This window comes from Streptomyces sp. NPDC048590 (genome assembly GCF_043199535.1).
In the GTDB taxonomy this organism is placed as follows: Bacteria; Actinomycetota; Actinomycetes; order Streptomycetales; family Streptomycetaceae; genus Streptomyces.
Genome location: NZ_JBICWC010000008.1, coordinates 1 through 56,176, shown reverse-complemented (window position 1 = coordinate 56,176; position 56,176 = coordinate 1). Strand labels below are relative to the sequence as shown.

Annotated in this window: 53 protein-coding genes; 33 read left to right on the top strand and 20 right to left on the bottom strand. The window is 70.8% G+C overall.

Features of this window, described 5'->3' with window-relative positions:
- Positions 1-87: 87 nt before the first annotated feature.
- Together ACGFNN_RS23180 and ACGFNN_RS23175 are read left to right on the top strand one after the other, a co-directional pair.
- Entirely contained in the window at positions 88-1,578 is a 1,491-nt protein-coding gene (locus ACGFNN_RS23180; RefSeq protein WP_393558550.1) for an SDR family NAD(P)-dependent oxidoreductase, read from the top strand.
- A gap of 380 nt (positions 1,579-1,958) precedes the next feature.
- Entirely contained in the window at positions 1,959-2,132 is a 174-nt protein-coding gene (locus tag ACGFNN_RS23175; RefSeq protein WP_167359509.1) for a hypothetical protein, read from the top strand.
- Between the two features lie 93 nt (positions 2,133-2,225).
- On the opposite strand, the gene ACGFNN_RS23170 is transcribed toward ACGFNN_RS23175, so the two are convergent.
- Genes ACGFNN_RS23170 through ACGFNN_RS23160 form a run of 3 tightly spaced genes read right to left on the bottom strand, consistent with a single transcriptional unit; the run spans position 2,226 to position 5,045 of the window.
- Complete coding sequence (locus tag ACGFNN_RS23170; protein ID WP_393558548.1) at positions 2,226-3,674, bottom strand: lipase maturation factor family protein; 1,449 nt, start codon at positions 3,672-3,674, stop codon at positions 2,226-2,228.
- Between the two features lie 28 nt (positions 3,675-3,702).
- The gene (locus ACGFNN_RS23165; protein WP_393558546.1) at positions 3,703-4,212 is read right to left on the bottom strand and encodes a DUF1990 family protein; all 510 of its coding nucleotides are present in this window, start codon (positions 4,210-4,212) and stop codon (positions 3,703-3,705) included.
- Positions 4,200-5,045 carry a YndJ family protein gene (locus ACGFNN_RS23160; RefSeq protein ID WP_393558544.1) on the bottom strand — a complete coding sequence of 282 codons (846 nt, stop codon included), beginning with the start codon at positions 5,043-5,045 and terminating at the stop codon, positions 4,200-4,202. Before ACGFNN_RS23160 ends, ACGFNN_RS23165 begins: the two co-directional genes overlap by 13 nt.
- A gap of 163 nt (positions 5,046-5,208) precedes the next feature.
- Here ACGFNN_RS23160 and ACGFNN_RS23155 point away from each other — a divergent pair, with 163 nt between their 5' ends.
- From ACGFNN_RS23155 to ACGFNN_RS23120, 8 genes are all read left to right on the top strand, one after another.
- Positions 5,209-7,275 carry a SpoIIE family protein phosphatase gene (locus ACGFNN_RS23155; RefSeq protein ID WP_393558543.1) on the top strand — a complete coding sequence of 689 codons (2,067 nt, stop codon included), beginning with the start codon at positions 5,209-5,211 and terminating at the stop codon, positions 7,273-7,275.
- A gap of 119 nt (positions 7,276-7,394) precedes the next feature.
- Positions 7,395-8,750, top strand: coding sequence for a wax ester/triacylglycerol synthase family O-acyltransferase (locus tag ACGFNN_RS23150; RefSeq protein WP_393558541.1), 1,356 nt, complete (start codon positions 7,395-7,397; stop codon positions 8,748-8,750).
- A 94-nt stretch (positions 8,751-8,844) separates the two neighbouring features.
- Entirely contained in the window at positions 8,845-9,816 is a 972-nt protein-coding gene (locus ACGFNN_RS23145) for an aldo/keto reductase (RefSeq protein ID WP_393558539.1), read from the top strand.
- Positions 9,817-9,931: 115 nt separating this feature from the next.
- On the top strand, positions 9,932-10,792 hold the full coding sequence (locus ACGFNN_RS23140) for an Fpg/Nei family DNA glycosylase (protein ID WP_393558537.1): 861 nt from the start codon (positions 9,932-9,934) through the stop codon (positions 10,790-10,792).
- Positions 10,793-10,847: 55 nt separating this feature from the next.
- A complete protein-coding gene (locus ACGFNN_RS23135; RefSeq protein WP_362553864.1) occupies positions 10,848-11,600 on the top strand; it encodes a LytTR family DNA-binding domain-containing protein in 753 nt (250 codons plus the stop codon).
- Positions 11,601-11,662: 62 nt separating this feature from the next.
- A complete protein-coding gene (locus tag ACGFNN_RS23130; RefSeq protein ID WP_362553867.1) occupies positions 11,663-12,025 on the top strand; it encodes a hypothetical protein in 363 nt (120 codons plus the stop codon).
- Positions 12,022-13,512 (top strand): cation acetate symporter, encoded by a 1,491-nt coding sequence (locus ACGFNN_RS23125; RefSeq protein ID WP_393558535.1) that lies wholly within the window; start codon positions 12,022-12,024, stop codon positions 13,510-13,512. The genes ACGFNN_RS23130 and ACGFNN_RS23125 overlap by 4 nt, the downstream gene beginning before the upstream one ends.
- Positions 13,509-14,717, top strand: coding sequence for a sensor histidine kinase (locus ACGFNN_RS23120; protein WP_393558533.1), 1,209 nt, complete (start codon positions 13,509-13,511; stop codon positions 14,715-14,717). The genes ACGFNN_RS23125 and ACGFNN_RS23120 overlap by 4 nt, the downstream gene beginning before the upstream one ends.
- A gap of 31 nt (positions 14,718-14,748) precedes the next feature.
- Here ACGFNN_RS23120 and ACGFNN_RS23115 read toward each other — a convergent pair whose 3' ends face one another.
- Positions 14,749-15,264, bottom strand: coding sequence for a hypothetical protein (locus ACGFNN_RS23115; protein ID WP_393558531.1), 516 nt, complete (start codon positions 15,262-15,264; stop codon positions 14,749-14,751).
- A 111-nt stretch (positions 15,265-15,375) separates the two neighbouring features.
- On the opposite strand from ACGFNN_RS23115, the gene ACGFNN_RS23110 reads away from it, so the two are divergent.
- Positions 15,376-15,573 (top strand): zf-HC2 domain-containing protein, encoded by a 198-nt coding sequence (locus tag ACGFNN_RS23110; protein ID WP_393558529.1) that lies wholly within the window; start codon positions 15,376-15,378, stop codon positions 15,571-15,573.
- On the opposite strand, the gene ACGFNN_RS23105 is transcribed toward ACGFNN_RS23110, so the two are convergent.
- Positions 15,507-16,079: a sigma-70 family RNA polymerase sigma factor gene (locus ACGFNN_RS23105; protein ID WP_393558527.1), complete on the bottom strand. Its 573-nt coding sequence runs from the start codon at positions 16,077-16,079 to the stop codon at positions 15,507-15,509. The two genes, ACGFNN_RS23110 and ACGFNN_RS23105, sit on opposite strands and share 67 nt — an antisense overlap.
- A 254-nt stretch (positions 16,080-16,333) precedes the next feature.
- Between ACGFNN_RS23105 and ACGFNN_RS23100 the strand changes: the two genes are divergently transcribed.
- Positions 16,334-17,548: a CapA family protein gene (locus ACGFNN_RS23100; RefSeq protein ID WP_393558525.1), complete on the top strand. Its 1,215-nt coding sequence runs from the start codon at positions 16,334-16,336 to the stop codon at positions 17,546-17,548.
- Between the two features lie 20 nt (positions 17,549-17,568).
- On the opposite strand, the gene ACGFNN_RS23095 is transcribed toward ACGFNN_RS23100, so the two are convergent.
- A complete protein-coding gene (locus ACGFNN_RS23095) occupies positions 17,569-18,030 on the bottom strand; it encodes a universal stress protein (RefSeq protein ID WP_362553888.1) in 462 nt (153 codons plus the stop codon).
- Between the two features lie 151 nt (positions 18,031-18,181).
- On the opposite strand from ACGFNN_RS23095, the gene ACGFNN_RS23090 reads away from it, so the two are divergent.
- Positions 18,182-19,027, top strand: a complete 846-nt coding sequence (locus tag ACGFNN_RS23090) for a polysaccharide deacetylase family protein (protein ID WP_393558523.1) — start codon at positions 18,182-18,184, stop codon at positions 19,025-19,027.
- An 18-nt stretch (positions 19,028-19,045) separates the two neighbouring features.
- On the opposite strand, the gene ACGFNN_RS23085 is transcribed toward ACGFNN_RS23090, so the two are convergent.
- Entirely contained in the window at positions 19,046-19,708 is a 663-nt protein-coding gene (locus tag ACGFNN_RS23085; RefSeq protein ID WP_393558521.1) for a class F sortase, read from the bottom strand.
- A gap of 318 nt (positions 19,709-20,026) precedes the next feature.
- Here ACGFNN_RS23085 and ACGFNN_RS23080 point away from each other — a divergent pair, with 318 nt between their 5' ends.
- The gene (locus ACGFNN_RS23080; protein WP_393558520.1) at positions 20,027-20,728 is read left to right on the top strand and encodes a hypothetical protein; all 702 of its coding nucleotides are present in this window, start codon (positions 20,027-20,029) and stop codon (positions 20,726-20,728) included.
- Between the two features lie 98 nt (positions 20,729-20,826).
- Here ACGFNN_RS23080 and ACGFNN_RS23075 read toward each other — a convergent pair whose 3' ends face one another.
- Positions 20,827-21,363 (bottom strand): hypothetical protein, encoded by a 537-nt coding sequence (locus ACGFNN_RS23075; protein WP_362667340.1) that lies wholly within the window; start codon positions 21,361-21,363, stop codon positions 20,827-20,829.
- A 237-nt stretch (positions 21,364-21,600) separates the two neighbouring features.
- Complete coding sequence (locus ACGFNN_RS23070; protein WP_393558518.1) at positions 21,601-22,368, bottom strand: hypothetical protein; 768 nt, start codon at positions 22,366-22,368, stop codon at positions 21,601-21,603.
- Positions 22,369-23,082: 714 nt separating this feature from the next.
- Between ACGFNN_RS23070 and ACGFNN_RS23065 the strand changes: the two genes are divergently transcribed.
- The 3 genes from ACGFNN_RS23065 to ACGFNN_RS23055 all read left to right on the top strand — a co-directional run bounded on the left by ACGFNN_RS23065 (position 23,083) and on the right by ACGFNN_RS23055 (position 27,226).
- Complete coding sequence (locus ACGFNN_RS23065; RefSeq protein ID WP_393558516.1) at positions 23,083-24,030, top strand: SCO0930 family lipoprotein; 948 nt, start codon at positions 23,083-23,085, stop codon at positions 24,028-24,030.
- A 206-nt stretch (positions 24,031-24,236) separates the two neighbouring features.
- Positions 24,237-25,055, top strand: a complete 819-nt coding sequence (locus ACGFNN_RS23060; RefSeq protein WP_362553909.1) for an SAM-dependent methyltransferase — start codon at positions 24,237-24,239, stop codon at positions 25,053-25,055.
- On the top strand, positions 25,052-27,226 hold the full coding sequence (locus ACGFNN_RS23055) for an EAL domain-containing protein (RefSeq protein WP_362553912.1): 2,175 nt from the start codon (positions 25,052-25,054) through the stop codon (positions 27,224-27,226). Before ACGFNN_RS23060 ends, ACGFNN_RS23055 begins: the two co-directional genes overlap by 4 nt.
- A gap of 12 nt (positions 27,227-27,238) precedes the next feature.
- Here the strand turns inward: ACGFNN_RS23055 and ACGFNN_RS23050 are convergent, their stop codons facing one another.
- Positions 27,239-28,171 carry a LysR family transcriptional regulator gene (locus ACGFNN_RS23050; protein ID WP_393558514.1) on the bottom strand — a complete coding sequence of 311 codons (933 nt, stop codon included), beginning with the start codon at positions 28,169-28,171 and terminating at the stop codon, positions 27,239-27,241.
- 96 nt (positions 28,172-28,267) lie between these two features.
- On the opposite strand from ACGFNN_RS23050, the gene ACGFNN_RS23045 reads away from it, so the two are divergent.
- From ACGFNN_RS23045 to ACGFNN_RS23035, 3 genes are read left to right on the top strand one after another with little or no spacing between them, the layout of a single operon-like run.
- The gene (locus ACGFNN_RS23045; RefSeq protein ID WP_393558512.1) at positions 28,268-28,975 is read left to right on the top strand and encodes a succinate dehydrogenase; all 708 of its coding nucleotides are present in this window, start codon (positions 28,268-28,270) and stop codon (positions 28,973-28,975) included.
- Positions 28,976-30,925 carry a fumarate reductase/succinate dehydrogenase flavoprotein subunit gene (locus ACGFNN_RS23040; RefSeq protein ID WP_393558510.1) on the top strand — a complete coding sequence of 650 codons (1,950 nt, stop codon included), beginning with the start codon at positions 28,976-28,978 and terminating at the stop codon, positions 30,923-30,925.
- A complete protein-coding gene (locus tag ACGFNN_RS23035) occupies positions 30,922-31,668 on the top strand; it encodes a succinate dehydrogenase/fumarate reductase iron-sulfur subunit (RefSeq protein ID WP_362667323.1) in 747 nt (248 codons plus the stop codon). Before ACGFNN_RS23040 ends, ACGFNN_RS23035 begins: the two co-directional genes overlap by 4 nt.
- A gap of 66 nt (positions 31,669-31,734) precedes the next feature.
- Here the strand turns inward: ACGFNN_RS23035 and ACGFNN_RS23030 are convergent, their stop codons facing one another.
- Positions 31,735-34,176, bottom strand: a complete 2,442-nt coding sequence (locus ACGFNN_RS23030) for an ABC transporter (RefSeq protein ID WP_393558508.1) — start codon at positions 34,174-34,176, stop codon at positions 31,735-31,737.
- A 93-nt stretch (positions 34,177-34,269) separates the two neighbouring features.
- Complete coding sequence (locus tag ACGFNN_RS23025; RefSeq protein WP_362553033.1) at positions 34,270-34,461, bottom strand: DUF6381 family protein; 192 nt, start codon at positions 34,459-34,461, stop codon at positions 34,270-34,272.
- A 173-nt stretch (positions 34,462-34,634) separates the two neighbouring features.
- Between ACGFNN_RS23025 and ACGFNN_RS23020 the strand changes: the two genes are divergently transcribed.
- Positions 34,635-35,126 carry a hypothetical protein gene (locus ACGFNN_RS23020; RefSeq protein WP_393558506.1) on the top strand — a complete coding sequence of 164 codons (492 nt, stop codon included), beginning with the start codon at positions 34,635-34,637 and terminating at the stop codon, positions 35,124-35,126.
- 46 nt (positions 35,127-35,172) lie between these two features.
- On the opposite strand, the gene ACGFNN_RS23015 is transcribed toward ACGFNN_RS23020, so the two are convergent.
- Complete coding sequence (locus tag ACGFNN_RS23015; protein ID WP_393558504.1) at positions 35,173-35,382, bottom strand: dodecin; 210 nt, start codon at positions 35,380-35,382, stop codon at positions 35,173-35,175.
- Between the two features lie 202 nt (positions 35,383-35,584).
- Here ACGFNN_RS23015 and ACGFNN_RS23010 point away from each other — a divergent pair, with 202 nt between their 5' ends.
- The 3 genes from ACGFNN_RS23010 (at position 35,585) to ACGFNN_RS23000 (ending at position 38,654) form a co-directional block, all read left to right on the top strand.
- Positions 35,585-36,838 (top strand): extracellular solute-binding protein, encoded by a 1,254-nt coding sequence (locus ACGFNN_RS23010; protein ID WP_393558502.1) that lies wholly within the window; start codon positions 35,585-35,587, stop codon positions 36,836-36,838.
- Positions 36,839-37,026: 188 nt separating this feature from the next.
- Positions 37,027-37,827, top strand: coding sequence for a GNAT family N-acetyltransferase (locus ACGFNN_RS23005; RefSeq protein WP_393558500.1), 801 nt, complete (start codon positions 37,027-37,029; stop codon positions 37,825-37,827).
- Positions 37,824-38,654, top strand: coding sequence for a lysophospholipid acyltransferase family protein (locus tag ACGFNN_RS23000; RefSeq protein WP_393558498.1), 831 nt, complete (start codon positions 37,824-37,826; stop codon positions 38,652-38,654). The genes ACGFNN_RS23005 and ACGFNN_RS23000 overlap by 4 nt, the downstream gene beginning before the upstream one ends.
- On the opposite strand, the gene egtD is transcribed toward ACGFNN_RS23000, so the two are convergent.
- The 4 genes from egtD to egtA are packed head-to-tail and all read right to left on the bottom strand — an operon-like array spanning position 38,597 to position 42,949.
- Complete coding sequence (egtD, locus tag ACGFNN_RS22995) at positions 38,597-39,559, bottom strand: L-histidine N(alpha)-methyltransferase (protein WP_393558496.1); 963 nt, start codon at positions 39,557-39,559, stop codon at positions 38,597-38,599. The two genes, ACGFNN_RS23000 and egtD, sit on opposite strands and share 58 nt — an antisense overlap.
- Positions 39,556-40,311: an ergothioneine biosynthesis protein EgtC gene (gene egtC, locus ACGFNN_RS22990; RefSeq protein WP_393558494.1), complete on the bottom strand. Its 756-nt coding sequence runs from the start codon at positions 40,309-40,311 to the stop codon at positions 39,556-39,558. Before egtC ends, egtD begins: the two co-directional genes overlap by 4 nt.
- Entirely contained in the window at positions 40,311-41,654 is a 1,344-nt protein-coding gene (gene egtB, locus ACGFNN_RS22985) for an ergothioneine biosynthesis protein EgtB (protein WP_393558492.1), read from the bottom strand. Before egtB ends, egtC begins: the two co-directional genes overlap by 1 nt.
- The gene (gene egtA / locus ACGFNN_RS22980; RefSeq protein WP_393558490.1) at positions 41,651-42,949 is read right to left on the bottom strand and encodes an ergothioneine biosynthesis glutamate--cysteine ligase EgtA; all 1,299 of its coding nucleotides are present in this window, start codon (positions 42,947-42,949) and stop codon (positions 41,651-41,653) included. The genes egtB and egtA overlap by 4 nt, the downstream gene beginning before the upstream one ends.
- A 147-nt stretch (positions 42,950-43,096) precedes the next feature.
- On the opposite strand from egtA, the gene ACGFNN_RS22975 reads away from it, so the two are divergent.
- The gene (locus ACGFNN_RS22975; RefSeq protein ID WP_393558488.1) at positions 43,097-43,933 is read left to right on the top strand and encodes a TIGR02452 family protein; all 837 of its coding nucleotides are present in this window, start codon (positions 43,097-43,099) and stop codon (positions 43,931-43,933) included.
- Here the strand turns inward: ACGFNN_RS22975 and ACGFNN_RS22970 are convergent.
- Positions 43,918-44,385 (bottom strand): type II toxin-antitoxin system PemK/MazF family toxin, encoded by a 468-nt coding sequence (locus ACGFNN_RS22970; protein ID WP_393558486.1) that lies wholly within the window; start codon positions 44,383-44,385, stop codon positions 43,918-43,920. The genes ACGFNN_RS22975 and ACGFNN_RS22970 overlap by 16 nt on opposite strands.
- Positions 44,386-44,594: 209 nt before the next feature.
- On the opposite strand from ACGFNN_RS22970, the gene ACGFNN_RS22965 reads away from it, so the two are divergent.
- Together ACGFNN_RS22965 and ACGFNN_RS22960 are read left to right on the top strand one after the other, a co-directional pair.
- Complete coding sequence (locus ACGFNN_RS22965) at positions 44,595-45,623, top strand: LacI family DNA-binding transcriptional regulator (RefSeq protein WP_393558484.1); 1,029 nt, start codon at positions 44,595-44,597, stop codon at positions 45,621-45,623.
- Between the two features lie 61 nt (positions 45,624-45,684).
- On the top strand, positions 45,685-46,098 hold the full coding sequence (locus ACGFNN_RS22960; protein ID WP_393558482.1) for a hypothetical protein: 414 nt from the start codon (positions 45,685-45,687) through the stop codon (positions 46,096-46,098).
- Positions 46,099-46,186: 88 nt separating this feature from the next.
- Here ACGFNN_RS22960 and trxA read toward each other — a convergent pair whose 3' ends face one another.
- On the bottom strand, positions 46,187-46,579 hold the full coding sequence (gene trxA, locus ACGFNN_RS22955) for a thioredoxin (protein ID WP_362674654.1): 393 nt from the start codon (positions 46,577-46,579) through the stop codon (positions 46,187-46,189).
- Between the two features lie 114 nt (positions 46,580-46,693).
- Between trxA and ACGFNN_RS22950 the strand changes: the two genes are divergently transcribed.
- The 6 genes from ACGFNN_RS22950 to ACGFNN_RS22925 all read left to right on the top strand — a co-directional run bounded on the left by ACGFNN_RS22950 (position 46,694) and on the right by ACGFNN_RS22925 (position 54,814).
- Entirely contained in the window at positions 46,694-48,139 is a 1,446-nt protein-coding gene (locus tag ACGFNN_RS22950) for a dihydrolipoyl dehydrogenase family protein (protein ID WP_393558480.1), read from the top strand.
- Positions 48,140-48,994: 855 nt separating this feature from the next.
- Positions 48,995-50,296, top strand: a complete 1,302-nt coding sequence (locus ACGFNN_RS22945) for a glycoside hydrolase family 125 protein (protein ID WP_393558478.1) — start codon at positions 48,995-48,997, stop codon at positions 50,294-50,296.
- On the top strand, positions 50,293-51,285 hold the full coding sequence (locus ACGFNN_RS22940) for a carbohydrate ABC transporter permease (protein WP_393558476.1): 993 nt from the start codon (positions 50,293-50,295) through the stop codon (positions 51,283-51,285). The genes ACGFNN_RS22945 and ACGFNN_RS22940 overlap by 4 nt, the downstream gene beginning before the upstream one ends.
- Positions 51,282-52,208: a carbohydrate ABC transporter permease gene (locus ACGFNN_RS22935; RefSeq protein WP_393558474.1), complete on the top strand. Its 927-nt coding sequence runs from the start codon at positions 51,282-51,284 to the stop codon at positions 52,206-52,208. The genes ACGFNN_RS22940 and ACGFNN_RS22935 overlap by 4 nt, the downstream gene beginning before the upstream one ends.
- Before the next feature lie 61 nt (positions 52,209-52,269).
- Complete coding sequence (locus ACGFNN_RS22930) at positions 52,270-53,559, top strand: ABC transporter substrate-binding protein (protein WP_393558472.1); 1,290 nt, start codon at positions 52,270-52,272, stop codon at positions 53,557-53,559.
- A 118-nt stretch (positions 53,560-53,677) separates the two neighbouring features.
- Positions 53,678-54,814, top strand: a complete 1,137-nt coding sequence (locus tag ACGFNN_RS22925; RefSeq protein ID WP_385027163.1) for a glycoside hydrolase family 76 protein — start codon at positions 53,678-53,680, stop codon at positions 54,812-54,814.
- Here ACGFNN_RS22925 and ACGFNN_RS22920 read toward each other — a convergent pair.
- Positions 54,792-55,940 (bottom strand): GntR family transcriptional regulator, encoded by a 1,149-nt coding sequence (locus tag ACGFNN_RS22920; protein ID WP_393558470.1) that lies wholly within the window; start codon positions 55,938-55,940, stop codon positions 54,792-54,794. The genes ACGFNN_RS22925 and ACGFNN_RS22920 overlap by 23 nt on opposite strands.
- Positions 55,941-56,176: the final 236 nt, after the last annotated feature.

Here is a 56,176-nt window from a genome sequence, read left to right as displayed (position 1 = left end):
CGCCTGCCCTCGCCGGCTCCCGGCCGGATCACTCCCCACCCCCCGAGCCCGCCAGCGGCATGAGTGACGAGTGACAGAGGAACGGCGATGACGGTGACAGAGGACAGCCAGGAGTTCGCTCCCGGTACCGACACGTTCGGTCCCGGAATCGACCCGGAACGGCTCGCCGTCTGCCTGAGCGTGCTGGACGAGCTCAACTCGATCGAGGTCGACCACCCGGACGCCATCGCCGTGCGCCGGGCCACCGCCGGTATCTACCGCACGGTCAAGCAGCGCCGCCGTCAGGAGCGCCGGGCCGCCAAGACCGCGCACGACAAGGCCGTCACAGAGGCGACGGCGACCGGCTCCGCGGAGCGCATCGACGACGAGACACAGGGTGTCCTGCCGTCCTCCTCGGCCACCGCCGAGATCGCCGGCATACTCCAGCGCCCCAGGTCCTGCTACATCTGCAAGACCCGGTACGTCGAGGTGGACGCCTTCTACCACCAGCTCTGCCAGGGCTGCGCGGCCGAGAACCGTGCCCGCCGCGACGCCCGCACCGACCTCACCGGCCGCAGGGCCCTGCTCACCGGGGGCCGCGCCAAGATCGGCATGTACATCGCGCTGAGGCTGCTGCGGGACGGGGCGCACACCACGATCACCACGCGATTCCCCAACGACGCGATCCGCCGCTTCAAGGCGATGCCGGACAGCGACGAGTGGATCCACCGCCTCAAGATCGTGGGCATCGACCTGCGCGACCCCGCCCAGGTCGTCGCGTTGGCCGACTCGGTCGCGGCCGAGGGGCCGCTCGACATCCTGATCAACAACGCCGCGCAGACCGTCCGACGGTCCCCGCAGGCCTACAGCGAGCTCGTCTCGGCCGAGTCCGCGCCCCTGCCCGCGGGTGAACTGCCCGCGGCCGAGGTGATCGGGACGTTCGGCAGCGGCTCCGTCGACCGCGTCGCGGCGCTGCCCGCCGCACGCAAGGAGGGCGAGGGCCTGAGCGCGCAGGACGTCACGGATCTCGCCCTGGTGACCGGTTCCGCGTCGCCCGCCCGTATCGCCGCGGGAACCGCGATCGACGCCGGCGGCCTGGTTCCCGACCTGCACCACACGAACAGCTGGATCCAGACCGTCGAGGAGGTCGAGCCGATCGAGCTGCTCGAGGTCCAGCTCTGCAACTCCACGGCGCCCTTCATCCTGATCAGCCGCCTGCGCCCCGCGATGGCCGCGACCGAGGCGAAGTACGCCTACGTGGTCAACGTCTCCGCGATGGAGGGTGTGTTCGGCCGCGGCTACAAGGGCGCGGGGCACCCGCACACCAACATGGCCAAGGCGGCGCTGAACATGCTGACCCGTACCAGCGCCCAGGAGATGTTCGAGAAGGACCGCATCCTCATGACGGCCGTCGACACCGGCTGGATCACGGACGAGCGGCCCCACCCCGACAAGATCCGCCTCGCGGAGGAGGGCTTCCACGCCCCGCTCGACCTCGTGGACGGGGCGGCTCGGGTCTACGACCCGATCGTGCGCGGGGAAGCGGGCGAGGAGCTCTACGGCTGCTTCCTGAAGGACTACGCCCCCGCCGGCTGGTGACCGCGGGCGGGGCGCGGGACGCCGCCGCGCCGAGTCTCTCGCCTCCCACGCGTCACACGCCCAACCCGTGACCCGGTGATGGCCCTCTGATCAGGGGGCCATCACCTTTTTGTTGGCTGAAAGTGACCCAGGCCACACGTTCTGTCGAGCGGGAAGGCGCTCATTTGGTTAGGCTGAGGTGAACGGACGCCACCAAGGGATCCACGAAGCTTCCTCGGCCGTCCTGGGACAGGTCTGTAAGCAGTCCGCCGTCCCGCCCCGTACCCGGCGCCACCGCGACCGAACTGTTTCTGCCCCTGCCCCGCAGAGGGTGGCCGACACGGTTCTCACCGCCGCAGCGTCGTCACCACCCGGGGTTACGCGACACGAAGGAGTCCGCGGTGACACCTGAAATGACGAAGACCGAGACGCGCCCCGCCGAGCTGTCCGGAGAGCGGGCCCGTCGGCCCGAGAAGCTCCGCAACATCGAGGTCTGGGCCCGGTCGGCACCCATCAGGCTGGCCGGCTACGAGGACGATCTGGCCGAGCCTCATATCCTGCCCGGCATCGACTGACCTTCCGCAGCCCTCGGAACGGCGCCCTCGGTATCTGCCCCCGCCCTTCAAGGCGGGGGCAGTGCCCATTTCCGGCCACAGCCCCGGCGCGGCTCATTCCTGGTCGTCGGCCTCCCGGCCCGGTCGCAGGGGCACCGGCCTGGCCACCGGTCGCATGAAGTCCCGCACATAGGTCCGGTCCCACCAGCGGCCCGTGGCCCGCAGCTCCGCCGGGTCCGTGAACCGGTAGTGGAAGACCCGGGCCCGGATGTGCGAGGGCGGCCCGCCGGGGAACGGGTTGTGGCCCAGCAGCCGCAGCGTGTCCCGGTCGTCCCGCAGCAGCCGTTCGACGAACGGTCCGAACCACGACCGGGCGTACGCGGGGGAGAGCGCCGCGAACCACATCATCCAGTCCAGTCGCAGGTGGTACGGCGCGAACTGGCGCGGCATCCGGCGCGGATCGCCGGGCTTCCCCCGGAACCCGTACTCGAGCCAGCGGGTCCCGTCGTGGACCACCTCGTCCGCCGTGCCCTCGACCACCAACTCCAGCCGCATCCTGCTGATGCTCCCGAAGGCCCCGTAGGTGTTGACGAGGTGGAGCGGGTCGAAGGAGCGGTTCATCGCCTGCCGGCGCGAGAGGAGGTTGCGTACGGGGTGCCGGCTGAGCACCAGCACGAGGACGGTGACGGCCAGGACGACCACCTCGAACCAGAGAGGTGACCCCGGCTGATCGGGTGGTGGCCCGGCGAGCGGCGACCAGTCGATCACGGACAGCGCGATGACCACGGTCAGCCAGTTCAGCCAGGCGAAGTTTCCCGAGAGGATCAGCCAGAGCTGGGTGACGACCATCAGCCCGGCCGCCGCGCTCGCCACCGGCTGAGGGGTGAGGAGCAGGAAGGGCACCACGAGTTGGGTGACGTGGTTGGCGGCGGTCTCGACCCGGTGCGCGGGCCCGGGGAGATGGTGGAAGAACCAGCTCAGCGGCCCCGGCATCGGCTGGGTCTCGTGGTGGAAGTCGAGGCAGGTCAACTTCCGCCAGCACTCGTCGCCCCGGATCTTGATGAGCCCGGCGCCGAACTCGACCCGGAACAGCAGCCAGCGCAGCAGCCACAGCACCAGCACGGGTGGAGCCGTGTCCCCGTTCCCGAGGAAGACGGCGAGGAAGCCGGTCTCCAGAAGGAGGGACTCCCAGCCGAAGCCCCACCAGACCTGCCCGACCTGGACGATCGACAGGTAAAGCACCCATGGCAGTGCCCACAGGGCCATGGCCGCTCCCAGCGGTACGTGCGCGTCCGCACCGGCGAGGAGGGCAAGGGAGACAGCCGCGCCGGTCCAGGCGACGAGCCCGAAGAAGCGGTCGGAGTAGTGGAGGCGGAACAGGCCGGGCGCGGCGCGCCACGAGGTGCGCCTCAGCAGGTCGGGCACCGGGAGCATCCCACGGGAACCGATCAGCGCCCGGAACTGGAGCGCCGCGGCGACGAAGGCGACGAGATAGACGGCGGCCAGTCCTCGCTGGAAGACCAGCCGGCCCAGCCAGTAGCCGTCGGCGGTGAACCACTGCATCGATTCCAGTATCCGGCCCGGCCGGGCGTCAGGCAGCCTTCGCCGCCCGGAGCAGCGCCGCCGTGAGCCTGCGGGCGTACCAGCGCTGCGCCACCGGCACGAGCGGACCCGCGAGCCGCGTGTACCAGGAGGCCGGACGCGAGAACGCGGTGACGGTGAACCACACGGTGCCGTCCTCGGCCAGCTCCACCACGAAGCTCTCCTCCCCGCGTTCCGGGTGTCCCGGCAGGGTTCCGTAGGCGAAGCCGGTGCGTTCGCTCCCGTAGCAGGTCCACACGATCGCGCAGGGGGCGCTGAACCGGAGCCGTCCGATGCCCGCCGAGACCGTGACGGTGACTCCGGCGGCAGCGCGTGCGGCGGAGGCGTCGATACCGGCTCCCGCCGCGCGGTGCATTCCCCATTCGGTGACGGCCGTGCCCGCTCGTTCGAACACGGCGCGGCCCCGGCCCACCGCCGCGCGGTGGTGGAGATGGCTGTATCCGTCGGGGAGAGGGTGGTGCCTCGTGGCGCCGGCTTCGGGGTACGTCAACGCGTCCACGCTGTGCTGCCTTCCGTGTCGGATTCCTGCTGGAGTCTGCGGTGTGCGAGCAGTGCGCAGAGCGCGAAGCCCAAGGCGTTGCCCAGTCCGTGTGTCGCCGCCATCCAGGTCAGGGTCGGGTGAGGGATGCCGGTCGCCTCGCCGAGTGCCCAGCTGAGCGCGAGCACCATGGTCGCCACGAGCACCCCGGCGGATACGCGGAGCAGGGCCCCGGTGGCGCCGGTGCGGTCGGCGGCCCCCGCATCGCGCCAGGTCAGCAGGGCAACCGTCCACATGCCCGCGGTGAGGACGAGGGCACCCGCCAGTTCGACCCACTCGCCGGTGAAGTAGCCGACGAGGACGATCAGGGTCCCGGCCGGCACGCTCAGCGCGGCGAACCGGCATGACGCGCTGTCCTGGGCCCGGCAGACGAGGCCGGCCACGAGCGCCGCGGCGAAGCCGGCGAAGTGGAAGTGCGGCACGGTCAGGGCGAGGATGCCGAGCCCGAAGCCGAAGAGCTGGTGGCCTGAGCGCTCCGCCACGAGAGCGAGCGCCGCCACGGACGGTGCGAGGAGCGCGGTGAGCAGGGCGACCTCCGCCGGGTCGGGCCGCCGGCCGCGTGCGAGCCGCCGGGGAGCGTGGCAGGCGAGCACCAGCGTCCCCACCGCGTAGCAGAGGGCGAGCGCGGCGGCCGTCCCGCCTCGGGGAAGCCAGAGGGAAAGGGCGCCGGGCACCGCGAACAGGGGCCACATGCGGCGCGTCCGGGCGAGTGCCGGGTCGTCGACGAGGCCGAGGCCCAGGGGGACGACCACCAGCATCCCCAGAGTCACGGTCAGCCCGACCAGCACGGACAAGACGACCACCCCTCCCCGGCTCACGACATACGGCACCCGATGACGGGCGGACGCCGAGTTGAACTTGTTCAACCTCGCGGCGTGAGCCTAGTGGGATTTTTGAACGTGTTCAAGAGGCCAGGTTCGGTCGAGGAATCGGACAAATAATGGCAGAGTGGCGCACATGAATGATCGGGTAGCGGGTGCCCTGTCACTCCCGGACGACTGGCCCGCCCACCCGGACCTCAGCCTCGCCCTGAATCGCATGGGCAGCTTCGACTGGGACCTCGACAGCGGCCTCATGCACATGGACGAGCCCGCCCTCGAGGTGTTCGACCTCAGCCCCGACGAGTACGACGGCCACCCCGAGGGCCTAGCGGAGCGCGTACCCGCCGACGAGGCGATCCGGCTCGACGGCATGGTCTCGCAGGCACTCAAGAGCGGCCGGAGCAACTACGGCGCCTACTTCCGCAGGATGGCGCGGGACGGGTCGCTGTCCTGGACGCACACCCAGGGCTTCATCCGCCGGGACGACAGCGGGAAGCCCCGCCGCATCATCGGCATCATCCGTGACGCCACCCAGGAGCTCGCCGAATCCACCGCCCGCAGGACCGTGGACGAGGAGCGCCGCCGCCGCACCAGTCTGGTGGAGGGCATCACGGCGGCGCTCGCCCATGCCAGGACGGTCAAGGACGTCACCGAGTTCCTCAAGAGCCCCCGCGGGCTGGCCAACCTGGGCGCCGCCAGCCTCGTCATGGGCCTGCTGGAATCCGGGCGCATCCACATGGTCGCGGACGGTCCCGAGGGTGCCTTCGTGCCGGGCACCCGCTACACGCGCGTCGACGAGCCCTATCCGATGAGTGAGGTGATCCGCACCCTCACCCCCCGCTTCATCGAGACGGCCGAGGACTTCGAGACCTCCTACCCGATCCTGTGGCCGCACATCCGGCACCTGGGGATCACCGCTGCCGCCTATATGCCGCTGATCGCGCAGGCCCGCCCCATCGGCGCCCTCGGGCTGCTCTACGGGGGCAAGGCCGGCTTCACCGGGGACGAACGGAACCTGCTGGTCGCCCTGGGCAGCTCCGTCGCGCAGAGCCTGCAGAGGGCCATGCTCTACGAGCAGGAGCACGATCTCGCCGAAGGGCTCCAGCAGGCGATGCTGCCCCGCCGGATTCCCGAGGTGCCAGGTGCCCAGGTCGCCGTCCGCTACCGTTCGGCACGGCTCGGCCGGGACATCGGAGGGGACTGGTACGACGTCATCCCGTTGCCCGGAGGCAGGACCGGTGCCGTCATCGGTGACGTACAGGGGCACGACACGCACGCCGCCGCCGTCATGGGGCAGCTGAGGATCGTGCTGCGCGCCTACGCGGCCGAAGGGCACAGCCCGGCCACGGTCATGGCGCGGGCGTCCGTCTTCCTGCACGAACTCGACACCGACCGCTTCGCCACCTGTACGTACGCCGAAGCCGATCTGACCACCGGCGTGGTGCAGCTGGTCAGGGCGGGGCACACCGACCCCGCGCTGCGGGAGGCCGACGGGAGCTGTCACAAGCTGCCCGTCGAAGGCGGACTTCCCCTGGGGCTCTCCGCGGAGTTCGGCCGGCTCGAGTACCCCGTCAGCACGGTCGATCTGGACCCGGGGCAGACGATGATCCTCTACACCGACGGCATGGTCGAGCTGCCGGGTACCGACCTCGACGAGGGCCTGCAGCTTCTCGCCGAGACGGTCAGCGAAGGCCCCGAGGACCTGCAGCGGCTGGCCGACCGTCTCTGCGAGGTCGTCGACCAGCGGGGCGGCGAGGACGACATGGCGCTCCTGCTGCTCCGCCGCAACGCGGCCCACGCGCCCCACCCGGGTGGCCGGCTCCAGCAGCACGTCGGACAGAACGACCCGGAGGCCCTCAGCTCCGCCCGGCACATGATCCGCGCGGCGGTACGGGCGTGGGGCGCGAAGGACCGGGCCGACGAGGTGGAGCTCGCGGCCGACGAACTGATCACCAACGCGCTGATGCACACCGACGGCGGTGCCATCGTCACGATCAGGGTGCTCACCGGTCCGGAGCGCCGCCTCAGGGTCGACGTCGAGGACCGCTCCAGCGCGCTGCCCCGCCGCAGGGACGCGGGTGACTCGGGTGTATCGGGCCGGGGGCTCATGCTCGTCGACCGGCTGGCCGACATCTGGGGAGTGGAGTCCCGCGGCAACGGCAAGTGCGTGTGGTGCGAGTTCCTCATCAGCGACCACGGGTAGCGCCGCGGCCCGGACGCCGCAAGACTGTAACAGTACGTAACATGTCCATACTTGACCGTAACCGGTCAGCGGGATTGACTTCGATTCCGCCGTTCCGCTGTCGATGACGCGAGGCCCCGTTGAGTACCGAGCTTCTGGCACCTCTTGATCTGGCTTTCTGGCACCTCGAATCCGATGCCCATCCGATGCACCTCGGGGCTCTCGCCGTCTTCGAGCCTGCCCCCGGCACGGATCCTCAGCACCTGCTCGATCTGCTGGGCTCCCGCGCCGCGGCCATCCCCCGGCTGCGTATGAAGGTCCGCGACGTCCTGCTGCCCGTCGGCGGAGCCGCCTGGGTCACCGACAAGGAGTTCGACGTGCACCGGCACGTCAGGCGGGTGGTGCTCGCCGAGGGCGACTTCATGGCGGAGGCCACCAGGCTCGCCGGTGAACTCATGGAACAGCCGCTCGGACGTGGCCTCCCGCCCTGGCAGATGTACCTCCTCGACAGCCCGGGTGACGGCCCCTTCGCCGTGCTCGTGAAGCTGCACCACGCGCTCGCCGACGGTATGCGGGCTGTGGCGATCGGCGCCGGGATCTTCGACCAGATCGCCTCCGCCGCCGAACGCCGGACGGTGCGCAGACGCGCACCCGTGCCACCCCGGTCCTGGCTGCCCGGCCCGTACGAGGCCGCCGGCATGGCCATGGACCGGCTCGGGGACGTCGGAAGGGCCTTGGGGGTGGGGGCCTCGGTGGTACGCGCCAGCCGACTCGACCTGCGAGCCGCCACCCCGCTGACCGCGCGCTCCAGCGGCACACGAAGGCTGGCGACGGCCGAACTCGACGCGGAGACGGTGCAGATGGTCCGACGTGCCGAGGGAGGGACCGCCAACGACGTCCTCCTCGCCGTCGTCGCGGGCGCCCTGCGCCGATGGATGCTCGAACGCGGCGAGTCGCTGCCGGGCGCCGCTCCCCGTGCCCTGGTCCCGGTCTCCCGGCGCCGTCCCGGCGGAGCGGCCAACGGCAACAAGCTGTCCGGATACCTCCTCGGACTGCCGGTGGGGGAGCAGGACCCCAGGGAGCGTCTGCGCCTGGTGCGCACGGGCATGGACCGCAACAAGGCCGCCGGACCGCTGCGCGGTGCGGGTGCCGTCGCCGTGCTCGCCGATCAGCTGCCCGCGCTGGCCCACCGGTTCGGCGCACCGCTCGCCGGCAGCGCGGCGCGGATGCTCTTCGACATCCTCGTCACCAGCGTGCCGCTGCCCCGCTCCGCCCTGTCGCTCGGCGGGTGCCCGCTGCGCGCCGTCTACCCCATGGCGCCCCTTGCCCGCGGACAGTCACTCGCCGTGGCCCTGTCCACCTACGGAGGGCGGGTTCAGGTCGGACTTGTCGCCGACGGGAAGGCGCTGCCCGACCTCGACCGGCTGGCGTCCGCCGTCCACGACGAACTGCGTGAACTGCGCACACTCCTGCCCAAGGTGCCGGCACCCGCCTGAGCGCCGATCCGGTTCCTATGGTTGACGCGCCCCAGAGATCCGATGAATAGTCCCTCACGGACCATCAGGGATCACCGGCAGGGGCGGCAAGGACATGCGGCGCAGCAGGCTTGGGCACAGCACGGTCGAGATCACCGAGCTCTCCTTCGGAGCGGCGGCCATCGGCAACCTCTTCACCGAGGTCGACCCGGAAGAGGCCGCCGCCACCGTGGCCGCGGCGTGGGACGAGGGTGTCCGCCACTTCGACACCGCGCCGCACTACGGCCTCGGACTCTCCGAACGCCGGCTCGGCGAAGCCCTGAGGGACAAGCCCCGCCACGCGTACACGGTGTCGACGAAGGTGGGCCGGCTGCTCGACCCACTGCCCGCCGAGTCCGCGGCGCGGCAGGGACTCTCCGAGGGGTACGCCGTACCGCACACCCACCGTCGCCGCTGGGACTTCAGCGCGGACGGGATCCGCCGCAGCGTCGAGGACAGCCTCGGGCGCCTCGGTCTCGACCGGATCGACGTCGTACACCTCCACGATCCGGACGACCACGGGGAGGCCGCCTTCCGTGAGGGATACCCCGCGCTGGAGAGGCTGCGCGCCGAAGGCGTGGTCGGAGCCATCGGGGCCGGCATGAACCAGACCGCGATGCTGACCCGCTTCCTGCGCGAGACCGATGTGGACGCGGTCCTCTGCGCGGGCCGCCACACCCTCCTCGACCACGAGGCGCTGGACGAACTGCTGCCGGAGGCCCTGTCCCGCGGACGCGCGGTGATCGTCGGAGGTGTCTTCAACTCGGGGCTGCTCGCCGACCCCCGCCCCGGTGCCACGTACGACTACCAGGCTGCCCCCGCGCCCCTCCTTGAGCAGGCCCTGCGGCTCCGGAGCATCACCGAGAAACACGGAGTCCCGCTGCGCGCCGCCGCCCTGCACCACCCCCTGCGACACCCCGCCGTCGCCGGTGTCCTCGTCGGCGCACGCTCCCCGCGGGAGATACGGGACGCGGCGGCGCAGCTGCGCACGGAGGTCCCGGACGCCCTGTGGGAGGACCTGCGGGCCGAAGGACTGCTGCCGTCCTGACGCGCCGGCTCATCGACGCCCACGACCACGTGCGGGACCTCACGGCGCCTCACCGGCACCACCGCGCCCAGGGCCGTACCGCGCGCGTACGAGTCGCCTGCGGCAGGCTGGAGCCATGCCCGAACTGCCGGAAGTCGAAGCTCTGCGGGACTTCCTCGACGGCCATCTGGTCGGCAAGGAGATCGCCCGCGTCCTCCCGCTCGCGATCAGCGTCATGAAGACGTACGACCCCCCGCCCACCGCTCTGGAGGGCGCCACCGTCACCGCCGTGGCCCGGCGCGGAAAGTTCCTCGACATCACGGCGGGGGAGCTCCACCTGCTCATCCACCTCGCGCGGGCCGGCTGGCTGCGGTGGAAGGACGACTTCCCCGCGACCCCACCACGCCCGGGCAAGGGGCCGCTCGCGCTGCGGACCGTCCTGGCCGGCGGAGATGGGTTCGAACTGACCGAGATGGGCACCACCAAGCGGCTCGCCGTGCACCTCGTCCACGATCCGGCGGACGTCGCCGCGGTGGCCCGCCTCGGACCTGACCCGCTCGCCGACTCCTTCGACCGGGACGCCTTCGCGATGGTGCTGGGAGCGGAACGGCGGCAGATCAAGGGGGCGTTGCGCGACCAGTCCATGATCGCCGGCATCGGGAACGCTTACAGCGACGAGATCCTGCACGTGGCGAAGATGTCTCCGTTCAAACTCACCACGAGCCTCGCCGAGAACGACATCACCCATCTGTACGACGCGATGCGCACCACCCTCCAGGACGCCGTCGAACGCTCCAGGGGCGTCGCCGCGGGACGCCTGAAGGCGGAGAAGAAGAGCGGCATGCGGGTCCACGGCCGTACCGGGGAGCCATGCCCCGTCTGCGGGGACACCGTTCTGGAGGTGTCCTTCAGCGATTCCTCGCTCCAGTACTGCCCCACATGCCAGACCGGCGGGAAGCCGCTCGCGGACCGGCGCACGTCCAAGTTCCTCAAGTAGCCGCGGGGCCTCACCCGTCCGCCCCCGGCATTCCTCCGGTCTACACTCCGGCCTCATGCTGCGCGTACTCGCCGTCGACGACGAAGAACCCGCCTTGGAGGAGCTGCTCTACCTCCTGCGCGCCGATCCGCGCATCCGGAGCGCGGAGGGCGCCACCGGCGCGACCGAGGCGCTGCGCCGCATCGGCGGCGCCGTCGACGCCGGCCCCGAGGACCCCTCGGCCATCGACGTCGTGTTCCTGGACATCCACATGGCCGGGCTGACCGGACTCGACGTCGCCCAGCTCCTGGCCGGGTTCGCGGCGCCCCCGCTCATCGTCTTCGTCACCGCCCACGAGGGGTTCGCCGTGCACGCCTTCGACCTCAAGGCGGTCGACTACGTGCTCAAGCCCGTGCGCCGTGAGCGTCTGGCCGAAGCCGTACGCCGCGTCGCGGAGCAGATCGGAGAGCGCTCCGCCACCGTCCACGACGCGGCGGTCGACCAGATCGCCGTGGAACTCGGCGGGGTCGTCCGCCTCGTCCCCGTCGAGGAGATCGCGTACGCCGAGGCACAGGGTGACTACGCCCGTCTGCACACCTCCACCGGCAGCCATCTCGTGCGGATACCGCTCACCACCCTGGAGGAGCGCTGGCGTTCCAGGGGCTTCGTACGCATCCACCGCCGCCATCTCGTCGCGCTGCACCGGATCGACGAACTCCGTCTCGACGCGGGCAGCATGAGCGTACGGATAGGGGAGGCGGAGCTGGCCGTGAGCCGTCGCCACAGCCGCGCGCTGCGCGACCTGCTGATGCGGCAGACCGGCCGCTGACCAGGCCCTACCGGGCAATGCCCCTTCCCAGCCGCCCTCCGCGCCGCCTACACTCCGGGCCCATGTCCGCAGAGAGCACGCCCCGCCGTGAAGTGGTCACGGGCGAGCCCCGGCGGGTGCGCCCGCTGCCCCGCTACCGCGCCCAGTCGGAGATCGACGAGCAGACCGCCCTGGGCGGTGCGTACGTACGTTCGCTGATGCGCAGCCAGCTGCGCGCCGGACTCACCGCCTTCGCGGTGCTCGCCCTCGTGGCGGGCACCCTGCCCCTGGTCTTCGCGGCGCTGAACAGCGACGCCGTCGTCTGGGCGGTGCTGGGTTTCACCACCTATCCGCCACTCACCCTCGCCGCCTGGTGGTACGTCCGACGCGCGGAGCGCAACGAGAAGGACTTCGCCCGGCTCGTGGAAGGCCTCCCCGCACCGTGAGCGTCTCCGGCCACCCGACGGCGGTGGTGGCGGTCGCCCTGGTGGTCCTGGCCACCGTCCTCGTCGGCGGCTTCGGCCTGCGTATATCCCGCACCACCTCCGACTTCTACGTCGCCTCGCGCACCGTACGCCCGCGGCTCAACGCGGCGGCGATCAGCGGGGAGTACCTCTCCGCGGCCTCGTTCCTCGGCATCGCCGGCCTGGTGCTCGTGCACGGGCCCGACATGCTCTGGTACCCGGTCGGCTACACGGCCGGATACCTCGTCCTGCTGGTGTTCGTCGCCGCCCCGCTGCGCCGCTCGGGGGCGTACACCCTGCCCGACTTCGCCGAAGGGCGTCTCGAGTCACGTCAGGTCCGCCGACTGGTCAGCGTGTTCGTCGTCGGCGCCGGCTGGGTGTACCTGGTGCCGCAACTCCAGGGCGCCGGCCTCACCCTGAAGATCCTCACAGGTGCGCCCGGCTGGCTCGGGGACGTACTCGTGGCATCCGTCGTGGTGGTCGCCGTCGCGGCGGGCGGAATGCGGTCGATCACCTTCGTCCAGGTCTTCCAGTACTGGCTCAAGCTCACCGCGCTGCTCGTGCCCGCGATCTTCCTGGTCCTGGCGTGGCAGGGCGACGGCCGCCCCCGCGTCAGCTTCGACGAACAGGTCTCCGTCTTCCGGGCCGACCATCCGCTCTACGCGACCTACGGACTCATCGTGGCGACCTTCCTCGGAACCATGGGCCTGCCCCATGTGGTGGTCCGCTTCTACACCAGCCCCAACGGCCGCGACGCCCGCCGCACCACCGTCGCCGTCCTCGCCCTGGTGGGCCTCTTCTACCTGCTGCCCCCCGTCTACGGTGCGCTGGGCCGCCTGTACGCACCCGAGTTGATGCACGGCGGCGACGCGGACGCCGCCGTGCTGCTGCTGCCCGCCCGGGTGATCGGAGGCCTCGGGGGTGACCTCCTCGGCGCACTCCTCGCCGGTGGTGCCTTCGCCGCGTTCCTCTCGACGTCCTCCGGACTGACCATGGCCGTCGCCGGAGTGATCACCCAGGACGTCCTGCCCTCGCGCGGCGTACGGCACTTCCGGCTCGCCACCCTCCTCGCCATCGCCGTACCGCTGGCCGGCTCGCTCGTCGTCAGCAGGGTGCCGGTGGCCGACGCCGTCGGGATGGCGTTCGCCGTCTCCGCCTCGTCCTTCTGTCCGCTGCTCGTCCTCGGCATCTGGTGGCGGAGGCTCACCCCGCCGGGGGCGATCGCCGGACTCCTGCTCGGCGGCGGTTCGGCCCTCCTGTCCGTCGCCATCACGGTGAGTGGCGCCGTGCGCCCCCCGGGCTGGCCGCACGCCCTGCTGGCCTGGCCCGCCGTCTGGTCCGTCCCCGTGGGGTTCCTGGCGATGATCCTGGTCTCTCTCGCCACACCCGGGCGCATCCCGCCCGGGACCAACGCCGCGATGACCCGCTTCCATCTGCCCGAAGCGCTCACCACGGGCCGTGGCCGATGACCGGGGCCGGGATCGCCGTCATCGCCGTACTCGCCCTGCTGCTCTTTGGGACGGGCTTCCTGCTCGGCCGCACCGCGCGCCCCAAACGCACCAGCGACGTGGGCACCCCCGTCGAGCACGCCACCTTCGCCACCCTGCACACCGCCTCCCTCGCCGCGCCGCCGCTGCGTGCCGGACTCACGGAGGAGAGCGCGCGGAGGTCGGTGCGCGGCCTGCGTTCCCTGCTGGGCACCGAAGCGCTCTGCCTCACCGACCGGGACAGGGTGCTGGTGTGGGACGGCGAGGGTGAGCACCACGGGAAGGACGTGATGCGGCACGTGCGGACCATGCTCGCCAGCGGGAGGGACACCGCGTTCGACAGCGGCTGCGACGATCTCGACTGCCCGTTGCGCTGGGCGGTCGCCGTCCCGCTGACGGTCGATCACCGGGTCCTGGGCACGCTCGTCGCCTACGCACCCCGGGAGTCCGCCGTGCTGGCCAGGGCGGCGGGGGAAGTGGCACGCTGGGTCTGCGTACAACTGGAACTGGCCGAACTCGACCGCTCCCGTACTCAGCTGATCGAGGCCGAGATCAAGGCGCTGAGAGCCCAGATCTCCCCCCACTTCATCTTCAACTCGCTCGCCGCGATCGCCTCGTTCGTCCGGACGGACCCGGAACGGGCACGTGAACTCCTCCTCGAATTCGCCGACTTCACCCGCTACTCCTTCCGCAGGCACGGGGAGTTCACCACCCTCGCCGACGAACTCCACTCCATCGACCAGTATCTGGCGCTCGCCAGGGCCCGCTTCGGTGAACGGCTCTCGGTGATGCTGCAGGTGGCTCCCGAGGTGCTACCGGTCTCGCTCCCGTTCCTGTGCCTCCAACCGCTGGTCGAGAACGCCGTGAAGCACGGTCTGGAGGGCGCCGGTGTCCCCGCCCGCGCGAGCGACGCGCCCCTGCGCGTCACCATCAGCGCACTGGACGCGGGCGCCGAGGCGGAGGTCGTCATAGAGGACGACGGATCGGGCATGGAGCCCGAGCGCCTGCGGCGGATCCTGCGGGGTAAGGGGGGAGCCTCCGCAGGCATCGGACTGCTGAACGTGGACGAGCGCCTTCGCCAGGTGTACGGCGACGACTACGGCCTGGTGATCGAGACCGGCGTCGGGGCGGGCATGAGGATCACCGTCCGGCTCCCCAAGTACCGTGCGGGAGTGCACGGTTCGTAAGCCGTAACCTCGCTCCGAGGGTGACCGCGGCTCAGTACAGATGGACGGCCAGATGGCCGAGCGGCAGTCCGAGCTGCCAGGCGGGCGTCCACACCTGCGCCTCGCCCTCGCCCTCGTCCTCCTCGTCGGGCGGCGGCCAGCCCTGCGGGCCGACCGCGTCCAGGTCCGCGGCCAGCATCTCGGTCTCCTCCAGCCACCGCCAGGCCGCACGGGCGAGGGCGAGGTCGGGGTCCGCGACCCCCGGGGGCGTCGTCGGGCGTTCCAACGCCTCCAGCCTCGCGCAGACCCACCGTCTCCAGGCGGCTCCGTAGGCCGTGAGCAGCCTGAGCTCGTCCACCCGGGCCGCCGGCAGGTCCTGGGCCGCCGCGCCGTCGGAGAGGAAGATGGTGAGGGCGAGGGCGTCGCGCCCTGCCCTGTACTCCAAGGTCGCCGGCTCCATCAGGTCGCCGGTGACCAGCATCTCGTCGGCGATGTACTCGGAGTACATCCAGGCCATCGGGACCAGCAGCCCGGCCCCGCCGGTTCCTTCGTGATGTTCGGGACGCATCCCGTCTCGCCTCTTTCGTCGACTCGGTTCCGGGCCACACGCAGCATTGAACCGGGGACGCCCACTCCGCGTGGGCAGAAGAGCAGGATCCGTCGGGAGATTCGAGGTGCGATGACCGCCGACCGCGGCGACGACCCGCACGTGCGTACACTGCTGGGCGCCTATGTCCTCGATGCCCTCGATGAGGGGGAGAGCGGTGCCGTGTCCCGCCATGTCCAGCGGTGCCCGGCGTGCGCCGAGGCCTATGTGGAGGTGACGGAGGCCGTGTCGCTGCTGGCCCTGCTCAGACTGGACGACCTGCTGGAGTAGCCCGTCAGGGTGCGGCTCAGAACACGTAGCGCGTAGTACGAACGGGATTTGACGGTACCGGCGGGTATACCCAGGGTCTGCGCGGTCTCGTGGACGCTGAGTCCCCGGAAGTAGATCTGCACCAGCACCGCCCGGTGCTCCGGGCTGAGCGTGCGCACGGCATCGCGTACGTCGAGCGCGTGAACCGCCGCGTCCGCGGTGTCCTCCGCGGCGGGGGTGCACTCCAGCACGGCGTCGCTGACCTCCGGCGGCCGCGCCTGACGGGACCTGCGGGCGTCGATGGCCAGCCGTCGGGCGACGGTGAAGAGCCAGGGGCGCATCGAGTCGTACGGTGCGTCGAAAGCCTCGGGGTGCTGCCAGGCCCGCACCAGGGTCTCCTGTGCGAGGTCTTCCGCCCTCTGCCGGTCGCCGAACGTCAGACCCAGCAGGAAGTGCAGGAGCGCCGGCCCGTGGTCCCGCTGCAGGTCCGCGAGGGCCCGCTCATCGGTCGTCACCGTGGTCATCATGAACGTCCTTTCCCTGAGAGGCCCCTGACGCCTCGCTCCCGCCTCGCGTATACGAACGCATCACGGCACGGGGGAACAGGCGATGCGCCGAGACGTGCGCCGAGCGGTCGCACGGAGCGACGAGTGGTGCGGCGAACGGTCGGCAGGTGGCATTGCGGCCGATTCAGGTACTTGGAGTCCTTTGTCCTTGACTCGCATATATGAATATATGTGTAGTCGGATGGCCGGAATCATCCGAACTGGGAGTCGTACAGATGGCGAAGCGCATCCGACCGGGCACGGCGATCATGGTCGCGGGCCTGCTGGCCACCGCGACGGCCTGCGCCGGCGAGCCGACCTCGACTCCCGGCTTCGCCGGACGGCACCTCCCGGCCGAGCGCGGAGCGCACGGTGCCGGCGCCGGGGTGAATGACGGCGCCGGGTCCTTCACGCTGCTCGCGTCGGGAGCCATCCTCCCGGACACCTCGCTGATCGACAGGGCGGCCGTCGACGGAGGTGGCGACGGCTACGACTTCCGCCCGATGCTCAAGGGCGCCGCGTCCGCCGTCTCGGCAGCCGACCTGGCGATCTGTCACATGGACACGGTGACCGGACAGCAGGGCGGCCCGTACACGGGCCCGCCGTCCTACCGGACGCCCCCCGAGCTGGCGACCGCACTGCGTGACACCGGCTACGACTCCTGCTCCACCGCCTCCGACCACACCCTCGACGACGGGGCGCAGGGCGTACGGCGCACCCTCGACGCGCTGGACCGCGCGGGCGTCGCCCACTCCGGATCCGCCCGCTCCGCCGAGGACGCGTCCCGCCCCGTCCTGCTGAAGGCCGGCAAGGGGGCGGACGCCGCGAAGGTCGCCCACCTCGCCTACACCTACGGCACCAGCGGCCCGCTGCCCGCCGGGCAGCCCTGGGCTGTCGACGTGATCGACCGGGACCGGATCGTGGCGGACGCCAGGGCTGCCCGCAAGGCGGGCGCCGACGTGGTCGTCGTCTCCCTGCACTGGGGCACCGAATGGCAGGACGCCCCTGACGCCGCCCAGACCGGCCTCGGCCGTGAACTCACCGCGTCACGAACCGGTGAACGCCCCGACATCGACCTGATCCTCGGCACTCACACGCACGTCCCTCAGGCGTACGAGAAGGTCAACGGCACCTGGGTCGTCTACGGCCTGGGTGACCAGGTGGCGGGTTCCGCAGGCCAGGACGGAGTCCAGGACCAGCGCGCCCACGAGAGCTCGATGAGCCGGTTCACCTTCGAGCCACCGGCAGGCCAGGGGGAGCGATGGACCGTCAGGAAGGCCGAGTTCGTCCCGGCGTGGTTCGACACGGCGGCGGGCCGCATCGTACGTCCGGAGGGCACCACGTCCGCCGGGAATGAGGGGGCCGGGGGTCCCGGAGGGATCCGGGACCGGATCCACCGTGCGGTCCTCAGCCGTGGCGCGGGCCAGGACGGCCTCACCGCCGGTCGCTGAGATCCGCCCTCCCGCGGTCGTCACGGCACCACGGTGACCGGCCACCGCCCGGCCTTCACGAGACGGACGGCCACCGAGCCGACGAAACGGTGCCCCGCGGACTCCGACGCGCCCACCACCACCGCGTCCGCCTTCAGTTCGTCCGCGGCCGTGACGAGTCCGTTGTACGGATCACCGTGGAACGTGTGGAACTCCCATCGGACGTTCCATATGTCCTTGAGCCTTTCGGTCGCCGCCCTGATCTCGTTCACCAGCCCCTCGGCGACCTCCTCCGTCGTCCCGGTGACCGGGGCTCCCAGAGCGGCACCCGCTGCCATCACGGGCTGGACGTAGACGAGGGCGAGCATCGCGTTCTGCCGCCGCGCCAGGCCCGCCGCATAGGCCGCGGCGCGCATCGAGGACTCGGATCCGTCGATACCCGCCACGATCACCTTGGGCCCGTCGGTGCCGCGCTCGAATCGGTGGTGCTGCTGCTCCGTCACGGGCCCGAGAGTATCCCCTCGCAGGTCAAGGGCCCCGGGCGCCTCCGTCGAAGGACGAATCGCCGTCGGACACTCCATCCATCGGGTGCAAAACGGAGCATCTCCGGTGTCGGCGGCCGCCGGAGGCGTGGCTCCGTGCGAGCAGTTGGTCATGAATGATGATCAGCTTCCAGTGGACCGCCGCACACTGCTGCGTTTCTCCCTCGCCCTGGGGGCCGCCGGAGCCGTGCACCTGATCGCGGCGGATCCGGCCGGCACTCCGGTCCGTCCCGGCGGTGAGCCTCCGGCACCGGCCGCAGGCCCACCGGCGCGGGTTCAGGCGGGCCCGGGTTCCTACCGGCTGCGGCCCATGACCTCGAACACCGCACCCCGCTTCCAGCCCGCACCGCCGCCCGTCCGAACCCGGCCGTTCGAGGAACTGCCCGAACTGGGCCGCGATGCCATGGTGCTGACCTTCGACGACGGTCCCGACCCCCGGTACACGCCCCAGATCCTCTCCACGCTGCGCAGACACTCCGTCCGGGCGATGTTCTTCGTCTGCGGCGAGATGGTGGCCGACAACCCCGACCTCCTCAAGCAGATGGCGGACGACGGCCATGTGGTCGGCAACCACACCTGGTCGCACCCGCTCATCCCGAAGCTCTCCCGTGCGGCGATCCGCGACGAACTGGGCAGCACCAGCGAGGTGATCGAGAAGACGCTGGGGGCTCCGCCGCTGTGGTACCGGGCGCCCTACGGTGCCTGGAACCGCAACTCGTTCGAGATCGGCGCCTCGCTGGGGATGGAGCCGATGGCCTGGACCGTCGACACGCTCGACTGGACCGAGCCCGGGACCGCCACCATCGTCCGCCGGGTCGAGAAGGGCGCCGCGCCCGGCGTCGTGGTGCTGTCCCACGACGCGGGCGGCAACCGTTCGCAGAGCGTCGCGGCCCTGCGGCGCTATCTGCCGGCGCTTCTGGAGAGGGGTTTCAGGCCGACCGTCCCGCACCGCAGCTGACGTGGGTCCGCCGTCCGGCTATCGGGTCTCGATCAGCCGGGCGAAGACCACCACGTTCCCGTCGTACCCCTCGGCCTTGGTGTAGCCCCCACCGCAGGTGATCACCCTCAGCTCGGCGTATCCGGTGTCGCCGTACACCCGCGGACCGGGGAAGTCGTTCTTGGCGAAGACCTCGACGCCGTAGATCTCGAACACCGCGACACGGTCGTCGTAGCGGGCGACTTCGATCTGCTGCCCCTTGCTGAGCGAGCCCAGGCCGTAGAAGACCGCGGGGCCGGCCAGGTTGTCGACGTGGCCGACCATCACGGACGTCCCACGCTGACCGGGGGCGATGCCGTTCTGGTACCAGCCCGCGAGGTTGGAGTCCTGGGCGGGCGGTGCCTCGATCCACCCGGCCGGATCCAGATTCACGTCCACGACGGGGGCGTCGACCTCGATCGACGGGATCTGGATGCGCGAGACGGGGGCGTAGGGGAGCGGCTGTACGGGCTCGCCCTCGGCAGGGGCGGACACGGCCGAGTCACGCGAGCCGACCACGGAAGCCGCCGCGGCCGGTTGCGGGGGCCCCGGAGACGTCTCGACACCGTTGCGCATGAGCGCCAGCCCGGTGAGCATCACCAGGGCGATCGCGCCCCACGGTGTACGTCTGCTCCGCTCGGCGCCCCACTGGTCCCGGCCCATGGTTCTCCCTTCGTCGCGACAGCGCCACGCTAGGCGCGGGTCCGTGCGGCGGCGATCAGAGCGGGGCGAACGGGTGGCGGAGAACCGGAGCGGTCGACGACTGCCGCTCACGGAGTAATGAGCGGATAAAACTTCTGACGGTCCGTGACCTGCGGCTCCGTCAGATCCTGTGCTCCACCTGCGGCGTGTCGCATCGCCCGGTGGGGCGGTGCCGAAATGCGACACCGGAGTCACGTGGTGATGGTTCGTCATGGGACGCGTTCTCGTCGACGATCCCGGAGAGCAGACTCCGGGGCGCTTCCCGCTGGAGGTTCGAAGATGCGTGCTTCACGCGCTCTCGCGGTGACCGCGACCGCATTCGCGGCAGTCGGGCTCGCCGCACCGCTGGCCGCCGCAGGAGGCGGCCCCGGCAGCAACCCGAGTAACTTCCCGACCAACGTCACCGTCGATCCGTCCTCGGTCTTCCAGGGCGCCACGATGCAGATCAGCGCGGAGGGCTGCGGCCGCTCCGGCGGGCGGGTGTGGTCGAACGCCTTCCCGACGGTGAACCTGTCGCCGGGCCGGGTCGGCTATGCCACCGCGCGTATCCGGGACAACGCGACGCCCGGGCGGTACAGCCTGTCCGTGCGCTGCAACGACAGCGACAACAACTTCGGTGGCGACCGCGGCCAGGGCGGCGACGGTGGCGACCGCGGCCAGGGCGGCGACCGTGGTCAGGGCGGCCAGGGCGGCCAGGGTGGCAACGGCGGCCAGGGTGGCAACGGCGGCCAGGGTGGCAACGGCGGCCAGGGTGGCAACGGCGGTCAGGGTGGCAACGGCGGTCAGGGTGGCAACGGCGGCGACCCGGTCGCCACTGCCCGCTTCACCGTGCTTCCGTCCCGTGGCGCGCAGGGCGGGCTCGGTGGCTCCATGGGGCCGAGCTCACTCGAGATGCAGGTCGGTGGCGGCCTCGTCGCGGCAGCGGCCGTCGGCGGAGCCGTCTTCGTGGTCCGTCGCCGGATGAGCAATGCGGCGATCTGACGCGTCCGACCTCCTGCCCGGCCCGATACGCCCGTCGCCCCGAGTCCTGAACCAGGACCCGGGGCGACTGTCGTGCGTCCGTAGGGGACCGCGAGTCGTCAGTGCTGACGGCTCGTACGCCGCTTGCGAAGGAAATAGAAGGCGCCGGCGGAGGCGACCGCGACCATGGCCGAGCCGGCCGCGATCTCCGCCGGGTCCAGTGTGTCGACGCTGCCACCCAGGCCGCCGAGAACGCCGCTCGGGGACGCCGTCGAACTCGTGGTCGGGGCGGTGGTGGGAGAGCTGGTGGCACCGCTCGTGATGGTCAGGTTCGCCGACCGCGTCGTGGTGCCGCAGCGGAACGTCACCTCGTAGACCGCACCCCGTCGGGCATCCCGGTCGACCGTGGCGGTCGCCGATCGCCCGCTGGGGATGGTGGTGGTGTCGAACACGCCTGAGAACGCGGTCGCGTCGGTGGTGCACCCCATGGCGCCCAGCGTGACCTGGCCGCCCGGAGCCACCGTCGACGGGGTGATCGTCGGGGTGAAATTGGTGGACGTACCGCCGTTGAGCGAATCGGCCGACGCGGCCGGTGCCGTCAGGATGACGGCGGCGGCGCCCAGCAGGGCGACGGGTGCGACACGTATCGCGCGCATGGTGAATCCTCCGGGTCCCGAGGGGCAGCCGCGGAACGGTATCCGCGAGGTAGGGGAGATGCACCTCGATGCCCGAAACGCTAGAAGTGGCTCATATCACCCGCTATCGGGGTCAGGCGAATGGGGCAGCCTTGTCCCCCGGCCGGCGGACGGCCGAGGGCGGTCGGAGGTACGGGCGGTCCGGTCCGGGCGGCCCCTGCCGGAGTCGCGGGCCTGCCGCGGATTCCGGGACAGCCCTCAGCCCCCCGTCGCGTGCGGGAACAGGTCCAGGAACGGGGCGGTGGTGGCCGAGATGCCCCGCCCGAAGGGGGCGTCGAAGTCCCAGATCAGGAACAGCAGGAAGGCGATCAGCACACTGAAGAGTCCCGCCAGCAGCAGCTCGCGGAATGTTCTGCGGATCTGCAGTGTGAAGATCATCCCGACGGTGACCACGGCCCCGGTGATCAGACCGAACCAGACGACACCCGGCATGGTCGCGCCCGCGTTCTGCCCGCGGGACCCGCGGGCGTCGTCGACGGCGGCCACCTGGTCCACCAGGGGCTGGTAGGCCTGCCCTTCGTGATCCGTCCTGGGCACGTAGTCCGTGACGTCGGCACGCACCTTGTCGAGCAGTTCGGTGCCCTTCTCCGTGAGGGCGCCGTGATCCGTCATGTACCTCCACTCGTCGCCCACGACGTGGGTCACGTACGCGTCGACGTCACCCCGGATGCGGTCACGGACCTCGACCGGGTACACCGAGGCCCGCGCGCTCACCTCGTGCAGGGCCTGGGCCTCCAGGCGTACCGACTCCTGGGCGGCGCTACGGCCCTCCCAGACGCCCGCGATCGCCAGGCCCAGCACGATCGCGTAGACCACGCCGATCATCATCGTCATGTACTCGATGACGTCGGGTGTTTCGGACGGATCGTCGTCCTCGGGGATGCGGCGGTTGCTGATGACCGCGGTGGTCAGGACGACGGCGCAGGCGGACGCCATCGCGATGGTGAGAACAAGCCATTCCGACATGAGTTCCCTTCTTCGGTCAGCGGGAGGAGCGCGGGCGGAGGACGGCCACGGCGAAGACGGCCGGCGCGGTGATCAGGAGGGTCAGGGAGACGATGGACGGGCCGCTCCGGGGGACCTTGCGCGGAGGCTTCCGGTAGGTGGGCAGCGCGACCGGCTCCGGTGCCGGTGGCGTGGGCCGGACCGTGGGCCGGGGCGGTGCGGGTTCCGGTTCGGGCGGCGCCGGGGCGGGGGGAGGCGGCGGAGGGGGTGGAGGGGGTGGAGGAGGCGGCGGTGGCGGTGGTGGCGGTGGCGGAGGAGGGGGTGGTGGTGGTGGAGGCGGAGGCGCGGGTTCTGGTTCGGGCTCGGCGATGACCGCCCCGCACCGTCCCTCGCCCGCCACCGCGATGGACGACCCGCCGTCCCCCTGTCCGATGGAGGCGACCGCGCAGTCGTCGCCGGCGGCCGGCAGGGGTACCGCGAGCAGCAGGAGGAGGGTGGCGGCCGTCAGCCGCCATATGCGTGATCCGTACACGCCGGGGAGCATGTTCCCCGCAGTCCTGGCACACGCGGCCAGGCGAGCCGATTCGCCTGATGGTGGGGACCTTCGGTGATCGGGGTTTGGGGCGGACGAAACCTTTTCGGCCCTGACGTGAACAACGGACCTCCTCCGGGACGTACCTAGGGCCACCGAAGACGCGGACGCGTCGCGGAAGGTGAAGGACGACGGGAGTCGACATGAAAACCTGGCGGAACGCCTCGCTCGCGGTGACGGCAGCGGCCCTCCTGGCGTTGACGACGGCGTGCGGTCAGGGGGAGGGAGACGTGTCCCCGAGAGGCCAGGCTGTGGGCAACGCCGCCCCCGCCGAGGGTGGCTACGGCTCGGACGGGGGATACGGTGCGGGCTCGGTCGGTGCCGGTGCTTCGAAAGCGGCCGGTCAGCTCGCGGTGTGGGACAGCGGCGAACTGGGCAAGGTGCTGACCGACAGTGAGGGTTTCACCCTCTACCGGTTCGACAAGGACAGCGCCGAACCGCCGAAGTCGAATTGCGACGGTGATTGCGCGAAGGCGTGGCCGCCGGTGCCGGCCGAAGAGGCCACGGCCGCAGCCGGCACCGGAGCCGAAGTGATCGGACGGGTCAGCCGGGCGGACGGAAGCCAACAGCTGACCGTCGGCGGCTGGCCCATGTACCGGTATGCCGAGGACTCGAGCCCGGGTGAGGCCAAAGGGCAGGGGGTCGGCGGCACATGGTTCGCGGCGGCGCCGGACGGAAAGAAGGCGACGCCCGACGCGGACGGATCAGCCGACGGCACCCGGGCGGGCACTTCCGGACTTTCGGTCCGGCAGGATCCGGAACTCGGAGAGATCGTCGTCGACAAGCGGGGCATGACCGTTTACCGCTTCAAGAAGGACTCGGCCTGGCCGATGAAGTCGGCCTGCACGGGAGCGTGTCTGAAGAAGTGGCCGGTTGTCGCCCCGGTGTCCCGGAATGACGTCGATGGCGTCACCACGAAGGGATTCGTCACCTTCGACCGCCCGGACGGAATCCGCCAGCAGTCCATCGATTGCTGGCCCGTCTACACCTTCTCGGGTGACGAGAAGCCTGGGGACACCAACGGGCAGGGAGTCGGGGGCACATGGTACGCGGTCACTCCCGACGCGAAGCTCGCCGGATCCCCCAAGTAGTTCCCGGCGAAGGCCTGGTGGTACCGGTCCGTCGTCGATTGCGCACAGTGGGCGACGGACCCGCTTGATCACGCCTGCGCTGTGTGACCAATAACGGATCTCTAATTTCCGTTTCCACTCGCTCTCCTGGCGGTCGATCAGTAGCCTCTGGTCCACACTGACCATGAACATGGCCGGATCGCCGTGGCGACTTGTTGGAGACATCGATGGAGCGACCCGCCTGGGCACCGCAGGGCATTGACATCTCGGTGCCGAGCGTGTCTCGAATGTACGACTTCTACCTGGGCGGTTCGCACAATTTCGAGGTGGACAGGGAAGCGGCCCGTAAGGCCATGGAGTTCATGCCTGGCCTGCCCAAGGTCATGCAGGCGAATCGCGCCTTTATGCGGCGGGCCGTGCGGTACGCCGTCGATTCGGGTGTGAAGCAGTTCCTGGACATCGGGTCCGGGATACCCACCTTCGGCAATGTCCACGAGGTCGCCCAGGCCGCCGACGCGGAGGCCCGTATCGCCTACGTCGACCACGACTCGGTCGCGGTCGCACACAGCCAGGCGGTACTCGAGGGCAACGACCGGGCGGTCATCGCCGCCGCCGACCTGCGCAAGCCCCGGGAGATCCTGGAGCACCCCGACGTCAACGGACTCCTCGACATGGACAAGCCGGTCGCACTGCTGCTGGTGGCGGTCCTGCACTTCGTCGAGGACGCGGACGAACCGAATGCCGCGGTCGCGGAACTCCGTGACGCGCTCGCTCCGGGCAGCCTGCTGATCCTCACCCACGCCGCCTACGAGGGGATCCCGCTCAGCCAGGAGGAAGCGGGCGGGACCGTCGGCGTCTACCGCGACATCCGCAGCCCCCTCATCATGCGTTCACGCGCCGAGATCAGCCGGTTCTTCGACGGCTACGAGATGGTCGAGCCCGGCCTCGTCGCCATGCCCCAGTGGCGTCCCGAGTCCCCGGAGGCACTCGCTCAGGAGGACCCGTTCGCCTACTCGGGCTTCGCCGGGGTTGGACGCAAGGCGTGAGCATTCCCGCCCAGCCGTCCGGCACGCCGGACGCGGAACCGGACGGCCCGGAAGGGAGGCTCCGGAGATTCGCCACCATATGGAGCCGGGCGATCTTCCCGTCCACAGCCACCTCCATGACCCGCCCGGAGTTCGAGGAGCATCTGCTGCCGCTCGCCCGGGAGCTCAGCTCGATCCTGCACGAGCGGCCGTTCGACGCCGGCCCCGCGCACAAGGTCGGAGCCGCCCTGGTCGACGCCCACTGCACGGATCCCGACGCCCTGAGCTCCACGCTCGGCGTCGTCGACTCGTACCTCGTCCTCTACTGCGGGGGCAACGGCCCCGTGGAGCTGTCGACCGAGGACAGCAGGGCCCGGTGCGCGCGGATCCAGCACGCCCTCGCAGGGGGGTTCAGCCAGGCGCTGCGCGAACGCACCCGCATGGAGCAGGAGGCGATCGCCCGCTCGGCGCTCACCGCCCGTACGCACGCCGAACAGGCACTGCACGCCACCGAGGCGCGCTTCCGGGCCGTGTTCAAGGACGCCGCGATCGGAATCGGCATAGCCGACCTCGACGGGAACATCCTGGAGATCAACGACACCCTCACGCGAATGTTCGGCGGCCTGGAGAACCACGTCCGCAGCCACAAGGTCAACGAGTGGGTGCACCCCGAGGACTCGCCGTACGTGTGGAAGTACTACGACGAGCTCGTCCGCGGGGAACGCGAGCACTACAGCGTGGAGAAGCCGTACTACCGCAACGACGGCACCGTCCTGTGGACCAACCTCACCGTGTCCCTGCTGCGTGATGCCGAGGGACGGCCCGAGTACCAGCTAGCCCTGATGGAGGACACCACCGAGCGCCGCCTGCTCAATCTGAGGCTGCGTTACGAGGCCACCCACGACGCGCTCACGGGCCTGCCCAACCGGACGCTGTTCTTCGAGCGGCTGGAGAAGGCCCTCGCCCCGAGGGAGGGCATGCGCTTCGGACTCTGCTACCTCGACCTCGACGGCTTCAAGGCCATCAACGACAGCCTGGGCCACGCGGCGGGGGACCGGCTCCTGGTCGAGGTCTCGGACCGGCTGCAAGGCTGCGCGACAGCGCCCGGCGAGATGGTCGCCCGGCTCGGCGGCGACGAGTTCGTGGCCCTCACCACCGGCCCGCGCACCCAGGACGAGGTGCACGACATGGCCGGGCGCATCCTCTCGGCCCTGGCCACGCCCATCCGTCTCGACGGGCGGGAGCTGACGGTGCGCGGCTCCATAGGTGTCGTCGAAGGACCGTCGGGCGAACGCACGGCGGCCGAGGTGCTGCGCAGCGCCGACATCACGATGTACCGGGCCAAGGCGGCGGGCGGGAACCGCTTCGCCCTCGCGGACGCCGAGGCCGATGCCCGGGCCATCACCCGCCACGGGCTCACCACCGCTCTGCCCGCCGCGCTGGACCGGGGAGAGTTCTTCATCGAGTACCAGCCTCTCGTGCACCTCGGTGACGGAAGCGTCCACGGGGCCGAGGCGCTGGTGCGCTGGTGCCATCCGCAGCACGGAGTGCTGGGGCCCGACCGGTTCATCCCGCTCGCGGAGCACACCGGACTGATCGTGCCCCTCGGCAGGTGGGTGCTCGAGGAGTCCGTCCGCCAGGCGAACTTCTGGCAGAAGCGGCACACCGACGGCGGCCCGCTGCGGATCAACGTCAACCTCTCACCGACCCAGCTGCACCACCCGAGTCTGGTCGCCGAGACCGTGGACGTGCTGGAACGCTCCGGGCTCGACCCCGGAGCGCTCTGCCTGGAGGTGACGGAGTCCGCGCTCATCGGCGCCGACGACGATCTGCTCAAACCGCTCAGGCAGCTTGCGGAGATGGGTGTCGACATCGCCCTGGACGACTTCGGGACCGGCTACTCGAATCTGGCGAACCTGCGGCGGCTCCCGGTGAGCGTGCTCAAGCTGGACCGCTCCTTCACCCAGGGCATGCAGCACCATCCGGCCGACCCGGTCGACCTGAAGATCGTCGAGGGCATCGTCTCGCTCGCCCACAGCCTCGACCTCGCCGTCACAGTGGAAGGCGTGGAGACCGGGGCGCAGGCCGAGCAACTGCGCGCGCTGGGCTGTGACACCGCTCAGGGCTGGTACTACGCACGGCCCGGCGCCCCGGACATGATCCACTCGCTGCTGCTGGCCGACGCGGTCTGACGGGGGACGCCCTCAGCCGCCGGAACGGCTCTGCTTTCCGGCGGCCGGGGGCGCGGCGGGGGGTCCCGCTCCCAGGAGCATGCGCTGCAGCTCGCGGGCCGCGCGCGGCGGTTCCACGTCGCTGCGGTGCGCGAGTGCGATGGTCCGGCTCAGTCCCGGGGAGGCGAGCCGGGTCGTGCGCAGGTCCTGGCCGGCGCGTACGGCGACCATCCGGGGAACCACGGCGATCCCGAGGCCGGCGCGTACGAAGCCGAGCACGGCGTCCATCTCGCCGCCCTCCACCGTGAACGACGGCTCGAACCCCTCCGCGCGGCAGGCGGCGACGGTGAGCTCACGGAGGTCGTAGCCGTGCCGGAACATCACCAGCGGCTCGTTCTCGAGATCCGCGACGCGCATGCTTCCCTTCCGCCCGGGTGCGGGACGCGAGGAAGCGGACACGACGACGAGGTCCTCGTGCAGCAGCTCCACGGTGGTGAGCGCCGGTGAAGCGGCGGGCAGCGGCAGGACGAGCAGCGCCAGGTCCAGGGCGCCCCGGGCGAGCTGCCGGACCAGGTCGTGGGAGCCGCCCTCCTCGATCAGCAGCCGGATCCCGGGATGCGCGGCGTGGAAGGCCCGCAGCACGTCCGGCAGCAGGCCCGTGCAGACGCTCGGAGTCGCTCCGAGCCTGATCCGCCCCCGGCGCAGCTGCACCAGTTCCTGCACCTCGTGCCGCGCGGTGTCGGCGTCCGCGAGAATCCTGCGCGCCAGGGGAAGCAGCGCCTCTCCCGCGTCGGTCAGCGTGATGTTCCCGCGGGCCCGGCTGAACAGCTCCGCGCCCAGCTCGCTCTCCAGGGCCTTGATCTGCTGGGAGAGGGACGGCTGCGAGACATGCACCTCCTCGGCGGCCCGGGTGAAGTGCCTGGCCTCGGCCACGGCCACGAAATAGGCGAGCTGCTGGAAGTGCACGCGACCCACCCTAGCGGCGACGATAGGAAATACCTATGGAGATCAGACGTTCCATGTCTTGGACTGATCGCACCTCCCGGTTCTAGCGTCGTGTCCATGGCATTGGCAACGCGGACGGACCGACGGCCGTCCATGACGCGTACGCTCTGGGGCTCGTCCGTCGGCAAGAAGACGATCATGGCTGTGAGCGGCCTGATCATGCTCGGGTACCTGGTGGTCCACATGCTGGGCAACCTGAAGATCTTCTTCGGACCGGACGAGTTCAACCACTACGCGCACTGGCTCCGGACGATCGGAGAGCCCTTCCTGCACTACGAGTGGGCACTCTGGATCATCCGTCTGGTGCTCGTCGCAGCCGTCGTCCTGCACGCCGTGTCCGCCTACCAGCTGAGCCGCCGTGACATCAGGGCGCGGCCGACGGCGTACGTCCACAAGAAGGCCCGTTCCAGCTACGCCACACGGACCATGCGCTACGGCGGTGTCATCCTCGGGCTGTTCATCGTCTGGCACATCCTGGACCTCACCACCGGCACCGTGCACCCCGGGGGATTCCAGTCGGGGCATCCCTACCAGAACGTGCTCGACACCTTCTCCACCTGGTACGGCAACGTCGTCTACATCGCCGCCGTGGTCGCTCTGGGGCTGCACGTCCGGCACGGATTCTGGAGTGCGGCGCAGACGCTCGGTGTGGGCAGCGCGACCCGGGACCGGGTCCTGAAGGCGCTCGCCAATGTCCTCGCAGTGGTGCTGACGGCCGGCTTCGTCTCCGTGCCCGTCGCCGTGATGACCGGAGTGGTGAGCTGAATGACCGACTACACGAACTACCGCACCGGTGCGCCCCTGGCCGATGCCAAGGCCCCCGAAGGTCCGGTCGCCGAGCGCTGGGACACCCGCCGCTTCCAGGCGAAGCTCGTCAACCCGGCCAACCGCCGCAAGCACACCGTCATCGTCGTCGGTACCGGTCTCGCCGGCGGTTCGGCCGGCGCCACCCTGGCCGAACAGGGCTACCACGTGGTCCAGTTCTGTTTCCAGGACTCCCCGAGGCGCGCGCACTCCGTCGCGGCGCAGGGCGGCATCAACGCGGCGAAGAACTACCGCAACGACGGTGACTCGGTTCACCGGCTCTTCTACGACACGGTGAAGGGCGGCGACTTCCGCGCCCGCGAGTCCAACGTGCACCGACTGGCCCAGATCTCCGTCGAGATCATCGACCAGTGCGTCGCCCAGGGCGTTCCCTTCGCACGCGAGTACGGAGGCCTCCTCGACAACCGCTCCTTCGGCGGTGTGCAGGTCTCCCGCACCTTCTACGCCCGCGGCCAGACGGGCCAGCAACTCCTGCTCGGCGCCTATCAGGCGCTCTCCCGCCAGATCGCTGCGGGCAATGTGGAGCTCCACTCCCGCACGGAGATGCTCGACCTGATCGTCGTCGACGGCAAGGCCCGTGGCATCGTGGCCCGCGACCTCGTCACGGGGAGGATCGACACCTACTTCGCCGACGCGGTCGTCCTGGCCAGCGGCGGCTACGGCAACGTCTTCTACCTGTCGACCAACGCCATGAACTCCAACGCCACCGCGATCTGGCGTGCCCACCGGCGCGGCGCCTACTTCGCCAACCCCTGCTTCACCCAGATCCACCCCACCTGCATCCCGCGCACCGGCGACCACCAGTCGAAGCTGACCCTGATGAGCGAGTCGCTGCGCAACGACGGACGCATCTGGGTCCCCAAGGCCAAGGGCGACGACCGCCCCGCCAACCAGATCCCCGAGGACGAACGGGACTATTACCTCGAGCGCATCTACCCCGCCTTCGGCAACCTCGTCCCCCGCGACATCGCCTCCCGCGCCGCGAAGAACGTCTGCGACGAGGGCCGGGGCGTCGGCCCCGGCGGCCAGGGTGTCTACCTCGACTTCGCCGAGGCCATCGCCCGGATGGGCCGCAAGAAGGTCGAGGAGAAGTACGGCAACCTCTTCGACATGTACGCCCGGATCACCGCGGAGAACCCCTACGAGACCCCCATGCGGATCTACCCCGCCGTGCACTACACCATGGGCGGTCTCTGGGTCGACTACGACCTCCAGACCACGATCCCCGGCCTCTTCGCCATCGGCGAGGCCAACTTCTCCGACCACGGCGCCAACCGGCTCGGTGCCTCCGCGCTGATGCAGGGGCTCGCCGACGGCTACTTCGTCCTGCCGTCGACCATCAACGACTATCTAGCCCGCAATCCGCACGCCGAAGCGGTCGACGCCGACCACCCGGCGGTCACCGAGGCCCTCGCCGAGACCGAGGACCGGCTCAACCTGCTCCTCTCCGTCGACGGGGACCGCACCCCCGACTCCTTCCACCGCGAGATCGGTGAACTGATGTGGGAGTTCTGCGGGATGGCCCGCACCGAGGAAGGGCTCCGCACGGCTCTCGACCGCATCCCGCGGATCCGCGAGGAGTTCTGGCGCCGGGTCAAGGTGCCCGGCACCGGCGAGGAGTTCAACCAGTCGCTGGAGAAGGCCAACCGGGTGGTCGACTACCTGGAGCTCGCCGAACTCATGTGCCTCGACGCCCTGCACCGAGCCGAGTCCTGCGGCGGCCACTTCCGTGAGGAGTCGCAAACCCCGGACGGCGAGGCCGCCCGGCGGGACGAGGAGTTCTCCTACGCCGCCGCCTGGGAGTTCGGCGGCCCGGACGAAGCCCCCGTACTGCACAAGGAAGACCTCGTCTTCGAGTACGTCCACCCCACTCAGCGGAGCTACGCATGAAGCTCACCCTGCGCGTCTGGCGCCAGAAGAACGCCGAGGCGCCCGGCGCCATGGCCACCTACGAAGTCGACGGCATCTCACAGGACATGTCGTTCCTGGAGATGCTCGACACCCTCAACGAGGAGCTCATCCTCGGCGGGGACGAGCCCGTGGCCTTCGACCACGACTGCCGCGAGGGCATCTGCGGTGCCTGCAGTCTCGTCATCAACGGCGACGCCCACGGGCCCGAGAGGACCACCACCTGCCAGCTGCACATGCGGTCCTTCGACGACGGCGACACCATCGACATCGAGCCGTGGCGCGCCTCGGCCTTCCCCGTCGTCAAGGACCTCGTCGTCGACCGCTCCTCCTTCGACCGCATCATCCAGGCCGGCGGATACATCTCGGCCCCCACCGGAACGGCCCCGGACGCACACGCCACACCTGTGCCCAAGCCGGACGCCGACTCGGCCTTCGAGCACGCCGAGTGCATCGGCTGCGGTGCCTGCGTCGCCGCCTGCCCCAACGGTTCAGCGATGCTGTTCACCTCCGCCAAGGTCAACCACCTGAACGTGCTGCCGCAGGGCGCTCCCGAGAGGGAGACCCGTGTCCTCGACATGGTCGCCACCATGGACGAGGAGGGCTTCGGCGGCTGCACCCTCACCGGTGAGTGCGCCACGGCCTGCCCCAAGGGCATCCCGCTGCCGTCGATCACCGCCATGAACAAGGAATGGCTGCGGGCCAACCGCAAGGTCCGCCGCTGACCCCGCCGTGGCCCCCGGCACCGGGGGCCACGGCGTAAGCGAGCCCGGCAGTCCGTGGCGACCGGCTCAGCCTGCGGTCCTGCGCGGGGCGAGGGCCGCGCGCAGATACGGGGCCGTCCGGCTCCCCTCGGCTCCGGCGAGTTCGGCAGGTGTGCCCGCGGCCACGATCCTGCCGCCGCTGTCGCCGCCCCCCGGACCCAGATCGATCACCCAGTCGGCGCCCGCGACGACGGACATGTCGTGCTCCACGACCACAACGGTGCCACCGCCCTCCACCAGCCCGTGCAACTGCCGCATCAGCACCTCCACATCGGCGGGATGCAGCCCGGTCGTCGGCTCGTCCAGCAGATACAGCGTGTGCCCCCGCCGGGCACGCTGGAGCTCGGTGGCGAGCTTGATCCGCTGCGCCTCACCTCCCGACAGCTCCGTCGCCGGCTGTCCCAGACGCAGGTACCCGAGCCCGACGTCCAGCAGTGCGCCGAGGCTGCGCTCCGCGGCCGGTGTGCCGGCGAGGAACCCCGCCGCCGCCTCCACCGTCAGGTCCAGAACCTCCGCGATCGTGAGCCCGCGGAGGGTGACCTCCAGGGTCCGGGGGTTGTAGCGCGCTCCGTGGCAGTCGGGACAGGGGGCGTACGTACTGGGAAGGAAGAGGAGCTCGACCGAGACGAAGCCCTCACCCTGGCAGGTCTCGCACCGGCCTCCCGCGACGTTGAAGGAGAACCGGCCCGCCCGGTACCCGCGCGCACGTGCCGTCTCCGTCTGCGCGAAGAGCTTCCGCACCACGTCGAACAGCCCCGTGTACGTGGCCAGGTTGGACCGGGGCGTACGGCCGATGGGCCGCTGGTCGACCTGCACCAGCCGGTCCACCGCCTCCAGGCCCCCGGCCGTGGCGCAGCCGAGCGCCCGCGGCGCGGCGACGTCCTCGTCCGCGGCCTCCGCCGACCGCCGGTCGGCCAGCACACCCGCGAGCACCTGCCCGACCAGCGTCGACTTGCCCGACCCCGACACTCCGGTCACGGCCGTGAGCACGCCCAGCGGGAAGGCGGCGTCGACCTCCCGCACGTTGTGCAGATCCACGCCGCCCAGCGTGATCCAGCCGGTCGGCTCACGAGGCAGGCGAGCCGGGGGCGGGTCCTCGTCGAACAGGAACCGCCGGGTCGCCGAATCGGCCACCGCGGCCAGATCCCCGGGAGGGCCACTGTGCAGGACCCGGCCGCCGTGCTCGCCCGCGAGCGGTCCCACATCCACCAGCCAGTCCGCCCGGCGGACCACATCCATCTGGTGCTCCACCACGAACACCGAGTTGCCCGCATCCTTGAGGCTGCCGAGCACCCCGAGCAGGGACTCGGTGTCCGCCGGATGGAGCCCCGCCGACGGCTCGTCCAGGACGTAGACGACGCCGAACAGCCCGGACCGCAGCTGTGTGGCCAGCCGTAGACGCTGCAGCTCACCGGAGGACAGGGTCGGGGCCGTCCGGTCGAGGCTGAGATATCCGAGGCCCAGCTCGGTCACCGGCTCGATCCTGGCCAACAGGTCGGCGGTCAGCACCCTCGCTGTGCCGCTCGCGCCGCCGGATCGCAGCAGCACCTCGGTGAGGGCGGTCAGGGGGAGGGCGACGAGTTCGGCGATCGTACGGCCGGCGAAGGTGACCGCCATGGCCTCCGCCCGCAGCCTGCTGCCCGCGCACACGGGACACGGCGCGCTCGTCAGGAAGCGCTCGGCCTTCGCCCTCAGCGTCCGGCTCCTGGAATCCGCGAAGGTGTGCATCACATAGCGCCGCGCGCTCATGTACGTACCCTGGTAAGGGCGTTGGATCCTGCCAGCGTCACGAACCGGATGTACCGTCACCACCGGCTGCTCGTCGGTGAAGAGGATCCACTCCCGTGCCTCGGGGGCAAGCTCCCGCCAGGGCCGATCGATGTCGTGTCCCAGGGCGTCCAGGACGTCGCGCAGGTTCTTTCCCTGCCAGGCACCCGGCCATGCGGCGATCGCCCCGTCCCGGATCGACAACGACGGGTCGGGCACGAGCAGTTCCTCGGTGGTGCGGTGGATCAGCCCCAGTCCGTGGCACTCGGGGCAGGCTCCGGCCGCGGTGTTGGGGGAGAAGGCGTCGGAATCCAGACGCTCGGCGCCCGGCGGATAGTCCCCGGCACGGGAGAAGAGCATCCGCAGGGAGTTGGACAGGGTCGTCACCGTGCCCACCGACGAGCGTGAACCGGGCGCGGACCGCCGCTGTTCCAGCGAGACCGCGGGCGGAAGACCGGTGATCTCCCCGACGTCCGGCGCCCCGACCTGATGGATAAGGCGCCGGGCGTAGGGGGCGACCGACTCGAAGTAGCGTCGCTGGGCCTCCGCGTAGACCGTGCCGAAAGCCAGTGAAGACTTCCCCGACCCCGAGACGCCGGTGAAGACGGTGAGTGTGTCGCGCGGGATGTCGACGTCGACGTCGCGCAGGTTGTGCTCGCGCGCGCCGCGCACCCGGACGTAGGGGTCATGAGGGGTGGACACGGTACGGCTCCGTGGGATCGCAGGGCGGTCAGGCATCTGCCGGTGATCCTCCCAGTGCGGGCGAGGACCACCGGCAGCGCGGGGGAGCCGGGGCTACACCATCGGGTCCATGCCGCGGTCGGTCATGGAGCTCTCCTGCTCGCCCTGCTCCCGCAGGCGCCGGGCCTTGTCCTGGAGCCTCTGCCGCTGCTCGGGGTCTGTGGCACGCTCCGCGGCCTCGCTCAGCTCCTGCGCCTTGGCGCGGAGCTGCTTCACACGGCCGCCGGACTCACCTGCAACGCTCATGATCACTCCTGCTGTCTATGGTGGAGCGGACCCCTTCAGCGAACCAGTGGCGGGCCCCGCCTGCATCTTGTGGACGCCCTCAGCCCGTCCCTTCCGGCTCCCGCGTCGCGGTGGGGCGGCGCGTGCACCCGAGCGTCAACGACGCTACGGGTCAATACACCTAGGGTGGGGGCGTGAGCGACGACGGCATCCGGCCCCTGGCCGTGTTCGACCTTGACGGCACACTCGCAGGCACGGAACACCGGCAGCATTTCCTCGACAAGCGGCCACGCGACTGGGCGGGGTTCTTCTCCGCCGCGCCCCACGATCCCCCGCTCGGTGAGGGTGTCAGCCTGGTGCTGGCCACCGCCGAGGAGTGCGAGATCGTGTACCTGACCGGCCGGCCCGAGAGGTGCCGCAAGGACACCATGGCCTGGCTGTCCCGGCAGGGTCTGCCGAAGGGCCGGCTCCACATGCGATCCGACACCGACCGGCGGCCGGCCCGCCGCACCAAGCTGGAGGTGCTGGAACGGCTCGGCCGGGAACGCGAGGTGCGGGTGCTGGTGGACGACGACGATCTGGTGTGCGACGCGGCGGAGCGGGCCGGCTTCACGGTCGTCCGTGCCCGATGGGCGTTCACATCACCGTCCCTGAAGGACGCCCAGGAGCGCGAAGGCCGCACCTGAGACCGCCCGGGGCGACGTCGCTCGTGGGCGTGCCCGCCCGTCAGGACTACTCGTCGAGCCGGAAGCCGACCTTGAGTCCCACCTGGTAGTGCGCGATCCGGCCGTTCTCGATGTGGCCGCGTACCTGGGTCATCTCGAACCAGTCGAGATTGTGCAACGTTTCGGAGGCTCTTGCGACGCCGTTCCGGATGGCCGCGTCGAGGCCTTCTTCGGATGTTCCTACGATCTCGGTCACCCTGTAGGTGTGATTCGACATGAATTGTCTCCTTCCCTCGCTCCACCGTGCCTCACCTGGGCCCGCCGCGCGAGGCGTCCCGGCCGCCGACGGCCGACAAGTCGGACCTTGACCTGCGGATTGGTCCATACCAAACTCCCCGGGATACACCCGTGCGAGCGCAGCCCGCAGCCCCCCACCCGGGTCTGTCATTTCGTCGTGCCGTTTCGCAGAAGGTGACCCCGTGAAGATCCGCATATTGGCCGGAGCCGTCGCGCTCGTTTCCTCCGTGGCGCTGAGCGGCTGCGGTCTCCTCCCCGGGATGGGCACCGACAGCAGCACGGTGACCGTGTGGCTGATGAAGGGCAGCGCCTCCCAGGACTTCCTCGACCACTTCAAGGAGTCCTACGAGGCCGAGCACCCGTCGGTGGAGCTGGAGATCGTCCTCCAGGAATGGAGCGGCATCGGCCCCAAGGTCCTCGGCGCGCTGCAGGGTGATGACGCGCCGGACGTCATCGAGGTCGGCAACACCCAGGTCGCCCAGTACGCGGAGACCGGCAAGCTGCGCGACCTCACCCTGGAGTCGATGCGGGACCTGGGCGGGGAGGACTGGATCCCCGGTCTCGCCGAGCCGGGCAAGGTCAACGGCGGGCAGTACGGCATCCCCTGGTACGCGGCGAACCGTGTGGTGATCTACAACAAGGACCTCTTCGCGCAGGCGGGCATCACCGAACTCCCGAAGACCCGTGAGGAGTGGGTGGAGATCAGCGAGAAGCTGAACACCGCCGGCCGGCAGGGCATCTACCTCGCAGGGCAGAACTGGTACGTACTGGCCGGATTCATCTGGGACGAGGGCGGTGAACTCGCCGACGAGGGCGGCGGCGACTGGCAGGGAGCACTCGACTCGCCGGCCGCGCTCAGGGGTATGGACTTCTACAAGACGCTGCAGGCGTTCGGCGACGGACCCAAGGACGCCGACGAGCAGTCTCCGCCGGAGACCGATGTGTTCGCCGAGGGTGATGTCGCCCAGATCATCTCGGTCCCCGGCAGCGCCGCGCTCATCGAGCAGAAGAACCCCGAACTGAAGGGGAAGCTCGGCTACTTCCCCATCCCCGGGAAGACCGCCGGGAAGCCGGGATCGGTCTTCACCGGAGGGTCGGACCTGATCGTCCCCGAGGGTGCGGACCACCGGGGTGAGGGCGTGGACGTGGTCAAGGCACTCGCCGGCCCCGAGTGGCAGACGGAGCTCGCACGCGCCATGAGCTACGTCCCCAACAAGCCCGCCCTGGCCAACGTTGTCGAGGCCCAGGAGGGAACCGCAGCGATGGCTGTGGGGGCCACTCAGGGCCGCGCCACGCCCAATTCGCCCTACTGGCCCGCGGTCGAGGCCGACAACCCGATCAAGCCCTACATGACTGCGGTGCTCGAGGGCGGTGATCCGGCGGAGGAGGCGAAGAAGGCGTCGGAGCGCATCACCTCCAAGCTGATCACCGGCTGAGGTTTCCGCGGACGCCGGGGCGGGAGACCGCCCCGGCGTCCGCGGTCCGGGGATTCAGCCTTCGCACATCCATTCGCTCCACGCTGGTCATATCGAATCCAGCCGGTCGCGGAAGAAGTAGGGGGCCAGGCCGTCGCACCCTCGCGACGGCCCGCAGCCGCCCTGCCGAACCGTCCCCGGAGACCGCCATGACCGTGCTGCCGCTCACCACCGCGCCCGCCGCCGTCCCCACGCCCCGCCCCGGCGGTGCCCCGCCCGCGTACGAGGTCTCCCTGGCCGCCTGCCAGGACGACGTGCGGGCCGCACAACGTCTGCGCCACCTCGTCTTCGCCGGCGAACTCGGAGCCCGTCTCGACACCGCCGAACCCGGGCTGGACAGCGACGCCTTCGACCCCTTCTGCGATCACCTGCTGGTGCGCGAGACCGCCACCGGGGACGTTGTGGCCACCTACCGGCTGCTGCCTCCCGGCGGGGCCAGGCTCGCGGGCGGGCTCTACGCCGAGGGCGAGTTCGACCTCGGCCGCCTCGCTCCCCTCCGCGACGACCTCGTAGAGGTCGGCAGGTCCTGTGTCCACCCCGCACACCGGGACGGTGCGGTGATCGCCCTGATCTGGGCGGGACTCGCCCGCTACATGGAGCGGACCGGTCACAACTGGCTGGCCGGATGCTGCTCCGTACCCCTGGCCGACGGCGGGGAACTGGCGGCGAGGAGCTGGGACACCGTACGGACGCGCCACCTGGCTCCCGAGGAGTACCAGGTCACCCCTCACCGCCTCTGGGACAGCTCCGGCCGGACCGGCGGGGCGGACGCCGGCCGGGCCGGTCTCCCCCCACTGCTGCGCGGCTACCTGCGCCTCGGCGCCTGGGTCTGCGGAGCCCCCGCCCACGATCCCGACTTCGGCGTGGCCGACCTCTACGTGCTGCTCTCGATGCGCCGCACCGACCCGCGCTACCTTCGGCACTTCCTCTCGCTGGCCCCGCTGCGATGAGCGGCTGGTTCCCGGCCCCCTCGTGCACCCCGCGTGAGTGCGCCCGTCACCTCGGAGCCGTACGGGGGCCGCTGCCCGCACTGGCGCTCCTGACGGCCGGATGCGCCCTCACCCTCCTCGGGGTGCTGTGTGTCCCGGTGGCGCTCTGCCTCGCCCCCTCGGCACGTGACCGGGCCGTCCGCCGATGGGCGTACGCCGTGGTCAGATCGTTCGGTGTACGCGTACGGGTCACCGGAGACGTGGAGGACCGGCGCGTCGGTGAACTCGTGGTCGCCAACCACGTCTCCTGGCTGGACGTCCCCCTCGTCGCCGCGGTGCTCCCCGCGCGGATGGTCGCCAAGAGCGAGATACGGCGCTGGCCCCTGCTCGGAGCCGTCGCCGCGCTGGGCGGCACACTCTTCATCGAACGTGACCGGCTCCGGGCCCTGCCGCACGCGGTGGGGGCGCTCAGCCGGGCGCTCACCGCGGGTTCACGGGTGGCGGTGTTCCCGCAGGGCAGCACCTGGTGCGGCCGGGGCGCCGGGGGCCCGTTCCGGCCGGCCGCGTTCCAGGCGGCCATCGACGCGGGCGCCCCGGTCCGCCCGGTCCGCATCAGGTACCGGGTGGACGGGGCGGACTCAGGTGGAGCGGCGGCCTTCGTCGGGGACGACCCACTCGCGGCCTCGCTGTGGCGTGTGGTCACCGCCGCCGGACTCACCGCCGAGATACGGCTCCTGCCGCCACTGCACGCCGGGAGCGAGCAGGGCAGGCGGGAGCTGGCCCTGGCGGCTCAGTCGGCCGTCGACAGCGACAGCGCGAACCGTCCCGCCGTATCCGTCCACCACTGATCCAGCCGCAGACCCGCCGAGGCCAGTTCCCCGCGGACCTTCTCCTCCCGGAACTTCGCGGAGATCTCCGTGCGGAGTTCCTCACCCTGCTCGAACTGCACCACCAGATCCAGCTCCCGGACCTTGACCGTCAGGGCCCGGCGGGCGCGCAGTCGCATCTCGATCCACTCGTTGTCCGCGTCCCACCTGGCCACATGGGCGAAGTCGTCCGGTTCGAAGTCCGCACCCAGTTCACGGTTGACGACCGCCAGGACGTTCTTGTTGAACTCGGCGGTCACCCCGGCGGCGTCGTCGTACGCCGCGACGAGGGTCGCCTCGTCCTTGACCAGATCGGTGCCGAGCAGCAGTCCGTCGCCGGGGGAGAGGCGTGCCCGTACGGAGCGGAGGAACTCCGCACGCTCGGGCGGGAGCAGGTTGCCCAGTGTCCCGCCGAGGAAGACCACCAGCCGTGGTCCGGGGCTCTCGGGCAGCTCCAGGGCGCGGGTGAAGTCGGCCACGAGCGCGTGCACGGAGAGCCCCGGACGCTCGGCCAACAGCGCCTCGGCGGCTCCTGCCAGGGCGCTCTCGCTCACGTCGACCGGCACATAGGTGTGCAGGTCCGGCAGGGCGTCGAGCAGGTGCCTCGTCTTGTCCGAGGAGCCGGAGCCCAGCTCGATCAGGGTCCGCGCCCCTGACAGGGCCGCGATCTCCCCGGCGCGGGCCACGAGGATCTCCCGTTCTGCCCGTGTCGGGTAGTACTCGTCCAGCCGGGTGATCTCCTCGAAGAGGTCACTGCCGCGTGCGTCGTAGAACCACTTGGGAGGCAGGGTCTTCGGGCGCCGGGACAGCCCGCTCAGCACGTCGGCGCGGAGCGCCGCGTCGGTCGCGTCCGCGGGCAGGGTGCGGGTCAGCAGGTAGGGACTCACGCGGTGTGCTCCTTGAGCGGGGTCAGCAGAACATCGGTGTGTGTCGCTGTCAGCAGGGTGCGGTCGGGGACCTCGCGCCAGGCCGGATCGCCGTCGTACGGCTCCGAGGCCACCACCGTGCGCAGTCCCGGTTCGTGGAGGTACCAGAGGGAGTCGCCCCACGTGGTCCCCACGATCGTGGACCCGTCGGTCAGCAGCAGGTTCAGCCGTGAACCGGGCGCGGCCGCGGCGACCTCAGGCACGGTGTCTGCCACCGCCTGCGCCATCTCGTCACCCAGCTCCGTCCGCTGGAGCAGGAGCGCCCAGATCAGCGCCGAATCGCTGCGCGCGGCGAGCGAGAGCAGCCGTTCGGGAGGCAGCATCCCGGCCGTCTTCGCGAGGGAGCCCGGCCAGCCCCGCACCGCGCCGTTGTGGCTGAAGAGGAACCGGCCCGAGGAGAAGGGCGCCGCGGCGGCCTCCCCGTCGGCTCCGGCGAACGTCGCGTCACGGACGGCGGCGAGCAACGCCGTACTGCTGACCACACGGGTCAGATCGGCGAAGGTCTCGTCGCCCCAGACGGGCCCGGCGCGGCGGTAGCGGCCGGGCACGGGGTCGCCCTCGGCGTACCAGCCGACACCGAATCCGTCGGCGTTGACCGTGCCGTTGCGCTGATGCCTTGGCTCCCAGGACTGCCGCACGAGACCGTGCGTGGGTGTGGTGAGCACCTCTCCAAGGGGCACCGAAGGTCCCAGGTAGGCGATGTGACGGCACATCAGGCTTGATCCCTGGCCGTGCGGAAACCGGAGAAGATCTGGCGCCTCACAGGCAGGTCCCAGTTGCGGAAGGTGCCCCTGCACGCCACCGCGTCCACGGCGAACGAGCCCCCGCGCAGCACCTTGTGGCCCGGGCCGAAGAACACCTCCGAGTACTCGCGGTACGGGAACGCCACGAACCCGGGGTAGGGCAGGAAGTCACTCGACGTCCACTCCCAGACGTCACCGATCAGCTGCCCGGCGCCCACGGGGGACCGGCCCGCGGGGTACGCCCCCGCGGCCGCGGGGCGCAGATGGCGCTGGCCCAGGTTGGCCCGTTCGGGTGTCGGATCCTCGTCGCCCCAGGGGTAGCGCAGCGAACGTCCGGAGGCGGGGTCGTGGCGTGCGGCCTTCTCCCACTCGGCTTCGGTCGGCAGCCGCCGGCCGGCCCAGCGGGCGTATGCGTCGGCCTCGTACCAGCTGACGTGGAGCACCGGCTCGTCGTCGGCGACGGGCTCGGTCACCCCGAAGCGGCGCCGCAGCCACTGGCCCGCGTTGCGATGCCAGAACAGGGGCGCCTCCAGGTCGTGTTCGCGGATCATGTCCCAGCCCTCGGGCGCCCACCAGCGCGCGTCGCCGTACCCGCCATCCTCGATGAACCGCTGGTAGGCCCCGCAGGTGACCGGGGCGGTGTCGATGTGGAACGCCGCCACCTCACGCCGATGCGCCGGGCGTTCGTTGTCCAGGGCCCATGGCTCGGTGGAGGTGCCCATGGTGAAGGGACCTCCGGGCACCAGGACTTCGGCCGGAAGTGTCATGGGCTCCACGGGGCCGGGCGGCTCCGGTGCCGCGAGCACCGCCGGCCCCGAACGCAGCTGATGGGTGATCAGCATCGTCTCGTCGTGCTGCTGTTCGTGCTGGGCGATCATCCCGAAGGCGAAACCGGCCCGTTCCAGAGGCCGGCCGCCCGCGTGCAGCGGGGCGCCGCCGAGAACGTCCAGCGCGCGGCCGCGCACCTCGGCCGCGTAGCTCCGCGCCTCCGCCGGTGCCAGCAGCGGCAGTGAGGGGCGGCTCGCCCTGGAGTGCTCGAAGGCGTCGTACAGTCCATCGATCTCGGGGCGCATGGCATCGAGGCCGCCGACCGCCCGCAGCAGCCAGAGCTCCTCCTGGTTCCCGATGTGCGCCAGGTCCCAGACCAGAGGGGACATCAGAGGGGAGTGCTGTGCCGTGAGGTCGTGGTCGTCCACGCTGTCCGTCAGCAGGGCGGTGCGCTCGCGTGCCGCGAGGAGCGCGCTCAGGGCACGCTCACGCAGTGCCTCCGGCTCGGGCGGGGGGCCGTCGTGCGTTGCGGTGGTGTGAGTCATCGGACCAAGCCCTTTCCGTGCGGGAGCTGTTCCGGGTCGGGAAGATCATCGGCCGGACATCGGCCCCTGGCCACATAGCGGTCGTGGAACGCGGCGACCGTGCCCATGACGTGGTCGTCGGCGCCCATCCTGGGCAGCGCTTCCAGCGCCGTGGCGAAGCACAGGGCCGCCACCGCCGCGAGCTCCGGGTCGCTCAGCCCGTCACGGGCCGCCGCCGTCCACAGCGGGTTGCGGGGCGCGGCCGCACGGCCTGCCGTCTCGGCCAGGGGTTTCACCGCGCGGTACACGGTCTCCGCGGCCTCCGGGTCGTCGAACAGTGCGGTGGTGACAGCCAGCGGCACGAGCCAGCCGTCGGCCCCCGACTGCGCGTCGATCATGCGGAGCTCCAGATGGCCGCGCGGACGCAGCGGAGGGAACAGCGTGGTCTGGTGGTAGTCGAGATCGTCCCTGGACGGCGGCCTCGGGCCGCCACTGCGGATCCAGTCGCGGAACGTCAGGCCGTCCGGGACGTCCCAGGGGCCGTCGTCGCCGCGGACACACATCACGGGCGTGTCGAGCACATGGCCGGCCCAGGCGTCGCGGGGGGCGGGACCGGTCCGGGGCGCGAGCGACCTGGCCGGATCGAGATCCGCCCACAACGCCTGCCGGCTCGACTTCCAGCCGGTGCGCCTGCCCTGGCGGAACGGCGAGTTGGCGAACGCCGCGACCAGCACTGCACCCAAGAGGTGACCGAGCTGCCAGCGACGCGCGTAGCCCAGCGGCCCGGGCTCCTCCTCACCGGCGTCCAGGCAGACCTGTACGGAGGCGGAGGTGCACATCATGGCCCGGCCTGCGGGCCCGGAGCGGTCGAGCGCCGCCTCCATCGCGTCGTAGCGCGGTTCCCGGAGCACCCGACGCGGGTGCTGCCAAGGGTCGACTCCCAGACCCGCGAGGGCCAGGCCCAGCCGGTCGACGGTGCCGCGAACGGAGGCCAGGTCCGCCGCCATGGCGGTCACGCACTCCATCAGTGATCCCGCGGGCTGAGAGCTGAGCTCGAGCTGGCCTCCCGGCTCGAAGGTCAGGGCGGCGTCCAGCGACGTCGCGCGCACGGCGTCGGCGGCCGCACGGAGCCGGTCGTGCGAGACGGCGGCCTCGGGATGTTCACGGTCGTGAATGAGCCATTCCAGCTCAACACCGACCGTACGAGGCGGTCCCGTCTTGAAACATATGCCGCGGATCAGATCCTCCGCCTCCGTCTCGCCGATGGGCGCGGCGCCGACGCGCGGGCCGTGCCGGCCGTGAGTGTCAGGGGGCATGCCGGGCCTCCTTCAGGGATGCATAGTTCCCACCCAAACCCTTACCGGGAGTTCGCACAAGGGTGCCCCTGTGCAACGGAAAACCGGTTGCGTCCATGCCGCCACGACATCCAGCATGCCCCGTATGCACCACAAGGGGCCGTGTCAGTGAGCGCACGACTGCGCGGAATCGCGCGAGAGACCGAGACGATCGTCCGCACGGGTGGCTACCGCACCCCGCAGGGGCGCGACATGGCGATCGGACGCGCCCTCGCGGCGGCACTGTCCGGAACGCGCCTGTACGGACCCGAGCCGGTGCCGGTGGCCGCCCTGGACACCGACCGGAGCCCCGTCATCGAGGTGACCGACGAGACGAGCCTGCGGGCCGCCCACCGCCTGTACGGGGAGTCGCGGTCGAAGATCGCCGTGCTGAACTACGCCTCCGCACGCAATCCGGGAGGCGGCTACCTCAACGGAGCGCAGGCCCAGGAGGAATCCCTCTGCCGGGGCTCCGCACTGCACGCGACGCTGCTGCGCGCACCGGAGTTCTACGCGCACCACCGGGCCGAGCGCAGCGCCTTCTACACCGACCGGGTCATCCACTCACCCGGCGTCCCGGTCTTCCGGGACGACCGGGGCCGGCTGCTGGAAGCGCCGTACACCGCGGGTTTCCTCACCTCGCCCGCGCCCAACGCCGGAGTCATCCGACGGCTGTCCCCGGACCTGGCCGCCCGCATCCCCGCCGCTCTGGCCCGCCGCGCCGAACGCGTCCTGGAGGTCGCGGCCGTACGCGGCTACCGCCGGCTGGTGCTGGGAGCATGGGGCTGCGGTGTCTTCATGAACGACCCCGCGGACGTGGCCGAGGCCTTCCGGGCCCTGCTCACCGACGGAGGGCGGTTCTCCGGTCACTTCGAGCAGATCGTGTTCGGTGTCCCCGACCGCGCCCCGGATTCCGCCGTCCGGGCGACCTTCACCCGGGCTCTCACCGGTCAGCGCCAGTCGTAGCGCTCCCGTAGACGCCCCGCGACCAGCTCGAACCTCTCCCGGTCCAGAGCGCAGGCCTCGCGCCGCATCCCGTCCTCGTGGACCCTCAGCACCCGGTCCAGATCCACCCACGACGGCCGGCCCGAGCTGTCCCACGGCCCCGCCCCCAGAGCGACCCACTCGTGGTCCTGGTCGTGCTGCTTGCTGGACAGCTGCACCGCGAGCAGGGTGCCCTGCGCCTCCCGTGCCACGACCAGAACCGGACGGTCCTTGCCACGCCCGTCGTTCTCCTCGAAGGGCACCCAGGTCCAGACGATCTCCCCGGGGTCGGGATCACCGTCCCGGTCAGGTGAGTACGAGGTGCGGACCGGGCCCGCCTCGGCGGGATCGGCCTCCGTGGTGGCGGCCGGGCCGCCGCGTCCGGGGAGGTCCGTCGCGCTGTCGTTACTGCGATCGATGTGCTGGAACGTCATCACGACACCGTAGAACCTCCGCGCCTCGACCGACGGAGCGGGTCGCCCCGTGAGCGCCCGAAGGGGCCAAGCCGACTGGGGTGTAGAGCCTCGGAATCCGGAGCAGACCTTCACCCGGCGGTTCCTGGCGAGGTGTCAGTTCACGAGATCCTCTGTCCGGTACCCGGCTCCACGGTGGGAAGGCCCGGTCTGGAAGACTGCCGCACGCCATGAGCCAGTTACCCGATCAGCCCTCCCGCACCTCTGTCCCGACCAGCGCCGATGTGGCGCGCAGCGCAGGGGTCTCCCGGGCCACCGTGTCCTACGTCCTGAACAACAACACGACCGTGCGGATCAGCGAACCCACTCGTCGACGGGTCCGTGAGGCAGCGTCCGTTCTCGGCTACGTCCCTCACGCGGCGGCGCGAAGCCTGAGGGCCGGGCACACCAGAACCGTGCTGCTCCCCACCACCCAGCCGCCCTCCGTCCCCCTCCACCAGAGCTTGCTCGACCAACTCGAATCAGGCCTGCGCCTCCTCGACTACACCGTCGTGCGGTACAACAGCGCCGGACTCGACGCCGACGCGGCGGCCAGGGCATGGGCCGAACTCCGCCCGATCGCGGCCGTGGCCCCGGCAGGCGTCTCCCTCACGCCGTACGGCATGAGCGTGCTCACCCGCTCCGGCGCCAGAGCGGTGATCACTCTGGGCCCGCGACCGGTCGACGGCGCGCACGCGCTCGTCCTGGACGAGCGGGAGACGGGGCGCTGCGCCGTCCGGCACCTGCTCGCCCGCGGACGACGCCGGATCGGGGTCGTCATGCCCCTGGAACCCGGCCTCGGCCCGTTCGCCGACGCACGCCTGGCCGGAGCCGTTCGCGCGGTGGAGGAGTCGTCCGTGGACGCCTCTGTCCGGCCGCTGCCTCTCGCGTACGGGGAGGCCGCCGCCGAGGACCTCGCGGCACGCTGGCCGAGCCTCGGGCTGGACGGTGTGTTCGGGTACGACGACATGTACGCCATGCTTCTTATGAGAGCGCTCCAGGACGCCGGAGTCGGCATCCCCACCGAGACGGCGGTGGTCGGGGCCGGCGACCTGGTCCTCGGCAGGCTTCTGCGGCCCAGGCTGAGCTCCGTCGGCATGGCGCTCGTGGCGCCCCAGCCGCCCGCCGAACTGGTCGACCGGCTGGTGCAGAACCCCGAGGAGGCGCGGGAACGCCACGATCTCCTGCGCGCCACGGTGATCTGCCGCGAATCCAGCTGAAGCGCGGCCCGGGAGGCCCCACGACGTGCGCGACCGGCGGCGGCTGTCTAGCGTCGACCGCATGAGCCATCCGCAGAGCTACGAGATCCTGCTGTTGCCGGAGCCCGAGGAGTCCGCCGTCGGGGCGCCCGCTCCCGGCACGGCCGTCCGTTCGGCGGTCGTGGCAGCCACCGGGCAGACCGGGGCCTCGGGATACCCGCGCTACGCGGGCGGCGGCATCGAGGCGGACATCGACCCCGCCACGCGCACCGTGGAGGCACTGCTGGTGGACGGCGCGGAGATCGACTACGGCCTCACCGTCAGGATCGCCGAGCGCATCGGGAGCATGCAGGGGACACCGACCGGGGAGCCGGAAGAGGCCGCCGAACGGCCGCCCGGCGGGGAACGCGAAGGCCGGGAGACGCAACCGGACGCGGGCGGCGCCTCACGTTCCGGGTCCACGGCCGTCGCACCGGAACGGTCCCCGGAGGGCTGAGGGCGGACACGCCGCGCACGACGAAGGCCCGGCCGGTCCTGAACTGCCCGGTCGGGCCCTCATCACGTCTCGCGACGGTCCGCTCGGACTACTGCTGCTCCGGCTGCGCCTGCGCCTGCTGGGCCTGCTGCTCCGCGACGGACTTGCGTACCTCGTCCATGTCGAGATTGCGCGCCTGCCCGATCACGTCCTCCAGAGCCGCCTCGGGAAGGGCGCCGGGCTGGGAGAAGACCGCCACGTTGTCCCGGACGATCATCAGCGTCGGGATGGACCGGATATCGAAGGCGGCCGCCAGTTCCTGCTGCGCCTCGGTGTCGACCTTGGCGAAGACCAGGTCGGGGTGGCGCTCGGAAGCCGAGTCGTACACGGGGGCGAACTGCTTGCACGGGCCGCACCAGGAAGCCCAGAAGTCGATCAGCAGGAATTCGTTGTCGCTCACGACCTGATCGAAGTTTTCCTTGGTGAGCTCTAGGGTGCTCATACTCTGTTACCTCTCCTGGGACCGTTCGGACCTGTCCGGCACAACGGTGACGTCACTTGCGCTATTCCGCATGCCCATGTGGCCGCCGCCCACACTCCCCACCACACTGTTCCCATGACAGAAGTAGAAGGCGCTCGGCACAGCTGGTACGACGTGGTGGTCATCGGAGCGGGACCGGTCGGCGAGAACGTGGCGGACCGGGCCCGCGCCGCCGGGCTGAGCACCGCGGTCATCGAGTCCGAGCTGATCGGCGGGGAGTGCTCGTACTGGGCGTGCATGCCGAGTAAGGCACTGCTGCGTCCGGTCGTGGCCCGCGCCGACGCACGCCGGGTGCCCGGGCTGAGCGGTGCGGTGGAAGGACCACTCGACGCGGACGCCGTCCTCGCCCACCGGGACGAGCAGACCTCGCACTGGAAGGACGACGGTCAGGTCGGCTGGCTGGAGAGCATCGGCGCGGATATCTACCGCGGGACGGGGCGGCTGACAGGAGTCCGGCAGGTGTCGGTGACCGCAGGGGACGGATCGGTGCACCACCTCGGCGCCCGCCATGCCGTGGCCGTGTGCACCGGGAGCCGCGCCGTCGTTCCCGGCCTCACCGGCATCGACGACGTGCGGCCCTGGACGAGCAGGGAGGCAACCAGCGCGAAGGAGGTGCCGGGACGGCTGGTCGTCGTCGGCGGCGGCGTGGTCGGCGTGGAGATGGCCACCGTCTGGCAGGGGCTCGGAGCCCAGGTGACCATGCTGATCCGAGGCGGCGGACTGCTCCCCAAGATGGAGCCGTTCGCCGGCGAACTCGTCGCGGAGGCACTGACCGAGGCCGGCGCGCACATCCTCACCGGCGTCTCCGTCACTGCTGTGCACAGGGCCGGACAGGACGGTCCGGTCACCGTCGAACTGGACAGCGGGGAGAGCCTGGAGAGCGACGAGATCCTGTTCGCCACCGGCCGTGCCCCGCGCACCGACGACCTCGGGCTCGACACCGTCGGCCTCGAGCCCGGATCCTGGCTCTCCGTGGACGACAGCTGCCGGGTGCAAGGCACCGACTGGCTGTACGCGGTAGGTGACGTCAACCACCGGGCGCTGCTCACCCATCAGGGCAAGTACCAGGCCCGCATCGCCGGAGCCGCCATCGCCGCCCGTGCCCAGGAGACCCCACTCCTGGAGACGGACCCCTGGGGCGCTCACTCCGCCACCGCCGACCACGCGGCCGTTCCGCAGGTCGTGTTCACGGACCCGGAGGCCGCCTCGGTGGGTCTCACCCTCGCCGAGGCGGAAGAGGCGGGCCACCGGGTGCGCGCCGTCGACCACGACCTGGCGGCGGTCGCCGGGTCAGGGCTGTACGCGCAGGGCTACAAGGGCCGGGCCAGGATGATCGTCGACCTGGACCGGGAGATCCTGCTCGGTGTCACCTTCGTCGGACCGGGCATCGGCGAACTGCTGCACTCGGCCACCGTCGCCGTCGCGGGAGAGGTGCCGATCGACCGCCTCTGGCACGCGGTCCCCGCCTACCCGACGATCAGCGAGGTGTGGCTGAGGCTGCTGGAGGCGTATCGCGGCTGAGGACCGACGGCCCGGGCGGGCGCGGAACGGCAGGCGGAATCATCCGGCGCGCATGCGGCGGTCGTGGGAGTCACCCGGCCCGTGTCCGCCGCCATCCGTCGCGCGCCCGCCCGGGGTCACGAGAAAGCCCGCAGGCGGCACAACAACCTGCTGAGACCCTCTGGACCGAGCGACACACGTGCACTGAACGGAGTGCTTCCCCGGCCGGCCGTCGAGCCCGCACGGCACGGAAGATCATTTACGGGGACAGGCGGCCGACACGCTCACGGCCCCCGTGCGCCGATGCCGGTACGCGCTCCGCTCGAGCGATGGCGGGCCGTCTCGCCGACCGGGAGGCCGGCCATCCGCAGCGGATCCCATGAGCCGTCGCTCAAGGCGCCCGGGAACGGGGCCGTTCGGGGTGGCTTCCCGGCAGATCCCCTGCATACAGCGGGTGTTGCGGTGCGCGATGCCAAGGCCGGGGTCCGCACTCCGGTGCGCCTGGCCATCGACGGTCCGGAGTCGGGGAGCGGCTGACCTGTCACCCTTCACCACCCGCGGATTCCAGATCTGGTTCGCCGGCGCCCCTGGCATCCATCGGGCGCCCGCATTCCGCTGGTTGCGTGATGCGCAGCTGCGACGGCCGGCCACACACGGCCGACGCTGATCCCGTACGGGCCGGTCCCCAATGTCGGCCCGTACGGGACACCCGCTCCAGAACTGTGCGTCTGCCTGCGCCGACAGCTGGAGGACCGCCTGTCGCCGCGTGCCGCCCGTACCGTTCCGGCCCCTGCTCCAGACCATTGCGTACGGCAACCTCGGAGGCTATATTCACCACAACTAGAAACATTGAATATATGTAATAGAGGTGCTGTGGTGGTCGAGCTTGCAGAGTCCGGGTCCGTCCAGGAGCGCGTGGGCGCCGTCCTCGGTCCAGAGGCAGCCCACCTGGTGGCACGGTTCGTGGACGAGACGTTGCACCGGGCCGCCGTTCCGCAACCGGACGGCACGGTCTTTCTGTTCACCGGCGACATCCCGGCGATGTGGCTGCGTGACTCCGCGGCCCAGGTGATGCCCCTGCTGCGCTTCGGTGCCGAGCTGCCCGCCGCCGAGGAGTTCGCCGTCGGGGTGCTGCGCCGCCAGCTGGCCTGCATCGTCGCCGACCCGTACGCGAACGCGTTCAACGCCGGTCCGGACGGTGCGGGGCATCAGAGCGACGAGACGGCGATGAGCCCGATGGTCTGGGAGCGCAAGTACGAGACCGACTCCCTCTGCTTCCCGCTGCTGCTCGCCCACCGGATTTGGCGCGCGTACGGCCGCACGGACATCTTCGACGGACTCTTCTGGAACGCCGTGGAGCGGACCGTGGAGACCTGGGAGACCGAGCGGGACCACGAGGGCGCCTCCGCCTACCGCTTCCAGCGGCACGACTGCCCGTCCACCGACACGCTCACCCGCGACGGGCTCGGCCCGCGGACCGCCCCGGACACCGGGCTGATCTGGAGCGGCTTCCGGCCCAGCGACGACGCCTGCACGTACGGATACAACGTTCCCGGCAACATGTTCGCCTCGGTCGTCCTGGGCCGCCTGCCGGAACTCGCGGCCGCGGCCCCGGCGCCCGGCGCCCCATCAGGCCTGCTGCAGCGGGCCGAGGCACTCCGGGCAGGCATCGAGGCCGGTCTCGAGACCCACGCACTCATCGACGACCCGGAGACCGGGCCGCGCTGGGCCTACGAGGTCGACGGCCTCGGCGGCGCGCTTTCGATGGACGACGCCAACCTGCCGAGCCTGCTCTCGTTGCCGCTGCTCGGCTACTGCGAGGCCGACGACCCGCGCTACGAGGCCACCCGGCGCTTCGTGCTCAGCGACCGCAACCCCACCCATCATCGAGGCACGGCCGCATCCGGGGTGGGCAGCCCGCACACCCCGGACCGCCACGTGTGGCCCATCGCCCTCGCGGTGGCCGGGCGCACCGACCCCGACCCGGCCGGGGCACGGGCGGCGCTCGACGTCCTGCTGGCCACCCGGGGCGGCACGGACCGTATCCACGAGTCCTTTCACGCTGACAAGCCGGAGATCTGGACCCGCTCCTGGTTCTCCTGGGCCGAGGCCACCGTTTGCGAGCTGATCCTCGACTGCTGCGGCGTTCCCGACCCGGAAGGGATACGACACCCGTGACCATCCTCGGACTCGAGGCCGGCGAGGCCGGTCCCGACCACTCGCCACGCTCCTCGGACCTCGCCCCGCGTGGACGGCTGTCGGGCCTCCGTGGCGTCGGCCGGCCGTCGCGCCCCGGAGCGTCGCGCCGCGCCGAGGGCCGGGCCGCGGCGACCTTCCTGACCGTGCCCGTCCTCGCCTTCATCGTCTTCACCGCGCTGCCGATCGCGCTGATGATGTACTACAGCTTCACCGAGTACGACGTGCTGACGGCACCGAAGTGGGTCGGCCTCGCCAACTACACGAAGCTCTTCGACGACCCGTTCTTCTACACGGCGCTGAAGAACACCGCGATCTACACACTGATGTACGTGCCGCTCGGCATCGTCGTCTCGCTGGCCACCGCGCTGCTGCTGAACCGCAAGGTGCGGGCCTCCAGGTACTTCCGGGTGCTCTTCTACGTCCCCGTGATCTCCTCCACCGTGGCCACCGCGAGCATCTGGTACTGGATGCTCAACCCGCAGCACGGCCTGGTGAACATCATGCTCGGCTGGTTCGGGATCGACGGACCCGCGTGGCTGTACAGCTCGACGTGGGCGATGCCGGCCATCGTGCTGATGTCGGTGTGGGCAGGGTTCGGCACCAACATGGTGATCTACCTCGCGGGCCTGCAGAACATCCCTCCGGAGCTGGCCGAGGCCGCGCGAACAGACGGCGCGAACGGATGGCAGGTCTTCCGGCACGTCACGCTGCCGTCGCTGTCCAGGACCACGCTGCTGGTCACCACGCTGCAGATCATCAGCGCCTTCCAGGTCTTCGACCAGGCGTACGTGCTCACGAAGGGCGGCCCGGGCAACTCCACGGTGACGCTCGTCTACTACATCTACGACCGCGGTTTCGCGGCGCTGCAGATGGGCTACGCATCCGCGATCTCCGTCGTGCTGTTCGTCGTCATCCTGGTCGTCTCCCTCCTCAACGCCCGCATAGTCAACCGGACCGGTGACCGATGAGCGCCCCCACCTCCGCCCCTTCCGGCACCCTCGCAGCCCGACCGCGGCCCGGGCGGACCCCGTTGCGCCGACGCCTCGGCGCGGTGTGCTGGTGGATCGCGGCGGTGCTGGTCGCCGCCTCGGCGGTGCTGCCGTTGCTGTGGACCCTGTCCACCTCGCTCAAGCCCGCCGGGGAGATCATCACCGACGGCGTCCGGTTCATCCCGAGGCACTTCACCTGGGGCAACTACTCCAACGTGTTCCACACCGTCCCGATGGTGCGGTACGCCCTCAACTCCCTGCTGATCGGGGCCGCGGGGGTGGCGTCCAACCTGTTCCTCGGCTCGCTCGCCGGGTACACCCTGGCCCGGCTGCAGCTGCGCGGCAAGCGCATCATCACCTCCGCCTACGTGGCCTCGATGATGATCCCGCCGACGGCGACCATGGTCCCGCTCTTCGTGATTCTGCGTCACTTCCCCCTCTTCGGCGGAAACAACCTGCTCGGCAGCGGTGGCAGCGGCGTACTGAACACCTACTGGGCGGTCATCCTGCCCGGGGCGGTCGGCGCCTTCGCCGTGTTCTTCATGAAGCAGACCTTCGACTCACTGCCCCCCGACCTGGCGGACGCGGCGCGGATCGACGGAGCCTCGGAGTTCCGGATCTACTTCCGCATCTACCTGCCGCTGGCCCGGGCCGCGCTCGCGGTGCTGGGGATCCTGACCTTCCAGGCGGGCTGGAACTCCTTCATGTGGCCGCTCATCGTGCTCAGCAAACCCTCGAAGATGACCGTGCAGGTGGGCCTGTCCGGCTTCGTGACGAACTACAGCAGCCACTACGGCCCGCTCATGGCAGGCACGATCGTCGCCAGCCTGCCGGTCCTGGCGATCTTCCTGTTCGCGCAGCGCTGGGTGGTCGAGGGGCTGGCCACCAGCGGCGGCAAGTGACGCGCCCGCACGCACCGCGGCCCGTTCTCCTCCCGCCTCCCCCGAAGGGATCCATCCGACCATGAACACGCCCACGCCCCCGGCCGGCCCCTCCCGGCGCGGTCTGCTCCGCGCTGCCGGCACCGCCGCTCTCGGGGCGGCCGCGATACCCCTGCTGAACGCCTGCGGATCCGGTGGGGACCCGGGGTCGTCCTCCGGGGTGACGAACCTGACCATGTGGGGCTCCTTCTCGGGCGACCAGGTCGCCCAGGTCAACCAGCAGCTGGCAGCGTTCAACAGGTCACAGAAGGACATCCACGTCACCTATCAGGCGCAGGACACCGTCGAGACGAAGCTGCTGGTCGCGATCGCCTCGGCCGCCGACGTGCCCGACATCGTGCTCTGGGACCGCTACCAGACCGCGCTCTACGCCCCCAAGAACGCCCTGTCCCCGATCGACGACCTCGTGGCGCGCGACAAGGTGGACCTGTCCGCCTTCTTCCAGGAGCCGCTCGGTGAGATGAGGTCCGACGGGAAGCTCTACGGTCTGCCCCTCCTGGTCGACAACCGCTCACTGCTCTACAACCAGGCCCTGTTCGACGAGGCAGGGCTCCGCCCGCCGACGACCTGGAACGAGTTGGTCGACACCGCCGCTGAGTTGACCCGTCGCTCCGATGGCAGGCTCAGCCGTTCCGGCTTCTCCCTCGATGACGTCGGTCAGTTCAACATGTACATGTTGCAAGCCGGCGGCCGGATGCTCTCGCGGGACCGGAAGACCCTCGCCTTCGACAGCGCGCCCGGCATGGCCGTCCTCGACCACTGGGAGGAGCTGGTCAAGCGGAAGAAGGTCTATGAGGCCGGCTTCGCCCAGGGCATCGACGGGTTCGGCACCGGGGCCGTCGCCATGAAGTACGGCGGCCCGTGGGACATGCCCGGCTACGACGCGATCGACGACTTCGAGTACGGCGTCGCCACCCCGGTCAGCGGCCCCGGCGGACACCGCGGCGCGATCACCGGAGGCTTCGGCCTGGTGATCCCCGCAGCCGCCAGGAACCGGGACGCTGCCTGGGAATTCCTCAAGTGGTGGTGCACGGTCCCGGAGAACGGAACCGCGTTCGCCAAGATCGCCAGCTGGCTGCCGGGCAACGCGAAGTCGGTCAGGGACCCGTACTTCGGCACCGGCCACTGGCCCGCCTTCGTCCGCACGATGGACTTCGCGACCGTGCGCCCGAACACCCCGGGCTACTCCGACGTCGAGGGCAAGGCGCTCGACCCGGAACTCCAGAACTTCCTCCTCGGCAAGACCGGTGCGCGGGCGGCCCTGTCCAAGGCGGCCAGGCAGGGCGACCAGATCCTGCGGCAGAACCTGTGAACCGGCGCCACCGCGCACAGCCTCCGAACATCCCCGTACAGCTCAGTACCACAGCGCTCCGATCACCCGTCCCCGCAGCCGCGGTGCCGGCGGCGCGCCCGCACCAGAAAGTGACACGATGACCAGTCCCACCCTGCACAGCACCGACCCCGACGCCGTATCCGCACGCTGGTACGAGCGCGCCGATCGCATCCAGGACAGCCTCGACCGCTACTTCGGCACCGAGGCCCCGCAGTTGTTCGACAACTGGCGTCCCCTCCAGGCCGGTGACAACGAGACCTTCAACTACTGGTGGCTCGCCCATGTGATCGATGCCCGTCTCGACGCCTATCTGCGCAGCCAGGAGCCCGGCAGGCTCGACCAGGCCCGGACGGTGCACGCCAACATCCTCGAACGCAACGGCGGATCGCTGTTCAACGACTACTTCGACGACATGCTCTGGTACGCCATCGCCACCCTGCGGCTGGCCGAGGCGGAGACCGGAGAGGAGGCCCGACTGACCTACCTGGCGCAGGCGGAGGCGCTGTGGCGGCACGTCCACGAACTGGGGTGGAACGAGCAGTGCGGCGGGGGCATCGCCTGGCGCAAGTCGCAGCTCTACTACAAGAACACCCCGTCCAACGGCACCTTCGTGATCCTCAGTGCCCGCCTCCACCGGCACACGGGCCGCCCTGAGTACCTGCTGCGCGCCCGTGAGACCTTCGACTGGCTCACCCGCACCCTGCTGCGGCCGGACGGGTTCGTCGAGGACGGCCTCAACCGGCAGGAGGACGGAAAGCTCGACACCCAGTGGGAGTTCACCTACAACCAGGGCCTGTACATCGGCGCCTGTGTGGAACTCGCGGCCACGATCGACTCCGCCGACGCCGCGAACGCGGGAGAGGCCGAGGCGCTGCTCGACCGGGCACTGGCGACGGACCGAGCGGCCTACGCCCGCCTCGCCGTGGACGGCGTACCGCTCGACGACGGCGACGGCGGCGACGAGGGCCTCTTCAAGGGGATCCTGATGCGTTACGCCGGTCTGCTGGCGCAGGCTCTGGACGCGGCTCACCGCCCGTCCGACGCACAGGAGGTCCGCGAGCGGCTCCTCACCGCGACGGGTGTCCTGTGGGACCGCGCGCTGTGCGGCGAAGAGCTGCTCGCGGGGCCCGACTGGCGCAAGCAGGACCCCGGGCACTTCCCCTATTCGGCGCAGGTGAGCGCCATCATGGCCACCGAGCAGGCGGCACTGCTCACTCGCGCGGCACAGCGGTAGAGGCCCCGAGTACCAGCTCGGTCGGCAGGACGTGCTTGGTCACGGACCCCGGCCGGCCGAGCTGGTCGAACAGCTCGTCGATCACCCTGGCGCCCATCAGGGCCTGCGGCTGGGCGACATGGGTGAACCGGAAGAGCGAGTCGTCCAGCGGGGCGAAGGGCTGGTCGAAGCAGACCACCGAGACGTCCCCCGGTACGGACAGGCTGAGCTCGCGGCAGGCCCTCATCAGAAGCACCGCGATGTGGTGCTCCGAGACGAGGTACGCCGTCACCTGAGGCCTGGCGCGGACGAACTCGACCAGCCGCTCGAGGTCCTCGGCCGCGCTCACCCGGGAGCCGGGCGTCACCGAGTACACCTCGGAGAACTCGTCCTGGTCGTGGTGCAGTACCCCGGCGGCGGCGTGGGCGCTCACATAGCCGTTGCGCCGGTCCTCCACGGTGGATACAGGGCTGGCCGACGAGATCAGCCCGATGCGGCGGTGCCCGAGTGCGAACAGGTGCTCGGTCGCCTTGCGTGCCCCGCCGGCGTTGTCCGAGCACACGGTGGAGACCGGGACGCCGTCGAAGGATCGGTCGATGATCACCACAGGGAAGCGGCGGGCGAGCAGGCCCATCAGCGCGGGCGGGATGGACTGCGAGGAGCTCGGCTGGAAGGCGAGGCCGAGGGTTCCGGCGGCCAGGAGTTCGGCGATCTGCGCGCCTTCGGCGGCCGAGTCGCCGTCCGAGGTCTTGAGCACCAGGTTGGCCCTGCCCGCGGTGGACGTCAGCATGGCGGACAGCAGCCGCGTACCGAAGGTGTCGTCGAAGCTGGTGATGACCGCGCCGAGCAGTGGCGGACCGGAGACTCGGAGGGGCCGCACGCCCTCGTGCTCGCCCTCGGTCGCGGCCGCCGCGCCACGTGGCTGCGGATCGGCGTCGACCACCACGGTGCCGTGCTTGGGCCGGCGTACGACGTAGCCCTCGTCCTGCAGCATGTCGAGCGCACGCTTGAGCGTGATGGAGCTGACCGAGAACTCCTCGCCCAACTGGGCCGGGCTCGGCAGGCGTTCACCCACGGGGATACCGCCACCCCGGATGCGGGCCTTCAGCGCCGTGTAGACCTGCTCATACAGCAACTTTTCGGGCAACGACTACTCCTAGTCATAATGACAATATGTTTAATATATCATTTACCTGTCTCGTTGTGACGGGTGGACGCCAACGATATCGGGGTGGGGGGGGGCGCGCCCAAGCGTGGGGGTGGCCCGGGCCCCCCCCCCCCAGTGACCCGCGGGGGGATGCGGGGGGGGGGGGGCGCGTGCGGCCCGTCCCCCGGACGAAGGCCCCTCCGGTCCCCCCGAGCCTTCCCTCGCGCTAGAAGACG

Bases quoted from the DNA above. Each gene is read 5' to 3' on its own strand.
- ACGFNN_RS23155 (WP_393558543.1), top strand. From the start codon at position 5,209: ATGAATGATCGGGTAGCGGGTGCCCTGTCACTCCCGGACGACTGGCCC.
- ACGFNN_RS23180 (WP_393558550.1), top strand. From the start codon at position 88: ATGACGGTGACAGAGGACAGCCAGGAGTTCGCTCCCGGTACCGACACG.
- ACGFNN_RS23170 (WP_393558548.1), bottom strand. From the start codon at position 3,674: ATGCAGTGGTTCACCGCCGACGGCTACTGGCTGGGCCGGCTGGTCTTC.
- egtC (WP_393558494.1), bottom strand. From the start codon at position 40,311: ATGTGCCGTCACATCGCCTACCTGGGACCTTCGGTGCCCCTTGGAGAG.
- ACGFNN_RS22930 (WP_393558472.1), top strand. From the start codon at position 52,270: ATGAACACGCCCACGCCCCCGGCCGGCCCCTCCCGGCGCGGTCTGCTC.
- ACGFNN_RS22935 (WP_393558474.1), top strand. From the start codon at position 51,282: ATGAGCGCCCCCACCTCCGCCCCTTCCGGCACCCTCGCAGCCCGACCG.
- ACGFNN_RS23145 (WP_393558539.1), top strand. From the start codon at position 8,845: ATGCGGCGCAGCAGGCTTGGGCACAGCACGGTCGAGATCACCGAGCTC.
- ACGFNN_RS23025 (WP_362553033.1), bottom strand. From the start codon at position 34,461: ATGAGCGTTGCAGGTGAGTCCGGCGGCCGTGTGAAGCAGCTCCGCGCC.
- ACGFNN_RS23080 (WP_393558520.1), top strand. From the start codon at position 20,027: ATGCGTGCTTCACGCGCTCTCGCGGTGACCGCGACCGCATTCGCGGCA.
- ACGFNN_RS22970 (WP_393558486.1), bottom strand. From the start codon at position 44,385: ATGACGTTCCAGCACATCGATCGCAGTAACGACAGCGCGACGGACCTC.
- ACGFNN_RS23000 (WP_393558498.1), top strand. From the start codon at position 37,824: ATGAGCGGCTGGTTCCCGGCCCCCTCGTGCACCCCGCGTGAGTGCGCC.
- ACGFNN_RS22925 (WP_385027163.1), top strand. From the start codon at position 53,678: ATGACCAGTCCCACCCTGCACAGCACCGACCCCGACGCCGTATCCGCA.
- ACGFNN_RS23140 (WP_393558537.1), top strand. From the start codon at position 9,932: ATGCCCGAACTGCCGGAAGTCGAAGCTCTGCGGGACTTCCTCGACGGC.
- ACGFNN_RS23040 (WP_393558510.1), top strand. From the start codon at position 28,976: ATGACCGACTACACGAACTACCGCACCGGTGCGCCCCTGGCCGATGCC.
- trxA (WP_362674654.1), bottom strand. From the start codon at position 46,579: ATGAGCACCCTAGAGCTCACCAAGGAAAACTTCGATCAGGTCGTGAGC.
- ACGFNN_RS23120 (WP_393558533.1), top strand. From the start codon at position 13,509: ATGACCGGGGCCGGGATCGCCGTCATCGCCGTACTCGCCCTGCTGCTC.
- ACGFNN_RS23005 (WP_393558500.1), top strand. From the start codon at position 37,027: ATGACCGTGCTGCCGCTCACCACCGCGCCCGCCGCCGTCCCCACGCCC.
- ACGFNN_RS23105 (WP_393558527.1), bottom strand. From the start codon at position 16,079: ATGATGACCACGGTGACGACCGATGAGCGGGCCCTCGCGGACCTGCAG.
- egtB (WP_393558492.1), bottom strand. From the start codon at position 41,654: ATGACTCACACCACCGCAACGCACGACGGCCCCCCGCCCGAGCCGGAG.
- ACGFNN_RS23065 (WP_393558516.1), top strand. From the start codon at position 23,083: ATGAAAACCTGGCGGAACGCCTCGCTCGCGGTGACGGCAGCGGCCCTC.
- ACGFNN_RS23115 (WP_393558531.1), bottom strand. From the start codon at position 15,264: ATGCGTCCCGAACATCACGAAGGAACCGGCGGGGCCGGGCTGCTGGTC.
- ACGFNN_RS23070 (WP_393558518.1), bottom strand. From the start codon at position 22,368: ATGTCGGAATGGCTTGTTCTCACCATCGCGATGGCGTCCGCCTGCGCC.
- ACGFNN_RS22950 (WP_393558480.1), top strand. From the start codon at position 46,694: ATGACAGAAGTAGAAGGCGCTCGGCACAGCTGGTACGACGTGGTGGTC.
- ACGFNN_RS23100 (WP_393558525.1), top strand. From the start codon at position 16,334: ATGGCGAAGCGCATCCGACCGGGCACGGCGATCATGGTCGCGGGCCTG.
- ACGFNN_RS23075 (WP_362667340.1), bottom strand. From the start codon at position 21,363: ATGCGCGCGATACGTGTCGCACCCGTCGCCCTGCTGGGCGCCGCCGCC.
- ACGFNN_RS23085 (WP_393558521.1), bottom strand. From the start codon at position 19,708: ATGGGCCGGGACCAGTGGGGCGCCGAGCGGAGCAGACGTACACCGTGG.
- ACGFNN_RS23110 (WP_393558529.1), top strand. From the start codon at position 15,376: ATGACCGCCGACCGCGGCGACGACCCGCACGTGCGTACACTGCTGGGC.
- ACGFNN_RS23015 (WP_393558504.1), bottom strand. From the start codon at position 35,382: ATGTCGAATCACACCTACAGGGTGACCGAGATCGTAGGAACATCCGAA.
- ACGFNN_RS22965 (WP_393558484.1), top strand. From the start codon at position 44,595: ATGAGCCAGTTACCCGATCAGCCCTCCCGCACCTCTGTCCCGACCAGC.
- ACGFNN_RS23060 (WP_362553909.1), top strand. From the start codon at position 24,237: ATGGAGCGACCCGCCTGGGCACCGCAGGGCATTGACATCTCGGTGCCG.
- ACGFNN_RS22960 (WP_393558482.1), top strand. From the start codon at position 45,685: ATGAGCCATCCGCAGAGCTACGAGATCCTGCTGTTGCCGGAGCCCGAG.
- ACGFNN_RS23090 (WP_393558523.1), top strand. From the start codon at position 18,182: ATGAATGATGATCAGCTTCCAGTGGACCGCCGCACACTGCTGCGTTTC.
- ACGFNN_RS23135 (WP_362553864.1), top strand. From the start codon at position 10,848: ATGCTGCGCGTACTCGCCGTCGACGACGAAGAACCCGCCTTGGAGGAG.
- ACGFNN_RS23045 (WP_393558512.1), top strand. From the start codon at position 28,268: ATGGCATTGGCAACGCGGACGGACCGACGGCCGTCCATGACGCGTACG.
- egtA (WP_393558490.1), bottom strand. From the start codon at position 42,949: ATGCCCCCTGACACTCACGGCCGGCACGGCCCGCGCGTCGGCGCCGCG.
- ACGFNN_RS23130 (WP_362553867.1), top strand. From the start codon at position 11,663: ATGTCCGCAGAGAGCACGCCCCGCCGTGAAGTGGTCACGGGCGAGCCC.
- ACGFNN_RS23035 (WP_362667323.1), top strand. From the start codon at position 30,922: ATGAAGCTCACCCTGCGCGTCTGGCGCCAGAAGAACGCCGAGGCGCCC.